Raw genomic sequence first — 56,557 nt, forward strand, 5'->3', positions numbered from 1 at the left:
CAAGTCAGTCTTGGGCAAGTCAGTCTTGGGCAAGTCAGTCTTGGGCAAGTCAGTCTTGGGCAAGTCAGTCTTGGGCAAGTCAGTCTTGGGCATGTCGGCGAGAACCGCGCTCATCGCGTGATCTCCTGCCTGATGTCGACGGTGCGCAGGATCAGCGAGACGATCGCGACCAGCACCAGCGTCAGCAGCACCGCGCTTGCCGCCGCCGTCGGATATTGCAGCACGCCGACGTCCTCGTAGAACGCGCTGACCACCGAGGCCGAACCGCCGCCGGACATCACCTTGACGACGAAGAAATCGCCCATCACGATCGAGACGACGAAGATGGTGCCGAGCGCGATGCCGCTCTTGGACATCGGCACCACGATCAGGCGCATGATGTCGAAACGGCTGGCGCCTGCATCGATCGCGGCCTCGATCAGCTTCTTGTCGATCCGTGCCATGGAATTGAAGATCGGCACGATCATGAAAATGGTGAGTTGGTGGACATAGGCGATGACGACCGCCAGGTCCGAGAACAGCAGCACTTCCAGCGGCTGGCGGATCACGCCCATTGCCAGCAGCGCCTGGTTGATCAGGCCTTCCTTGCCGAGCAGCGGAATCCAGGAAATCATCCGGATGATGTTCGAGGTCCAGAACGGCACCGTGCAGAGCAGGAACAGGCCAATCGCCAGCAGTTGGTTGCGGACGTGGAAGACCAGGAAGTATGCGACGAAGAAGCCGATGATCAGCGTGAAGATCCAGGTCAGCACCGTGAACTTGATCGTCGCCAGATACAGCTTCAGCGTCAGCGCTGAATGCAGCACCTCGAGGTAGCTTGCGAGCGTGAAGCCCGGCGTCAGCCCGCCGAAGCCGTCGGTGGCGAAGAAGCTCGCGGCCAGCACGACCAGGATCGGCGCAACGAAGAACGGCACGAGCACCAGTACGAGCGGCGACACGTAGAGCCAGCCGGCGAGATTTGCGCGTGGTGGGGTTTGACTGGTCTGCATGTCGGCAAACGCCTCGAAGTCGGTCTTTCCGCACCGGCGCATTGCCGCGCCGGCGCTTCGTTCACGTCAGGTGAAGCAGGTTTCAGGCCACCTTGAAGTCGTTCCAGCGCTTGTTCATGTAGGCAGCTTCGTCCATCAGCGTGTTCCAGCACGAGATGTTCTTGACGCGGTCGAGGAACGAGCCGCCGTCACGCTTGGTGCCGCTCTTCTCCATCGGCACGCCATAGGGATCGTTGACCACCTCGGGCGCGGGCTGGCCCTCGTACCAGAACGCCCATTCGGCCGGCGTGAGGAATTTCTTCGCAGTCGAGGGGACCGGGCTGTAATAGCCGTAGCGCGCGACGAAGCCGCCCTGCCATCCCGACAGATACCAGTTGAGATATTCGTAGGCCGCGTCCAGCTTCTTGCCGGAGAGATGCTTCATCAGGCCCATGCCGTTGCACCAGCCGCGATAGCCTTCCTTGCCGTTCTTGATGTTGACCGGCGCGTAGACGCAGGGGATTTCCTTCACGCGTACCGCGGCAACCGCCGGCGACCACATCGACTGGATGACTACTTCGCCCGCCGCCATCAGCTGCACCGACTGGTCGAAGGTGGTCCAGGTCGCGCGGAACTGGCCCTGCTTCTTGAGCTCGATCAGCTTGTTGCAGGTGAAGTCGATCTCCTCCTTGGTCATGTTGCCCTTGTTGCCGTACTTGATCAGCCCGGCGCTTTCGAAGCAGAGCGCGGCATCCATGATGCCGATTGCGGGCACGTCGAGGATCGCGGCCTTGCCCTTGAATTTCGGATCGATCAGATTCTTCCATTCCGTGACTTCATGGCCGACGAGGTCGGGGCGATAGCCGATGGAGTCGGCGTTGTAGACCTGCGGCAGGAAGGTCGCCCATTCGGTCACGCCGTCGTTCAGATCGGTCGAATCGGGCTTGGCGATATACATGGCCTCGTAGGGCGAGATGCCCTGGCGCGGGATCTTGTGACCGTCGATCTCGCCCTTGGTGAAGATCGGCAGGATGTTGTCGAACTCCTTGACTTTCTTGACCTCGATGCCCTGGATCACGCCGCGCTTGGCGGCGAGCTTGGCCTGCCAGCCCTCGAGATCGGCGATGTCGACCGTATTAGGCTGGCTTATGAAGCGGTTGATGGCGGCGGAGGTGTCGAGGTTCTGCATCGTCACCTTGAAGCCGAGATCCTTGGCCGCCTGGTCGCCGATCGCCTTCACCACGGAATAGGACACGCCGACATGGCGCAGCTCGATGTCCTTGATCTCCTGTGCCCAGATCGTCGGGAATCCGCGGATCGCGTCCGATCCTGCGGCCGCGCCAGCCACCGCCGCAGCGCCCTTCAACAGCATGCGCCGGCTCAGCTTTTTCGCAGGCTTGTCGCTCGTCCCCGCCGGATTGGCAGTGGATGTCCCCTTGTCCCTGTCAAGCATGGCAACCCTCGTTGGCTACGATGAACGCTGCGCACCGGTCGCCATTGACCGGCTGCGGATGTGATCAATTGCGAGGGAGGCTATGGGCGGGATGTTGTGAAGTAAAATTGGAAGTAAAAATTCGCCGCATAAACGCGGCTAATGGTTCGTCCCGCTGCATCGGCTTTTGGCAGCGCGCATAAGAAGGCGTCAGGACCTGCGTACAAAATGATGGCTTCGAACGTGCGGGCCCGCTGGCGCGGCAGACGTGATGAAGGCGGTGCTCAGGACCTGAGCTGGTCCCGCGCCGTCTCCGGCGCCATCAGCGTTGCGATGATGGTGATGACCGACAGCGCGATGATGTAGACCGACACGGCCCAATAAGAACCGGCCCATGCCAGCAGTGCCGTCGCAATCAGCGGCGAGAAGCCGCCGCTCAGCGCGGCGGCAACGTTGGCTCCCAGCGATGCGCCGCTGTAGCGCACCTGGGTACGGAACAGCTCCGGCATGAAGGCCGCCTTCGGCCCGAACAGCAACGCATGCGTCAGTGTCATCGTGACGACGAGCGCGAGCGTGATCAGCGCCGGGTCCCTGGTGTCGAGGAACCAGAACAACGGAAATGCCAGCGCCACCGAGAACACGCCGCCGGCGAGATACAGCGCTTTGCGGCCGAAGATGTCGGACAGCCAGCCTGCGAGGGGCAGCGTCGCGAGCTCGACGAGCGCGGCATAGACCACCGCATTCAGGATCACCTGCCGCGGCAGGCCGAGCTGCGTCGTGGCGTAGACCACGGTGAAAACAGTGAGGAGATAAGCGAGCCCGACTTCGGACACCGTGATGCCGATCGCGAGCAGGAAGCTGCGCCAGTCGCGGCGCAGGACTTCCAGCGCCGGCTGCGCCAGAACCTCCTTGCGCTCGAGCACCTCCTTGAAGTGCGGCGTCTCCGCAAGTTTCAGCCGCACGATGAAGCCGACGCCGACGAGCAGGATGCTGATCAGAAACGGCACGCGCCAGCCCCAGCTCAGGAAGTCCGCCTCGGGCAGCTGCGTCATCAGACCAAAAATGCCGGTAGACGCGGCGACGCCGACGGGGAAGCCGATCTGCACCAGGCTGCCGTAGAAGCCACGGCGGTTGCCGGCGTGCTCGGCCACCATGACCACCGCCCCGCTCCACTCGCCACCGAGCCCGATGCCCTGGATGAAGCGCAAAATGACGAGAAAGATCGGCGCCCAGACGCCGATCTGGCTGTAGGTCGGCAGGCAACCGATCAGGAACGTGCCCAGTCCCATCGCGATCATGGTCGCGACCAGCATCTTCTTGCGGCCGAGCCGGTCGCCATAATGCCCGATGATCGCACCGCCGATCGGCCGCGCAACGAAGCCGACGGCATAGGTCGAGAATGCCGCCAGTGTGCCGACGAAGGGATCGAAGCTCGGGAAGAACAGCTTGTTCAGAACCAGCGCCGCCGCCGTGCCGTAGATCAGGAAGTCATACCACTCGATCGCGGTGCCGAGCGCGCTCGCCCACACCACATGCGCCGTCGTCGATTTCTCCGCCGCACTGGAGACACCCGATGCTGCCGTCATTGCCATCCGCCCCAAGATTCCTGGGTGGCATCATGGCCAATCGTTGTGGCGGTTGCAACTTGCGGGAGTGTTAGTTCTCCCCCAGATCACGATGCGAGATTTTTCGCACCACTGCCTCCTCACCGTCGTCCCGGCCTAGTGCGCAATTGCGCACGGGGGGCCGGGACCCATAACCACAGGGAGGAGTTTGGCGAGGACGCGTGCTCCGGTACTGCGACCGCCCGGCATCGAGAGATCACGCGGTATGGGTCCCGGCCTTCGCCGGGACGACGTGGAGCCGTTATTCGCCATTGACAAACTTATTCACCATTATCTAACTTGCTGCCACAACAACCAGCCGCGCCAAGCGGCCCATAAACGAGAGGGAACGAGATGAGAGGGCTTTTGGCCTGCGCCGTGCTCGCGGCCATGACTTCGGCTGCCATGACCACCGTTGCGAACGCCCAAATCTCCGACGACGCCGTGCGGATCGGCGTGCTGACGGATCTGTCGAGCTGGGGCCGCGACAACAGCGGGCCGGGCTCCGTGGAGGCCGCGAAAATGGCGGTGGAGGAATTCGGGCCGACCGTGCTCGGCAAGCCGATCGAGATCATCAGCGCCGACCACCAGATGAAGACCGACGTCGGCGTGCAGATCGTGCGCGGCTGGTTCGACAACGGCAAGGTCGATGCCGTCGTCGACATCCCCAATTCCGGTATCGCGATCGCCGTCCACAACATGGTGCGCGAGCGCAACAAGATTGCGCTGCTCTCCGGCCCCGGCGCGAGTTCGTTGACCGACGAGCTTTGCAGCCCGAACACGGTGCACTTCACCTATGATACCTACGCGCTGTCGAAGGTGACGGCCTCGGCCGTGATCAAGGAAGGTGGAAAATCCTGGTACTTCATCACCGCCGATTACGCCTTCGGCCAGCAGCTCGAGAAGGATGCCACCCGCTTCATCAACGAAATGGGCGGCAAGGTCCTCGGCGGCGTGAAGCATCCGACCAACACCGCGGACTTCTCCTCCTTCGCGCTGCAGGCGCAAAGCTCGAAATCGGACGTTGTCGCCTTCGCCAATGCGGGCCAGGACACCGACAATGCGATCAAGCAGTCGGGCGAGTTCGGTCTGGTCCAGGGCGGGCAGAAGCTGGTCGGCCTCCTGATGTTCGACACCGACGTGCACGCGATCGGGCTCAAATCCGCGCAGGGCACCTACATGACCACGGCGTCCTATTGGAACATGGACGAGGCGACCCGCGCCTGGTCGCGGAAATTCTACGAGCGCACCAAGGTGATGCCGACCATGATCCAGACCGGCGTCTACGGCTCGGTGCTGCATTATCTCAAGGCCATCAAGGCCGCCGGCACCGATGATCCCGCCAAGGCGATGGCCAAGATGCGCGAGCTGCCAATCGAGGATACATTCGTTCATGGCGGACGTCTGCGCGAGGACGGCCGCGTCATTCGCGACATGTATCTCGCCAAGGTGAAAACGCCCGAGCAGTCCAAGGAACCCTGGGATTATTTGGAGATCATCAAGACGGTGAAGGGCGAGGACGCCTTCCGCCCGGTCTCCGAATCCAAATGTCCGCTGCTCAAGAAGTGAGGCCTGCATGACCGGCAACGAGCGCAGCGCAATTGAGACTTACGAGTGCGATGTGCTCGTGGCCGGATCGGGCTGCTCCGGCATGTCGGCCGCGATCACCGCGCGCTATCGCGGTCTCGACGTCCTGATCGTCGAGAAGGAGCCACGCTTCGGCGGCACCACCGCCCGCTCCGGCGGCTGGTTGTGGATTCCCGGCACCTCGCTGGCCAAGGCTTACGGCATCGCGGAGACGCCCGAGCAGGCGCGAACCTACCTGCGGCACGAAGCCGGCAACAACTTTGACGCCGCACGTGTCGATGCATTCCTGAGCACCGGGCCCGAGGCGGTCGATTTCTTCACCAGCAAGACCGCGCTCCGTTTCGACATGCCGCTGGTGTTCCCGGACTACCACGCCGAGGCGCCCGGCGGCACTCAGGGTGGTCGTTCGATGGTGGCACGCCCGTTCGACGGCCGCGAGCTCGGCGACCAGATCAAGACCCTCGGCACGCCCCTGCCCGAGCTGACCGTATTCGGCATGATGCTCGGATCCGGCAAGGACATCGTCCATTTCATGCGCGCGACGAAGTCGCTGACCTCGGCGGTCTATGTCGCAAAGCGCCTGTCGCGGCACCTGATGGACGTGCTGCGCTATGGCCGCGGCATGACGCTGACCAACGGCAATGCGCTCGCCGGGCGACTGGCAAAATCCGCGCAGGATCTGAAGATTCCGATGTGGCTGTCCGCGCCGGTACGCGAGCTGACGGTCGAGAACGGCACTGTCACCGGCGCGATTGTCGCCCGCGAAGGACGCGACGTCCGCATTCGTGCCAGACAAGGCGTCGTGCTCGCCTGCGGCGGCTTCCCGCATGATGTCGAACGGCGCAAGAAGATGTTCCCACACGCGCCGACCGGCAAAGAGCATTTTTCGCCGGGACCGACCGGCAACACCGGCGACGGCCTGCGCCTTGCGGAAACCGCCGGCGGGCATGTCGAGGACCGGCTGCCGAACGCGGCAGCCTGGGTCCCGGTCTCGGTCACCAAGCGCAAGGACGGCTCACAAGGCGTGATGCCGCATTTCATCGACCGCGCCAAACCCGGCGTGATCGCGGTGATGCGTGATGGCAAGCGCTTTGCCAACGAGGGCAATTCCTATCACGACTTCGTCCAGGCCATGGTCAAGGCGGCGAAGCCCGGCGAGGAGATCGCGGCGTACCTCATCTGCGATCACCCGACCCTGCGCAAATACGGCCTCGGCTGTGTGCCGCCATTCCCGATGCCGCTGGGTCATCACCTCGAGACCGGCTATCTCATGCGCGGCGAAACGCTGGAGGCGCTCGCGACAAAGGCGGGCATCGACAGCATGGCGTTCGTCGAGACCGTCAAGCAGTTCAATGCGACCGCACCACAGGGACACGACGCCGCCTTCGGCAAGGGCTCGAAGGCCTATAACCGCTACCAGGGCGATGCGCTGCACGGCCCGAACCCCTGCGTCGCGCCGATCGAGAACGGGCCGTTCTACGCCATCAAGATGGTGGTCGGCGATCTCGGCACCTATGCCGGCATCGTCACCGACGAGAACGCGCGGGCGTTGGATGCGGAAGGACGGGTCATTCCCGGGCTCTATGCCGCCGGCAACGACATGGCGAGCATCATGGGTGGCAATTATCCCGGTGCCGGCATCACGCTTGGGCCGGCGCTGACCTTCGGCTACATTGCCGGCCGTCATCTCGCCGACAGCGCCGCCAAGCGCAACGCGGCGTAAGCCACGCCAGGAGGCGTATGAAAAGAGAAAGCCGCGGCATCCAGTCGATCGAGGTTGGCGGAGAATTGCTCCGCGCCCTCGCCCGCAGCGGCGAGCCGATGATGCTGCGCGATCTCGCGCGCGAGGCCGGCATGACGCCGGCCAAGGCGCATCCCTATCTCGCCAGCTTCTCCCGCATCGGCCTGATCGAGCAGGACGAGACCACCGGCCGCTACGAGATCGGCGCGCTGGCCCTGGAGCTCGGCCTGATCAGCCTGCGCCGCCTCTCCGGCGTACGCATCGCAGGACCGAAGATCGCGGCGCTCGCGAGTCAGATCGGGCATGCGGTCTCGCTCGCGGTCTGGGGCACGCACGGCCCGACCGTGGTGCAGCTGGAAGAACCCGGCCAGCCCGTTCACATCGTGATGCGCGCCGGCTCGGTGATGGCGCTGCTGGAGACGGCCACAGGCCGGGCTTTTGCGGCCTTTTTGCCGGAAAAGACGATCAACGCCGCACTCGAAAGCGGCCTCGATCGTCACGGCGTCGGCTATAATCCGAAGCGCGGTGTGAAAGGCGCGAAGCTCACTGAGATGCTCACCGAGGTCCGCAAGCACGGCCTCGCCCGCGCGCTCGGCGATCCCCTGCCCGGCGTCAACGCATTCTCAGCGCCGGTGTTCGACCATTCCGGCCATGTCGCGCTGGTGATCACCGCGATGGGACCGGAAGGCACGTTCGACGCCCGCTGGGACAGCCCGATCGCCCATGCGCTACGCGATTGCGCGGGCGGCATCTCGAAACGGCTGGGTCACGGGATGACCGCCGCGGCGGAGTGAGGTTGCCCTGCAACCGACGCTGTCATGCCCCGCGAAGGCGGGGCATCCAGTACGCCGCGGCCCTTCGGTTCAATCACAGGCGTCACGGAGTACTGGATCGCCCGCCTTCGCGGGCGATGACACGGGAGAGTGCGGTGACCTTTCGTCCCTACTTCTCCTTCACCGGCACCGTGTAATTCAGGACCAGCCGCCCACCATCCGGATAGATCGTCTGCCCCGTGATGTAGGAGGCATCGTCGCTCGCCAGGAACGCGACGACGGAAGCAACCTCGCTCGGCTCGCCGCCACGACCGGCCGGCGTGCGTGACATCACGGTCTTGCGGGCATCCTCCGAGGTGTAGATGGACGATGCCACCATGTCGGTCAGGATCGTGCCCGGTCCGACGGCCACCACGCGAATATTGTGCGGGGCCAGCGCGACGGCGGCCACTGATGTGAGCTGCTTCATGCCGCCCTTGGACATGGCGTAGGTCGCAAGCGCCGGGATTGCCAGCAGTGCATTGACCGAGGACATGTTGATGATGACCCCGCCGCCGCCTTGCGCGATCATTTGCTTCGCCGCCGCCTGCACGCCGAAGAACGCGCCCTTCAGATTGATACCGATGATCTCGTCGAATTCCTCTTCGGAAATCTCCAGGAGGTCCCGGTTGCGGGCAACGCCGGCATTGTTGACCATGATGTCGAGCCGGCCGAACTCCTTCACGGCGGTGGCGACCAGCTGGTCGACGTCGGCACGCTTGGCGACATTGCCGACGACGGTACGCAGGGCATCCGGTCGTCCGAGTTCGGCAGCCGTCGCAGCCAAGCCGTCGGCATCGACATCCGAGATGACGACCTTGACGCCGTCGTCCAGGAATCGCTTTGCGCAGGCCTTGCCGATGCCGCGCGCTGCGCCGGTAATGGCGGCGACCTTGCCGGTTAGTTTCATGGTCTCACTCCAGGATAGCTGCTTGGGGCAGACTGTCGCCGGGTGAGACCCGGCTTACGCAGCCGCGAAGCCGAGATGAGCACGGAACCGGTTCTTGATAAAGACAGCATCGCGCGAGGGCAGCGAGCGCGGCGGATTTTCGGCCAGGACCTTGATGACAAAAAGCCGCGGGCCATCGGCCGGCTCGTCGAGCTGCGTCGCCAGACGTTCCACTTCCTCGAGCGACCGCACGGTTCCGGCAGCGGCAAAGCCGCAAGCCACGGCGATTGCGGTGAGGTCGACGCCGCGCCCGGTGTGGCTCGCCTGCATCCCGGTCTCGCCAAAATGCTGGTTGTCGATCACGACGATGTCGAGATTGCGCGGGCGCGCGACGCCGATGGTGGCGATGCCGCCGAGGCCCATCAATTGCTCGCCATCGCCGGTCAAGGCGAGGACGCGCTTTCCCGGCTGGGCTTGCGCGAGGCCAAGCCCGATCAGCGCGGCGCCGCCCATGGCGCCCCAGAGATAGAAATTGCCGTCGTGGTCGCCGACCGAATGAAGGTCATAGGTCGGCGAGCCGAGGCCGGACACGACCAGCGTGTCCTGGCGATTCTTCAAGAGCGCGGCAACGGCGGCGCGGCGATCGAGTTGAGCTTGCATTGGGATCACCACTTCTTCTTGCCGATCAGGCGCTGCCCGATCAGCACCGCGATCTGCTGATCGGAATCGTAAGCGAGCGCTGCGGCCGATTCCACGGTCTCGACCAGATCTTCCGCCGTCTCCGCCCGCATTACCTTCAGGCCGATCGCCTCCAGCGAGGGCTGCGTCGCCCGGCTCATCGGCACCTGCCAGGGATTGAACTCGGCCCATTCGCCACGCATCGTCACCAGCATCAGCAGTGGAAATCGTCCGATCGCCGACAGCGACAGCATGTTGATGCAATTGCCGACCCCGCTCGACTGCATCAAGAGCACGCTACGTTGGCCGCCGAGCCAGGCGCCCGCGGCGATGGCAATGCCCTCCTCTTCCGTCGTCAGCACGTTGGTGGTGACGTCGCGATCTGCCGAGAACAGGCGGATGAGCTGGCTGTGGCCGGCATCGGGGACGTAGGACATCTGCCGCACGTCCGCGGCTTTCAGGATGCGGTAGAGCTCGGACGGCCAATCGTCTGCGCGCGTGTCGGGATTGGATTGAAGGCTGTGCACCGCTTGTCTCCGTGGATTCGAGCGGCACTCTAGCGATGTTCAGGCCCGAAAGCTCTGACCGTCTGGCGCGATCAGGTATCGAGGGATTGTATAGCTGCTCTTCCGCTGCCGGTGGGAGAGCGCACGATGCGTATGGCTGCGCCCTCTCCCCTTGCGGGAGAGGGCATCACCGCTGATAGATACAAACTCATTTGGGTGAGGGGTATCTCTCCGTGCACTCATCCGCATCTGTATGCGCGGAGAGATACCCCTCATCCGGCGCTTCGCGCCACCTTCTCCCACAAGGGGAGAAGGAAGAGCAGCCCATAGACAATTTCTCGACCTCTAGCCAAACCGGCGCGGCCGAAGTCCGGCGTGAAACCACGTAATCATGGAATAGATGTCATAGACGGGCAATCCGACCTCAGCCTGAAGCGCCGCTGCATAAGGCGGCATGTTGGTGCATTCCAGCACGATCGCGCCGACATCCGGGTTGCTGGCGACCAGCTCCTTGCCGGCCTCGACGACGTCACGTTCGGCTTGCGCGATGTCCATGTCCTCCTTCTCGGCCTTGATCAGGACGCGGAAGAATTCCTTGCCGTGCTCGGTGCCGACCAGCGGCGTATCGAGCGGCACGCCGGCACCTGCGAGATGGGCCGGCGTCAAGGTCGAACCGGACACCGTGACGAGGCCGACGCGCTTGCCCGGCGGCAAGGTCGCCTGCACCCACGGCACCTGCATCAGTGACGAGGTCGCGACGGGAACGCCGACCGCGGCGGCGATCTCCTTCTGGAACAGTGAGAGGAAGCCGCAATTGGTGGTGATGGCTTCGGCCCCGAGCCGCACCAGATCATTTGCCGCAACGATGAAGTCAGGCAGCAGACCGGCCGCCCCCTTCAGCACCACCTTCTCCGGCGAAGCACCGCTCACCACGCGATAGAGCACGGGGAAAGGCCAGGTGGTGCCGTTGCCCATGTCGCCGGGAATGCGGGGAAAGCGCGCCTCCAGCATCAAGATGCCGAGCGGCGCCCCATAAATGGCTTTGCCGCCGCGGGCGATTCGGGGGGACGAGCTGGCTGGAGCGGTCATGATGCGATCTCAGAGAAAACGATCGGGCGAAAACGGTGCGAGCGGAATTTCCGGCGGCTTGCCGCTCAGAAGCTGGGCGACGAGACGGCCGGTGCGGGCCGAACCGACCAGGCCGATATGGCCGTGACCGAAGGCATAGACGATGTCGCGCGAGGCCCGCGCGTAACCGATGCAGGGACGTCCGTCCGGCATGCTGGGCCGATGGCCGAACCAGGTCTTGATACGCGAAGCCGGAATGTCCGTCGGCAGTTTCGGGAACATGCTGAAGAGGTTGTTGCGCAAAATCTCGGCGCGCTTCCAGCTCGGCGCGGCCTCGAGGCCTGCGATCTCGACCGTTCCGGCGGCGCGCAAACCCTTGTCGGTCCAGTTCACCACCATCTTCGCATCCGAGGCCATCATCGAGCTGCGCGGGCCCGTTTCCGGATTCTCGATCATGACGTGATAGCCGCGCTCGGTCTCCAGCGGCAGCGGATCACCGACGGATGCCGTGAGCCGCTTCGAATGCGCGCCGGCGGCAATCACCGCGGCATCGCAAGGAATCTCGCCAGTCTCCGTGACGACGGTGACTAACTTGCCGTCGTTGAGTCTGAGGCCTGTCGCCTTGGTCCGCACAAGCTTGGCGCCGCTTGCCAGCGCATGTTGCGCGAGGGCCGCGACATAGGCACCGGGGTCGCGGCAGCGCCCGGCCTCTTCCACCACGACGCCGAAAGTGTAGCGCGGATGCAAATCGGGCTCGCGCTGACGCATCTCGTCGGCCGAAAGCTCCAGCCATTCGACACCAACGCGTTTGCGCACGCGCCAGCCGAGATCATCGTCGAAATTGCCGCGCGACGGGAAGACATGCATCACGCCGTTACGCTCGATCAATTCAGGAACGCCCGCCTCCTCGGCGAGCTTCCTGTGCAACAGCGGCGCATCCTTCAGAAGGTCGCGTAGCGCAAAGGCCGTCGTCTCGACCCGCGCCTCGGTCCAGCCCGAGAGCAGATATTTGATCAACCAGGGCAGCGCCTTCGGCAGATAAGACCAGCGGATCGCGAGCGGCCCGAGCGGATCCATCAGATAACCCGGCACCTTCTTCCATACGCCGGGCTCGGCCGGCGGGATCACCGAATGCGAGGAGAGCCAGCCGGCATTGCCGTAGCTCGCCGCCTGTTCGCCACCGGGCTCGCCCGGATCGATCAACGTGACGCGATGTCCCTCGCGCAGCGCCTCGATCGCGCTGATCACGCCGACCGCGCCGGCACCGATGATGACGACGTGGCGGCCCTCCGACATCGCTTAAGCCTTCACCGCAGGGGCAAAGTCCTTACTGACCGACATCGCGCGCGGATCGATGATGCAGTGGAGGATCGACGGCTTGCCCGAGGCGAGCGCACGTTCGAACGCCGGCGCGAACTCTTCGGTGCGCTCGACGCGCTCGCCATGGCCGCCGAACGCTTTTGCGTACATCGCGAAATCCGGGTTCTTGAGCTGGGTGCCGACCACGCGACCGGGATAGTCGCGCTCCTGGTGCATGCGGATGGTGCCGTATTGCGCATTGTCGATGACGATGACGACGAGGGCTGCGTCGTACTGCACGGCAGTCGCGAACTCCTGCCCGTTCATCAGGAAGCAGCCGTCGCCGGCAAAGGCGATGACGGTACGGTCCGGATATTGCCGCTTCGCGAGCACCGCGGCCGGCACGCCGTAGCCCATCGAGCCCGACGTCGGCGCGAGCTGCGAGGCAAAGCTGTGGAAGCGGTGATGGCGATGGATCCAGCCGGCATAATTGCCGGCGCCGTTGCAGACGATCGCGTCCTTGGGCAGGCGATCGCGCAGCCAGGTCATGACCTGGCCGTACTGGAACGTGCCCGGCAGCTCGCGTGCCTTGTCGGTCCAGGCGAGGTAATCGGCATGCGCCTTGGCGGCCTCGCCCTTCCAGGCAACGGCGCCTGCCGGCTTCAGCGTCTCGACCGCGGCCGCGAACGCGGCGGGCGTGGCCTGGATCGCGAGCTCAGGCTGATAGATGCGGCCGAGCTCTTCCGAGCCGGGATGAACGTGGATCAGCTTCTGCCGCGGGGTCGGAATGTCGAGCAGCGTGTAGGATGAGGACGGCATCTCCGACATACGGCCGCCGATCAGCAGAATGACATCGGCACCGTCGATGCGCGCCTTCAGGCCTGGGCTCGGGCCGATGCCGAGGTCGCCGGCATAATGCGAGTGATCGGCGTCGATCAGCGACGCGCGGCGGAACGAGGTCGCAACCGGCAGGTCGAAGCGCTCGGCAAAGCGCGCGATGCTCCTGGTCGCCTCATCGGTCCAGCGCGAGCCGCCGAGAATGACGAGCGGCGCTTTGGCGCTCGCCAGCATGGCGCCGACGCGCTCGATATCGGCGGGCGCCGGCCAGCTCACCGCCGGCTCGATCCGCATGGCGTCCGCAACGGCAGCAGTCTCGGTCAGCATATTCTCGGGCAGCGAGATCACGACGGGACCGGGACGGCCCTGCATGGCGACGCGGAAGGCGCGCGCAACCAGCTCCGGAATGCGGTCGGGACGATCGATCTCGACGGCCCATTTCGCCATGGTGCCGAACACCGCCTTGTAGTCGAGCTCCTGGAAGGCCTCGCGCTCACGCATGCCGGTGTCGACCTGACCGACGAACAGGATCATGGGCGTGGAATCCTGCATCGCGATGTGGACGCCGTGGCTGGCATTGGTGGCGCCGGGGCCGCGGGTGACGAAGCAGATTCCGGGGCGGCCGGTGAGCTTGCCATAGGCCTCCGCCATCATCGCGGCTCCCCCTTCGGCGCGGCAGATCATGACGTCGATCGGGCTGTCGTGCAGCGCATCGAGCGCCGCAAGGTAGCTCTCGCCCGGCACGCAGGTGACGCGCTCGACGCCTTGCGCGACCAGCTGATCGATCAGGATCTGGCCCCCGGTGCGGGTGTTGCGAATGGTCATGACGGCTCCCTCAAGGCTTTGGCGATGCGTTTCGCAGCTTCGCGAAAATTTTGTTCCGGGCTGGCGTAGGACAGCCGGAAACAAGGTGCAAGGCCGAAACCGCCGCCCGGCATTACGGCCTCGTCATGCCTCTCCGGCAAATAGTGGCGGCAGCCATGCCTCTCTCGGATGTCGACCCGGGGAGCAGGCCCCCTTGCCGTCATGCCCCTTTGCGCTGCCGCGCGCTCGCCAGCAGCACCAGCATGAACGAGGCCGCCGTCATCAACGTCGAGATGGCGGCGATGGTTGGGTCGATCTCGTCGCGGAGCGCGGTGAACATGCGCTTGGTCAGCGGCTGATACTGGCCGCCGGAGATGAAAAGCGCGACGATGGTCTCGTCCATCGCCGAGATGAAGGCGAAGATGCCGCCTGCGATCACGCTGGACTTGATCTGCGGCAGGGTCACCGCGAAGAAGCTGCGCAGGCGGTTCATGCCGAGGCTGCGTGCCACCATCTCCTGCGCCGGATCGAAGCTCTGCAAACCCGCCAGCACCGAGATGATGACGTATGGCAGGCCCAACATGACGTTCGCCAGCACCAGGCCCGGCAGCGTCGCGACCAGGCCGACTTTCGCATAGAGGAAGAAGATGCCCACCGCGGTGATGATGATCGGCACCACCAGCGGCAACAGCAGCATTATGTGGATGAGCCGCATGATCCGCAGCTTCGACTGGCTGATGGCGTAGGCGGCGGCAACGCCGAGCGGCGTTGCGATCATCACGGTCAGGAGCGCGACAGTCAGCGTTACCCGCGTCGCCTGCATCCAGGCTGCGTTGGAGAAATACTGCTGATACCAGCGCAGCGAGAACGACGGCGGCGGAAAGGTCAGGAAGCGCGCGCTGGAGAAGGAGATCGGCGCGATGATCAGGACCGGCAGGATCAGGTAGACCAGCACCAGCGCGCTGATCACATAGAGGGCGATCCGGGCGGGCGACAATCGCGTCATTTCTGCCCCAATATGCGATCGAGCGAGATGAAACGGCTGACGGCGAAAAAGATCGCGAGCACGCTTAAGAGCAGCACGACAGCGACCGCGCTCGCAGCGCCGAACTGGTTGTAGAGCTCGACATTGCGGCTCACCAGCATCGACACCATCACCGTGCGGCCGCCGCCTAGCAGTTCCGGCGTGATGTAGAAGCCGAGGCAGAGCACGAATACCATGGTTGAGCCTGCGAGCACGCCGGGCAGAGACAGCGGCAGGAAGACGCGGACGAAGGTGAGCGACGGGCTCGCCCCCAGGCTGGCGCCGGCCTGCATGAGATCGCTCGGAATCTTCTGCATGGTGGCATAGAGCGGCAGCACCATGAACGGCAGGAGGATGTGGACCGTCGCAACCACGGTGCCGAAGGTGTTGTGCACTAGCGCGAGCGGTTCGCTCGTCACGTCGAGATAACGCAAGAACTGGTTGATCACGCCGGTGCGCTGGAGCAGCACCAGCCAGGCATACGCCCGCACCAGCACACTGGTCCAGAACGGCAGCACGACCAGCGACAGGATGAGAATGCTCCATCCTTTCGGCACCGAGTTGGCGAGGTAGGCGACGGGATAGCCGAGCAGCAGCGCGATTCCCGTGACCGCGAGGCTGATCTCGAAGGTCAGCGCAAAGCTGCGCCAGTAGATGTCTTCGGTGAAGACGCGGCGATAGTTCTCCAGCGTGAAGCCGTCATGGTAGATCGACTGCCAGGCGAGCCAGCCGACCGGCAGCACGATCAGAGCCAAGATCACCAGCAGCGCCGGCGATACCAATGCCAGCATCAGCGCATGCTCCCGGCGCTGATGCTTTTGCGATGGATCTGGCACGGATGTCGTCAACGCGGCCTCGCTTCGCTTACTTCTGCATGAACGACGCCCAGCGCTTCTCGGCGGCTTCGCCCGCCGGCGAGGACCACCAGGCGTAGGACATCAGCGCCTGCTTCGCCGCATTGGCCGGCTCGCTCGGCAATTGCGCGGCGCGCTCGGGCTTGATCACGTTGGTCTCGAACGCCTTCGGGTTGCCCGGGCCATAATCGATATGCAGCGGCAGATTGGCCTGGTGCACGGGATCGACGGCCTCGTTGAGGAATTTGACCGCCGTCTCGAGATTCGGCGCGCCCTTGAGGATGCAGAGCGAGGTGCTCTGCAAGACCCCCTGGTTGTAGGTGAAGGCGACCTTGGCGCCTTCCTTCGCGACTGCGCTGACGCGGCCGTTCCAGGCCATCTCCATATCGACCTCGCCGTCATTGAGAAGCTGCGCCGACTGCGCGCCGGAGGTCCACCACACCGTGATGTGCGGCTTGATCTCTTCGAGCTTCTTGAAGGCTCGATCGACGTCGAGCGGATAGAGTTTGTCGGGCGCGACGCCGTCGGCCATCAGCGCCGCCTCGAGCGTTGCGAACGGGTGGTTGCGCAGCGCACGGCGGCCGGGGAATTTCTTGACGTCCCAGAAATCGGCCCAGCTGTTCGGCGCGTCCTTCGGAAAGGTCTTCTGGCTGTAGGCCAGTACGCTGGAATAGAACTCGTAGGAAACCGAATAGGGGCTACGATAGGACTCCGGCATCGCGGCGCCATTCGGAATCTTCGAGAAGTCGAGCTTCTCGATCAGCCCCTGCTCGCCGCCACGCAGGCAGTTGCCGGTCGGAGTATCCACGACGTCCCAGATCGGCTTGCCGCTGCCGACTTGCGTCTTGATCGCGGGCCAGGCATCCGGAATGGAGTCCTGGTTGATGGTGATGCCGAGCTTCTTGGCGGAGGGATCGAGGATCGCCACCGTCTGCGCCTGCTGGTAGGCGCCGCCCTGCGAGACGAAGGTGATCTGTTCGGCAGCAGCGGCGATGCCGGTTGTTGCGAACAATCCGAGCGATCCGCCCAACAGCGCGTAGCCAAATCGAATATCTCGTTTCGTCGTCATCCTCGCCTCCTCTGTCACCAATTAAACGTCATTGACCGATCGCATCGAGAAACTGGTACCAGCCGGCGACCATGCGCACGGCGGGCTCGCGTAGCGGATAAAACGGAATCGTCCTCATGCGCCGCGCATCGAGCAGCCCGACCTCTGGCGTCTCGCCGCGCACGAAGGCGGCGAGATAGCGGCCCATCAGGCTCGACATCGCCACGCCCGCGCCGTTGTAGCCCATCGAGAACAGCGTGCGGTCGTCGAGCCGGCCGATATGCGGCACCGAGTCCAGCGTCATCCCGACAAGGCCCGACCATTTGTAGGCGAGCGGGACGTCGGCGAGATCCGGGAAGATGCCGACCATCGCCTTGCGCAACGCGTCGAAGGCGGTTTCCGAATCCTGCTTGCCGAACGCGCCGCGGCCGCCAAAAATCACGCGGTTGTCGACCATGCGGAACCAGCGCATCATGCGCTTGGTCTCGGTGTAGGTGCGCCCGGTCGGCATCAGGCTTCCCGCGAGGTTGCGCGGCAGCTTGTCGGTCGCGATGATGGCGCTGCGGAACGGGATCAGCGTGCGCTGCATGTTCGCGGTCGCGCCGGTGAGGTCGGAATAGCTGTTGGTGGCGATGATCGCCTGCTTCGCGCGCACCGCGCCCTGCGGCGTTTCGGCGACGATGCCGCTATTATCGCGCCGAAGTTTTACGACCGGCGACTCCTGGAAAATGGGGATACCGCGGCGCGCCACGCCATCGGCAAGGCCGCGCAGATAATTCAGTGGATGGATGCCGCCGGAGCCGGGATTGAGCACGCCGCCGACGAAGATGTCGGAGCCGGTCTCGTCGCGCACTTGCCCCTTGTCGAGGATGCGGACCTCCGCATCGCCCATCTCGCGCTTCATCCAGCTGGCCTCGTCGATCGCAGCCTTCAGGGTCGTCTCGTTGTGGGCGGCCTTGACCTGGCCGGTGCGCGTCAACGCGGCACTGGTGATGCCAAATTCGGAGACCAGCTCCTCGACGATATCAGTGGATTCATGCGCGATCCCGTACATGCGCTGCGCCATGGCGCGGCCGTGCACGGCGTCGATCTCGCGGAACGAGAGGCGGAATTTTGCGGTGATCACGCCGCCATTGCGGCCACTCGCGCCCCAGCCCGGGCGGTTGGCCTCGAGCACGATGGGGCTGAGCCCGCTCTTGGCGATGTGGTGGGCCGCGGACAGGCCGGTATAGCCGGCACCGATGATCACCACGTCCGCCTGGCTCTCGCCGGACAGGACCGGAAACGCGCGCGCCGGCTCTGCCGTGGCTTCCCACAGCGAGTTGGCCGACGGCAATGCGCTCCAGTTCTGCGTCATCTCCGCGCTCACAAAGTTACGCCGCCGGCCCGATGGCCGCATCGGCAAGCGCCTTCAAGGTCGGAAAATGGAAATCCGGCTTGGTCAGCGTCTCCACGGCCGGTGTGCCTCCGAAGCCGGCCATGCCCTGGCGACGCTCGATCCAGCACACCTTGTAGCCGAGCTTCCGCGCGATCCCGATGTCGTGATACTGGCTCTGCGCGACGTGCAGGATATCGGACTGCTTGTAGCCGAAAGCGGACTGGCGCCCCTTGTTGTACGCGAAGAACTCCGGATCGGGTTTCGCAACGCCAGTCTCGTCGGCGCACACGGTATCGTCGAAGGGATTGCCGAGCGCATGCGCGTAACAGGAGAGCGCGACGCGGTCGGCATTGGTCATCGCGACCAGGCGGAATTTCGTGCGCAGGCGCTTGAGTGCCTCGACCGAGTCCGGGAACGGTCCCCAGCGCAGCACCGCGAGTTGGAAGACGTCGCAGGAGGCGTCATCGGCCTGCAGCCCGAGCTCCTTGGCGAGATAGCGATAGACATGGAACATCACCTCGCTCGAACGCTCGTGGTGCTTGTCGCGACCGCGCTTGTAGGATTCGAAGATCTTGTCGTCGCTGAGCTCGGCCGGCGACTTGCCCGAGATCCGGCGCACCGCGGAGAGCACGCCGGTCTCGAAGTCGATCAAGGTGCCGACGACGTCGAAGGTGAGAACCTTGAAATTGCTGAACGAGGCTGCTGACGACATTTTGGCTTCTTCTCTCGGTTGGACAAGGCTTGGGTTCAGTCCCTCACCCTCGGCACGACGATGGTGTCCTCGGGGTGAAGGGTCACGGTGAGGCTGCCGCCGAGCGGCGGGATGCGGCTGTAGGCTTCGTGATGGCTCGCCTGGCGCAGGCTGAGCACGATCCCATCGGCGAGCGCCAGGAAGATGCGCAGGCTCTCGCCCTGATAGACGATGTCGGTGACCGTGCCGGTCAGCCGATTGCAGGCGGTGTCCGGCGCGCCATCGTCGATCAGCAGTTTTTCGCTGTGCACGGCGAGCATCAGCGCGTCCCCGTCGGGAATGGCGCGGGCGCTGCGCAGAAGCACATTGCCGAGCGCAACGCCGGAGGCATCGACGCGTCGCACGGGTAGCATCGTGGCCTCGCCGATGAAACTCGCGACGAAGGAATCCGCGGGATGATCGTGCAGGCGCTCGGGCGCGTCGATCTGGATCAGCCTGCCGTCCTTCATCACGGCGACGCGGTCGCTCATGGTCAGCGCTTCGCGTTGATCGTGGGTGACGTAGATGATGGTGGCGCCGATGCGCTTGTGCAGCGTGCGCAGCTCGATCTGCATGGATTCGCGCAGCTGCTTGTCGAGCGCGGACAGCGGTTCGTCCATCAGGATCAGCCGCGGCTCGAAGATCATGGCGCGTGCGAGCGCCACGCGCTGGCGCTGGCCGCCCGAGAGTTGCGCGATACCGCGCTCTTCATAGCCGGCAAGACCGACCATCGAAAGTGCCGCGCGCACCTTATCCGGCCAGGCCGCCTTCGGCAGCCGTCGCGCGCGCAAGGGAAAGGCGACATTCTCGCCGACGCTCATATGCGGGAACAGCGCGTAGTTCTGGAACACGACGCCGATGTCGCGCTTGTGCGGCGGCATCCAGGTGACGTCGCGGCCGCCGAACAGGATCGTTCCGCTCGACGGCAGGATGAAGCCACCGAGGATGCCGAGCAACGTGGTCTTGCCGGAGCCGGAGGGGCCGAGCAGCGAGACGAACTCGCCGGCGGCGACATTGAGGGACACGTCGTCGAGGGCGCGAACGGCACCATAGGCCTTGCTCGCGGATCTGATCTCGACGCTTTCCGCTCGTTTGTCCAACGATCGACCTCGCCACGTCCCTGCAATGGCGTGCCTCACTGCGCGCCATAAGCCTGCTTTATAGACAGGAAATGGAGCACTTACGGTCGAAGCGTGCACCGCACCAAGTTCTTCGCTCGCAAGCCCTGTCTTTAGGCTGTCATGTCGATGACACCAGACTTGGCAAAACTCGGCAATTGCCAAATTCTCACCCGGCTCATAACATGGTGTTATGCCCGAGCTGCGCCGGATGCTGCCCTCAAGTAACGCCCTGTTCGTCTTCGACGCAGCGGCGCGCAATGGCAGCTTCACGGCGGCGGCCGCCGAACTGAACGTCACCCAGCCTGCGGTGAGCCGGATGCTAGGCCAGTTCGAGGACCATCTCGGCGTCCGCCTGTTCGACCGCAAGGCGGGACGCGCCGTGCTCACCGAGGAAGGCGAACTCTTGTATCGCCGCGTGCTCGAAGGCTTTCGCAGCATCGAGAGCGGACTGGTGGAAATCGAACGGCGGCGCAAGGGCACCGAGACGGTGACGCTGTCGGTCTCCTCCGCCTTCACCACGCATTGGCTGATGCCGCGCATCGACAAGCTGCAGAAGCAATTTCCTCACGTCGATTTGCGCTTCCAACTGATCTCCGGCGCGCTGCGCGGACCAGTGGAAAATGTCGATCTCGGCATGCGCTTCCGCGATCGCGAGGAACCGTCATCCGGCGGCACGCTGGTGATGAAGGAGGTCATGCTGCCGATGTGCAGCCCTGCCTATCTCGGCGAAACCGATCCCGCCGAGGGCAACACCATCATTCGGCTCGCCGAGACGCCGGGCGACTGGGCCGCGGATTACGCATCGCTTCTCACTGGGCGCCGCGGTGCGGCCAAGGCGCTGAGCTTCACGGACTATGCCGTCGTGATGCAGGCCGCCCTGCTCGGCCAGGGCATCGCGCTCGGTTGGCTGACGGTCGCCTCGCACTGGATGCTGACCGGCGCGCTGGTGCCGGCGTCCGACACGCTCACCACCACACGGCGTATCTGCGAATTCCTGCCACCGCGCAACCGGCCGATGCGCCCCATCGCCGCCGAGATCCGCGACTGGATCACCGCGCAGATGAAAAGCGAGATCGCCGCGATCGACCGGCTCTATCCGAAGCTCGGCGCGATGGCGGCTTGCTATTGAGCGAGCGGGAGGTGTTGGAGTGAGGCACCTCTCCCTCCACGTCATTGCGAGCGCAGCGAGGCAATCCAGAGTCTTTCCGCGGCGGGATTCTGGATTGCTTCGCTGCGCTCGCAATGACGGTGTGGTAGAGTTTTGGCCTCTACCGATGCTCGATCGCGCGGATCGCGCCACGGAGCTCGGCGAGGCCGCGGAGGCGACCGATCGCGGTGTAGCCCGGATTGGTGCGCTTGGTCGCTGCGAGATCGTCCAGCATGCGGTGGCCATGATCGGGGCGGAATACGATTCTCTTGTCGGGCGAACGCCGCGCGTTCTCCTTCAGCAGCACCTTCAGCACCGCAACCATGTCGACGTCGCCGTCGAGATGATCGGACTCGTGGAAGGACAGGCCATCCGCGTCGCGCTTGGTCGCCCGCAGGTGCGCAAAGGCAATACGCGGACCGAAGCCTTCGGCCATCGCGGGAAGATTGTTCTCGGCGCGCACGCCGAGCGACCCCGTGCACAGGCAGATGCCATTCGCCCTCGACGGCACGGCATCGAACAACGCCTGATAGTCATCGGCGCTGGACGCGACGCGCGGCAGGCCGAACAACGGGCGCGGCGGGTCATCCGGATGCAGTGTCAATGAGACCCCGAGCTGCTCGGCGACGGGTGCGACGCGGCCCAAAAACTCAGCGAGATGCTGCCGCAGGATTTTTGTCGTGACGTCGCGATATGTTTCGAGCCGGTCGCGGAATTGCGGGATGGTCATCGGCTCGGTGGTCGAGCCCGGCAGCGCGCTGGCGATCACCATGACGAGATAGTCGATATCGGCCTGGCTCATCTGGTCGAACAGCTTTTTCGCGCGGGCCTGCTGCTCGGGTGAGTATTCCTGGACGGCGGCGGGCCGCTTCAGGATGTGCAGCTCGAAGGCTGCGAAACGGTCCTGGTCGAAGCGCATGGCGCGGGCACCGTTCGGCAGCTCCCATTCCAGATCGGTGCGGCACCAGTCCACGACGGGCATGAAGTTGTAGCAGATGATCTTGATGCCGGCCTCGGCAACCGCCTCCAGGCTCGCGATCCATGCCTCGATCGACTTCGTCGCCTTAGCCCCGAGACGTTTGACGTCGTCGGGGATCGGAATCGATTCCACCACCGACCAGGTCAGCTGCGAACGGCCGGGTTGGCCGTTCTCGATGAAGTTCTTGCGCTCCTCGACCGCCTTGCGTGTCCAGGCTTCGCCGATCGGCACCTGATGCAGCGCCGAGACGATATCCGTCGCGCCGGCCTGCCTGACATCATCGAGCGAGACCGGATCATCCGGCCCGTACCAGCGCCATCCCTCAAGCATCATAAAAATTTTCCGGGATCAGTTAGCGGTCAGCACGACCTTGACGCTCTGCGAGCGGTCGAGCGCCAGCCGCAGCGCATCCGGCGCGGTGGACAGCGGCCGCTCGGCGGTGACCAGCGACAGCACGTCCACGCTGCCGTCCGCGATCAGTTCCACCGCCGTCATGAACTCGAGCCCGAACCGGAACGAGCCGCGCAAATCGATCTCCTTGGCCATCACCGCATTGGCCGGCACCGGAATCTGGCCGCCCGGCAAATTGCCGATCTGCACCACAACCCCGCCGCGCCTGACGATACCGATCGCGCTGGCAAGGCCTGCAGCCGTGCCCGAGACTTCGAAAGCGACATCGTAGGCGCGCAACGCGGCCTGCGCCTTCAGGCCTTCCTCGCCGGCTGCAACATTCTCGACGTGAGATGCGCCGAGCCGGGTCGCAAAGGCCAGCGGCACCGGTGCAATGTCGGCCACCGTGATGTCGGTCATGCCGGCGCGGCGCGCGGCGAGCATGGTCAGAAGCCCGATCGGACCGGCACCGAAAATGATGCCGCGCTTGCCTTCGATATTGCCGGCACGCGCGACCGCGTGCAGGCAGACCGCGAGCGGCTCGGCCAGCGCCGCGGCCTGATAGGACACATGATCGGGGATCTTCACGCACTGCGCCGGAATCGCGTCAAAATAATTGGCGAAGCCGCCCTGCATGTGTGGGGTCTTCGAGGCCGAACCCATGAAGTAGATATTCTCGCAGAGGTTCTGCCGGCCTTCGCGGCAAGCGACGCAACGGCCGCACCAGCGCGACGGGTTGACGGCGACACGGTCGCCGAGCTTCAGGTTCGCTGCGGAGCCCGCGATCTCCACGACCTCGCCGGAGATCTCATGGCCGAGCACCAGCGGCGATTTCACCACGAAATCGCCGGTCCGGGCATGACGAAAATAATGCATGTCCGAGCCGCAGATGCCGCCGGCGCCGAAACGGAGGCGCACCATGCCTTCAGCGAGCTTGTCGAGCGGATGCTCGACCATGCGCAGATCTTCGGGGCCGAACAGGGTTGCGGCGAGAGCTGTGGATGTCATTTGGAAAGTCCCATGTATTTCGGCAGCCAGAGGGTCAGTTCGGGGATGTAGGTGATCGCGATCAATGCGAGCATCAGCGGCACCAGCCAGGGCAGGATCGCCACCGTCGTGCGCTCGACCGAGAGTTTTGCGACGCGCGCGAGCACGAACAAGACCATGCCGAGCGGCGGATGCAGCAGGCCGATCATCAGGTTCAGCGTCATGATCAGACCGAAATGGATCGGGTCGATGCCGAGCTTGAGCACAATCGGCAACAGGATCGGCACCAAAATGGTGATCGCCGCCGTAGTGTCGATGAAACAGCCGACGAACAGGATCAGGACGTTGGCGAGCGCCAGGAACACCCATTTGTTGTGGGTGATGCTGAGCATCCAGTCCGACAGCATCTGGGCTGCCTGCGACACCGTGAGCAGCCAGGCGAAGATCGAGGCCGCCGTGACGATGAACAGCACCGACGCCGTGGTCTCGATGGTGTCGAAAGTCGCCTTCGCCACCGTTTTCATCGTCATGGTGCGGTAGCGCACCAGCCCAAGGAACAGCGACCAGATCACGGCGGCAACCGCGGCCTCCGTTGGGGTGAACCAGCCGAGCGTCATGCCGCCGATCAGGATCACCGGCGCCATCAGCGCCATCACCGCAGAGAAGTCGAAGTACCAGTCGAGCGCGAGCAGCACGACCAGGCCAAGCCCAACTGCCCAATTGGTGGAGAGACCGGCGACCGTCAGAAGCCAGACGGCCATCGGGAAGCTCAGTACGACGAGGATCTCGAGCCCCGCCGATCCCAATTGCGGCCAGGAGAACGGCGTATCGCTGCCCCATTTGTTCTTGTGCGCGAAGTAGGTGACGGTGGCCATCATCAGCAGCGTCAGGACGACCCCCGGAATGACGCCGCCCAGAAACAACGCGCCGATCGAGACGTTCGCCATCATGCCGTAGATCACGAAAGGCAGCGACGGCGGGATGATTGGGCCGAGCGTGGCGGACGCCGCGGTGACGCCGACCGAGAACTCCGTGGTGTAACCGTGATCCTTCATCGCCTTGATCTCGATGGTGCCGAGACCCGCGGCATCCGCGATCGCAGTGCCGGACATGCCGGAGAAGATCACCGAGCCGATGATGTTGACGTGGCCGAGGCCGCCGCGCATCCAGCCGACCAGTGCGACTGCGAATTTGTAGATGCGTCCGGTGACGCCCGCGATGTTCATGAGATTGCCGGCCAGGATGAAGAACGGCACGGCGAGCAGCGGAAAGCTCTCCACCCCGGCGATCATGCGCTGCGCCAGCGTGACGTCGGGAGTCACGCCGCTGACCAGGATGTAGAGCAGCGACGACGCGGCCATGGCGATCGCCACGGGAACGCCGAGCAGCATCAGGACGAGAAAGCCTCCAAGCAACAGCAACATGGGATTACCCTTCAAAACCGTCGTAGGCGCCGGGACGTTCGAGGATCGAGTAGCCCTGCCGCAAATGTTGTATGGCCACCTGCACTGAGCGGACGAACATCAGCATGAACCCCGCCAGCACGGCGTAATAGACGTAGTCCTTGGGAAGATTGATCGTGGTCATGGACTCGTCGCCGATGATCTGGATGTAGACCCAGACCAGCTTGATGGCGTAGCCGAAGAAGACGATCCGGATCAGGTCGATCGCCGTCGACAACGCGCGCGCCACGAGGTGCGGCAGATAGCGATAGAGCAGATCGACCTGGATGTGCCGCGACAGCCGCACGCACATCGAGGAGCCGATGAAGACCACGCCGATCAGGCAGTAGGTCGCGATCTCCTCGGTCCAGGCGTAGCTGTCGTTGAGCACGTAACGAGTGAAGAACTGGAGGAAGACGGCGAGCGCCATCACCCAGAAGATCGCCAGCGCGACCCAGTCCTCGAAAGCGTAGATGCCGAGATCGACCTTGGGTGCCGCCTCTTCCTCGAAGGTGTGGGCGATCTCGTCCGCGGTGATCTGCCGGTGCGTTTCGGCGGTGGACATGGGTTGCTCCTCAAACTGGTCACGTCGTTCCGGGATGGTGCGTCAGCACCAGACCCGGAACCTCGAGATTCTCAGGTGCGCAATTGCGCACCTGAGGTTCGGTCCTGCGGACCGCCCGGGATGACGACTATGTCGTCACTTCACCGCCTGAATGCGTTCCCAGTCGGCCTTGCGGTAGCCGAAGGTCTCGAACGCGACGTTCTTCAGCACGGTGTCGCGGAACTCGTTCTTGTCGACCTCGGTGACGGTCAGGCCCTTCTCCTTGAAGAAGGCGACCAGCTTGGCCTCGTTCTGCTTGATCTCCGCGGTCGCCTTGGCGGCGGCTTCCTGCGCCACGTCGGTGAAGATCTTCTTGTCCTCGTCGCTGAGCTTCTTCCAGAGCGCACCGGCCACCACCGTGTTGAGGTGGTCGACGATGTGGCCGGTCAGCACGATGTGCTTCTGCACCTCGTAGAACTTCTTGGCCTCGATCGTGGTCAGCGGGTTCTCCTGCGCCTCGACGGTGCCGTTCTGGAGCGCCAGATAGACTTCGGCGAACGCGATCGGCGCGGTGTTGGCGCCGCAGGCGCGCGGCATCGCCAGATAGGCGGGAACGTCGGGCACGCGCATCTTCAGGCCCTTGAGATCGGCACAGGTCTTGATCGGTTTGTTCGACGAGGTCTGACGCACGCCGTAATAGGTCACCGCGAGGATGTGGTGGCCGCTCTTGTCCTCATAACCTTTGGTGAGCTCCTTGAAGATGTCGCTCTTGGTGTAGGCGAGCAGATGATCGGCATCGCGGAAGGTGTAGGGATAATAGGTCACGCCGATCGGCGGAAAGCTCTTCGCGGCAAAACTCGAGCCGGAGATGATGATGTCGACCGAACCAAGGGAAAGGCCCTGGTTGATGTCGGCCTCCTTGCCGAGCTGCGAGGCCGGATAGACATCGATCGCATAGCGCCCGTTGGTGCGCTTGCCGATCTCCTGCGCGGCCCAGACCGACGCGGTGTGGAACGGCTCCGAGGTCTCGTAGACATGGGCCCATTTGAGCTTGGTCTGCGCCATGCCGGCGCCAGTCGTAGCAATCATCGCCGCGGCCGAGACCGCCAGCACCATTGTCATCTTTTTCAACACTGACTTTCCTCCATTTTTCAAGTCTGCTTCTTTTAAATCTGCTTCTTGTCAGCCCGCCCCCAACGCGGGTGCGGGCTGCACAATGTCATTGCTGTCGTGCGCTGCTGCTCGCAGCTCGCTTCTTCTTCGGCGCACGTTCCGGTTTTGACGGCTTTGCCGTCGATCGCCCGGTGCGCACGGAAGACGGTGCTGCCGCTTTCTCGGCGCCGAAGTTCTGCGCAAAGCGCTCCTGGGATCGTGCGAGATGATCGCGCATCGCGTCGCGAGCCGCTTCGGGATCGTGTGCGGCGATGGCGTCGCGCACCGCGCGATGCTCGTCGAGCGCAGTGCGCCACGTGCCCGGGCTCTCGAAATAATGCGCAAGCTGCGCGAAATAGGGATTGAGGCGCTGGTCGAACAACTCGCCGACCACACGGACCAGAACGGCATTGCCGAGGCTTCCGGCGATCGCGACGTGGAAGGCGCGGTCGTGGACCATCGAGGCTTCGCCGGGGTGCTCTACATTCTCCATCGCGACAAGGGACGCATCGATGCGGGCAACGTCGTCCTTCGTCGCCACGCGCGCGGCTTCTTCGGCGATGGCACTTTCCAGGAACTCGCGGGCGCGCAGCAGCTCGAACGGGCCCTCGATGACGGAAGCAGGCGCGGTCGCCGCAACCGCCGCGGGCTCGATCACATAGATGCCGGAACCGACGCGGATGCGGAGACGGCCCTCGACTTCCAGCGCGATCAGGGCTTCGCGCACCGTCGGCCTGGAAATCCTGAGCTGCTCGGCGAGTTCGCGCTCGGTCGGCAAGCGGCTGCCGACCGCGTACTCGCCGCTGTCGATCAGGCTTCGCAATTGATCGGCGACCTGGCGATAAAGCCGTCTCGCCTCCACAGCTTCCAGCGGCACGCTGGTCCTCCCGAAAGGGTCTTGCCGACAGCTCTCGCTGCCCGCGGCCCGCCAATTTTGGAAAATTGGTCTTACCAATTGACCGCAGCATTGACCGAGGACGGGCGTCATGTCAAGCAGCGGCCAAACAAGGGGAGAGACGACCATGCGCCTTGATCCAACGCGCCTTGGCCGCGCCAATCTCGATCGGCTGCCACCAGGTGTCCGCCGCCCGGCCTACGACCGTTCGCGCGTCACCTCCGGCATCGTACATCTCGGCCTTGGCGCGTTTCATCGCGCCCACCAAGCCGTCGTCATCGATGATTGCCTTGCGGCCGGCGCCACCTCGTGGGGCATTATCGGCGCCAGCCTGCGCAGCCCTGACACACGCGACGCCCTCGCCCCGCAGGATCATCTCTATACGGTCGCCGTCCGTGCAGCCGAAGGCACCGAACACCGCATCATCGGTGCGCTGCTCGACAGCGTGGTCGCGCGCGAGAGTCCGGCACGACTGGTCGAGCGAATGGCCGATCCCGCCATTCGCATCGTCTCCCTCACCGTCACCGAGAAGGGCTACTGCCACACGCCGCAGACCGGCGATCTCGACGAACGGCATCCTGATGTCGTGCACGACCTCAACAATTTCGACGCGCCGCGCTCGGCTCCCGGCTTCATCGTGGCCGCGCTGGCGCGCCGGCGGGCCCTGGGCGCCCCGCCCTTCACCGTGCTGAGCTGCGACAACCTTGCCGCCAACGGCCACACCGTGCAGGGGATCGTGACGCAATTCGCCGCGCTGCGCTCGAAAGATCTCGGCAAGTGGATCGCGGATACGGCGGCCTTCCCCTCGACCATGGTCGACCGCATCGTGCCGGAGACGACGGATAGTGACCGCGATGCGGTTTCATCGGCGCTCGGTTTGCGCGACGCATGGCCCGTCATGACCGAGCCGTTCACGCAATGGGTGGTCGAGGATCGCTTTACGGCAGGCCGGCCCGACCTTGCCGCCGCGGGCGTCGAACTGGTGAACGACGTCAAGCCGTTCGAGTTGATGAAGTTGCGGCTGCTCAACGCCAGCCATTCGGCGCTGGCCTATCTCGGCTATCTCGCCGGCTACGAGACCATCGCCGACACCATGCAGGATCCGCATTTCGCGCGCCTCGCCGCGCAGGTGATGGAAGAGGCCGCGGTGACGCTGACGATGCCATCAGGCGCAGACCTGGCCGCCTATCGCGCCTCGCTGCTCAAGCGCTTCGCCAATCCGGCGCTGCATCACCGCACCTGGCAGATCGCGATGGATGGCTCGCAAAAGCTGCCGCAGCGCCTGCTCGGCGCGATCCAGGATCGTCTCACCAGGAACCTGCCGATCGCGACGCATGCGCTCGCGGTGGCCGGCTGGATGCGCTACGTCACCGGCCTCGACGAGAAGGGCCGCACCATCGACGTGCGCGATCCGCTCGCCGCCGGGTTCGCCGATTTGGCGCGCGAGGCAGGTCCCATCGCCGAACGATTGGCACCCGCGCTGCTCGGCGTCGCAAAAGTGTTCGGGCCGCTAGGCGCGGAGCCGCGCCTGCGCGAGGCCGTGACCGCGGCGCTCGGCCGACTCTACAAGGATGGCGCGCGGCGGGCGGTGGAGACGCTGGTCTCGGCGTGACCACAAAACGGGCAGCAATGCTGCATTGCGGTCCAGATCGAACGGAAAGTCGACTGAAGTCGCGCTTGATTTTTGCCTGTCATTGCCCCACCCGAGAGGCATGGCAAAGGACACCAAGGTGATCGCCGCGAACGCAGCGTTCTACGCCGCCTTTTCGAGCGGCGATTTCGACGAAATGGAGCGGATGTGGGCGGACGATGACGCCATTTCCTGCATTCACCCCGGCTGGCCGGCCATCATCGGCCGGGCCACGGTGATCGGAAGCTGGCGCGACATCCTGCAGAGTCCGGAACGGCCGCAGATCGTCTGCGCGGAACCGCAGGCGATCGTCGATGGCGACAGCGCGCGCGTGCTCTGCATCGAGATCGTCGACGGCACGGCATTGGCCGCCGCCAACCATTTTCGGCGCGTCGGCGACGACTGGCGCCTGGTGCACCATCAGTCGAGCCCCATCGCGCAGATTGTCGAGCAAGCTGAGGACGATAGAGCGAGCCACCGCGTCCATTGAGGGCGGCCGGCCCGCAGGCACATTCTACTGTGCATGGGGTTGTTTTTCAGTTTTTTTGTTTTGGCGCCTCACCCGAGCCCGGACAGATCATCCAGCACGACCCGCGCCCCGCTGAAATCATCGTCCCGGAAGAACACGCTTCTGGTGATGAGCACGGGAATGTTCGCCCGCGCGGCTGCGATCAGGCCGTTGGTGGAATCCTCGATCGCGACGCAGTCGGACGCGTTGAGCTTCAGCCGCGCTAGGGTCTCGACATAGACATCCGGCGCAGGCTTTTTGTGCCGCACGTCATCCCCGGCGACGATCGCATCAAAATCCCCGGCCCAGCCCGTTCCCAGCGCCCGCGACAGCAGCGCGTCGATGTTGGCGTGCGACGTGGTCGTCGCGATCGCGAGCCGCTGGCCGCGCGCCTTGGCAGCAGCGAGCAGATCCGTCACCCCGGGCCGCAAGGGACAGCAGCCGGTTTCGACCAGTTCGGCATAATGCGCAGTCTTGATGCGATGGAGTTCCGCAATGTCGGCATCCGATAATGGCGCGGCGATCCTCAGCCTTTCATGATGGGCGCGGATCCGTTCCTTGCCGCCCGTAACCCGCAACAGGTCCTTGTAGACGGCCCGGTCCCATTGCCAATCGAGACCGTGGCGGGCGAAGGCATGGTTGAAGGCCTGCCGATGCAGCTCTTCGGTCTCAGCCAAGGTGCCGTCGACGTCGAAGATCAGCGCGGCGGCGCGGCGGACCAGCTCAGCCGCGTCAGATAGCATGATGGCTGGCGCTTCTGCCTGCATGATCGATGTGTCCCTCCGGTGAGCGACCATCGCCTGCACGGGCGGGCGGGACAAATTGCAATATCTTTTGCCCGACCCAAAAATCTCTTATGAGCGGAGGACGCGCTGCGGCGCGAACGGGAACTCCGACCTGCAAGGAAGATGTATGCGGCTCTTTATTCTTGGTCTCGGCTACAGTGCCCGGCACTTCGTCCGCCTGTTCGGTGGCCGCTTCTCGCATATCGCCGGCACGGTGCGCGATCCCGCGCAGCGGGGCGACCTCGCCGGCGTCGAGGTGCATGCTTTCTCCGGCAGCAGTCCGGCACGCGAGACAGTCGAACGTATCAGCGACGCCGACGTCCTTCTCGTCTCGATCCCGCCCGGCAGCAGCGGCGATCCTGCCATCGCGACCTTCTCGGACGTGCTGGCCACGGACCGCCACCGCAGGATCATCTATCTCTCCACCATCGGCGTATATGGTGACCACGGCGGCGGATGGATCGACGAGAGAACGCCGCCGCAGGCCAGCCTCGAGCGCACGCGCATGCGGGTCGCGGCGGAACAGGCGTGGACCGAGACGACTGGTGGCGACGCTGCGATCCTGCGGCTTGCGGGTATCTCTGGCCCTGGCCGTAACGCGCTGGTGACGCTGCGCGCTGGAACCGCCCGGCGCATCATCAAGCCGGGACAGGTGTTCAACCGCATCCACGTCGACGACATCGCCAGCGCGATCATGGCCGCGGTTCATCATCCGGGTGGCGGCATCTGGAACGTCTGCGACGACGAGCCCGCACCGCCGCAGGACGTGATTGCCTATGCAGCGAAGCTGATGAACGTTGCACCGCCGCCGGAAGAGCCGTTCGAGACCGCCGAGATGTCGGCGATGGCCCGCAGCTTCTATGCGAGCAGCGCCCGCGTCTTTAACGCGAAAATGAAGCGCGAGCTCGGCGTCACGCTTGCGTATCCGACCTACCGCCACTCTCTGAATGCGTTGTGGCACGCGGGAGAGGGACGATAGGGTTCCGGCATTCCCGGCGTCCCAGACATGCCCTGCTCGCGCTTGACTTCGCTCCGGTACGGTCGTGATCTAACCACTGAGCGGGCCACAGCAAAACGAGTCCGCGCTTGGGAGGATCCAATGAAGACGATCGCCATGATCGCCGCGACCGTTGCCGCCATCACGTTCGGCGCAGCGCGCGCCGCACCGCTGCCCGAAGCCAATCCAGACGACGCCGGCTTCTCGAAACAAGGCCTTGCACGGCTCGACAATTTCTTCGCGCGTGAGATCGCCGCCAAGCGCGTCCCCGGCGCGGTCGTCGCGATCGCCCGTGACGGCAAGCTCGTGCACTACAAGGCCTACGGTATGCTGGATCCGGACAAGGGCACGCCGATGCCTATCGACGCGATCTTCGCGCTGGCCTCGATGACCAAGCCGATGGCCGCAGTCGCGGGCCTGACATTGATGGAGCAGGGCAAGCTGCCGCTCCAGGCCAAGCTGTCCGACTATTATCCCGGCTTTGCCGACATGAAGGTCGGCGTTCAGCAGGGCGACGGTTCATTGAAGCTCGAACCGCAGGCATCACCGATCTTCATTCACGACCTGTACCGACACACGTCTGGCCTGATGTATGGCGGCCGCCCGGACAGCGCGAGCCCGGTGGCACGGCAATATCCGGAAGGCACAGCACCGGCGATCGAAGGCGACACTCAGGCCTTCATCGATCGCATCACAAAGCTGCCGCTGGCGCATCAGCCCTCGACCGAGTTCGAATACGGTTTCTCGATCGACGTGCTCGGCGCCGTCGTCGAGAAGGTCAGCGAGCAGAAGCTCGGCGACTATCTCGCCGCCAATGTCTGGCAGCCGCTCGAGATGAAGAACGCGACCTTCCACCCGACCGACGCACAGCGCGCTCGCCTCGCCCGCCCGTTCGCCAACGATCCGCTGACCGGCAAGCCGCAAGCCATCAAGCTTTTGGACACGCCGACAAAATCCGACTGTGGCGGCGCCTGCTCGTTCGCGACCGTCGGCGACTACATCCGCTTCGGACAGATGCTGCTCAACGGCGGCGAGCTCGATGGCCAGCGCATCCTCGGTCCCAGGACCGTGCATCACATGACGACCAATCATCTCGGCCCCGAGATCAAGAACAACGTGGCGAACATCGAGCCGCATCGCGCCGGGTTCGGCTTCGGCCTCTCGGTCGCGGTCCGCACCAGCGAGGGATTGTCGTCGGTCCCCGGCAATCCCGGCGAGTTCACCTGGAATGGCGCGTATGGTACGCAATTCTTCTGCGACCCCAAGGAGCGTCTCGTGGTCGTGGTGGGAACGGCGGCGCCGGGCGAGCTGCGGAAATATTATCGCGAACAGGTTCAGGACATCGTCTATGGCGCGATGGTGAAGTGAGATCGACGCCTTGGAATAGAAGGGCGGCCGCTCGGGCCGCCCTTTCGAAGATCGGCGTCAGCTCAGGACGCCATACTTCTTGAACCAGGCCTGGGCCTGCTTCCAGGCATCTTCTGCGGCGTCCTTGCGGTAGCTGCCGCGGTAGTCGGCATGGAAGCCGTGCGGCGCTTCCGGATAGATCTTGAACTCGGCCGTCTTCTTGTTCTGCTCCAAGGCTGCCTTGAGCTGCTCGACCTGGGCGACGGGAATGCCGGTATCGGCGGCACCATAGAGGCCGAGCACCGGTGCCTTCATCTCGGGCGCGAGCTGCATCGGGCTCTTCGGCCATAGCGGATTGGCTGGATCGACCGGCGGACCGTAGAAGGCGACGCCGGCCTTGAGGCTGCCGCTGTGAGCGGCATATTCCCAGACGGTGCGTCCGCCGCGGCAGAAGCCGATGATGCCGAGCTTACCGGTGTCGCCGCCTTGCGATCCCGCCCACGCCACGGTCGCGTCGAGATCGGACAGCAGCTCGGCGTCCGGCTTGGCATTGACGATCGGCAGCAGGTCCTTGATCTCGGCGACCTTGGTCAAATCGACGCCCTTACGGAAATAGTAGTCGGGTGCGATCGCGAACGCGCCGAGCTTGCCAAGGCGCCGCGTCACGTCCTTGATGTATTCGTGCAGGCCGAAAATCTCCATCGCCACGATGATCACCGGCGCCTTGGCGTTGCCGGCGGGCCGGGCAAAATACGCAGGCATCTGTTCGGAGCCGACCTTGATCTTGGCGTCCCCGGTCTGGAGGCCGCTGGTGTCGGTCGTGATCGCCTCGGCGCGCACGGGCCCGGCCGCAAGCGTGTAGCCGGCGGCGACGGCCGCAGTCGCGCTCATGAACCCGCGGCGCGAGACAGGGGCGATCTTGGTCAGCCCGACGACGTCGGATGTCATGGTGGTCTCGATACTCATCGGTTCGTCCTTCCTGCCGTGATCCTTCAGGCGCGCATTCGCCAATAATTGCCGGTGAAACGCAAATCACCAGCCTGCGAGCGCGGCGCTTTCAGGCCTTGTTTTCAGATCTTGGTCTGACGCTGTTTCACCGGCGCAGTCTCGGGCATGAGGCTCATTGCGCCAAGTCCGACGATCGCCGCAAGCAGCAGGTACCAGGCCGGCGCCAGCGGATTGCCGGTGACGTGGAGGAGCCAGGTGACCACGAGCTGCGCCGTCCCGCCGAAGCTCGCGATCGCGACCGCATAGACGGTCGCGAACACGCCGCCGCGGATGTTCTGGGGCAGCGCCTCGGTGAAGGTCGCGTAGAACGCGGTGAACGGCAGCGAGCCGATGACGGACAGGACACCGAAACCAACCAGGAGCGACAACGCGCCGGGCGCATGGACGATCCACAGGAAGGTCGGGTAGGTCAGCAGCAGCGTTGCGAGCTGCGGCCAGATCATCACCGGCTTGCGACCGAGACGATCCGCCAGCCAGCCCCCGACCAGCGCACCGACAAACTGGATGCCGTTGCTGACCAGCGACACGGCGAAAGCCAGGGTCGACGACACATGCAGCGTGTTCTGCGCATAGGTCGTCATGTATTGGGTGACGTAGGTCGAGATCGTGCCGCTTGCCAGGATCATCAGCGCAAGTCCGATGATGCCAAGGTGTCGTCTCGCCTGCGAAAGATGGCTGGTGTGCTCGACGGTGCGGGCACCGGCTTCGGCCTGCGGGATCGTCTCGGGCAGCGTCCGGCGCATCCAGAACCCGAATGGCAGGCACACCGCCCCGATCAGAAACGCCACCCGCCAGCCATAGGCGTCGAGCATCTCCGGCGCCATCGTCCTGCTCAGGATGACGCCGACGAGCGCGCCCGCGGTCGCGGCGATCTCCTGGCTCGCCGGCTGCCAGGCCACCACCAGCGCGCGATGCTGGGGCGGGGCGATCTCGATCAGATAGGCGGTGGTAGGTCCAACCTCCCCGCCCAGGGCAAAGCCTTGCGCCATACGCGCCGCGATCACGATGACGGGCGCGGCAAGGCCGATCGATTGATAGGACGGCGTGAGCGCGATGGTCAGGATCGATAGCCCCATGAGCGCGAAGCTCAGCAGCATGGCAGGCCGCCGGCCGATCCGGTCGGAATAGATCCCGAGCACGATCCCGCCGATCGGCCGCGTCACGAAGCCGGCGCCGAAAGTCGCCAGCGACAGCATCAGGCTGCCGTACTCGCTTCCCGTCGGGAAGAAGGTATGGCCGATCTGGATGGCGAAGAAGCTGTAGGTGATGAAGTCGTAGAACTCGAGCATGTTGCCGACGGTGGCGGCCAATGCTGCGCGCTTGACGCTGAACGGCTTCACTTGCTCGATCACGGACGACACTCTGGCATTCCCGGGCTCGATCCTATTTCGATTTAACCGCCTGGCCGCACTGCAACGCAACATCCATTAACCGCAAACGGTGGTTCCTCGCGCCCCCTTTCCGCCGGCCCGAGTTGCGGCCGATCCGCCTGCTCGCGCGATTCGAAGCGCATCACGCAATTAATGGGCTTTGCGGTGGTCGCAACGACACATCATGTTGCACGCACATCCCACGCTATCGGAATTTGCGCGTACACCGCGGTCATTTGACTGAAATTTTCAGAAGAGTTGAGCCGGGCGATTTACTCGAACTTTCTTCGCGACGCTCTAGTTCCACGACCGGAAGGTTCCGCCTCTTTCGGGATCCTCATTATCAGCCGCCCGGATTGCGCTACCAAAGCTCAATTGAATTAAGATTTACCGACCTGGAATTGAAATGAACTTGGCTCGCGAATCGATTGAACTGCTGGAACAGGTCGCCCGGATCCTGTGGTTCGAAGGCACCAAGCACGGCTTGCGTGACCGCGAGTGGATGGCGCTGCGTTTCCTTTCCCGCGCCAACCGGTTTTCCAGGACGCCGTCGGCGCTCGCGAGTTACGTCGGCACCACGCGAGGCACCGCCTCGTTCATCATCGGCGAGCTGGAGCGGCTCGGATATCTCGAGCGAAAGCGCTCGGCCCAGGACAAGCGGTCGGTGATGCTGAGCGTGACACAACAGGGCAAGAAGTTCCTGGTGCGCGACCCCGTCAACGTCCTCGTCGAGGCCATCGCCGTGCTCGAGGGCGAGGCGAAGGTCAGCTTCCGCGACGCGCTCCGCCACGTGCTCGATCAGTCGGACGCAGCCGAACAGCGGCACCATACCGACGTCTGCAAGCGATGCATCTTCCTTCGCGAAGATCGCACCACCACGGACAGCAGGACGACGGCCGAGTTCAGCTGCCGCCTGTTTCGCGCGCCGATCGCGGAGGCGGAGGTCGATCTGCTATGCACCAGCTTCGAGCATCACCGCAAATAGCAGGCGGCCCTCGATCAGGGCGTGGCCTTGCGTGACGAATAGATGACACCCCCGCTGGACTCGACCACCAGACGTCCGTTCTCGTTTTTGATCTCCTCAATGCGGCCAAGGCCGGGCACCTGCTGTCCCAACACCGCCTCGACGACACCGTTCGGGCCTTGCAGGATCGCAATCCCCTCATAGGCCTGGCGGACCGACCAGCCCTTGATCGACTTGCGCGGCGCCGAAATGCGCTCGGACGGTGCTACCGATCCCGTGACCTCGGGCGTCGCGGCCGAGGCCATCATCGGCATTGGCTGCGAGGCGACGGGCGCCGGAGCCTGGGCCTGCACCTGGGCAAGCTTGTCGAGCTTCACCGTAGAGGACGAGCTCACCCGTTCGATGCGATCCAGATTTTCGCCAAACCGGCCAAAACGGTCATTGGTCGCCTTGCTCGATTGATCGACCGCGGTGCGCAGGCCATCGAGGTTGTCGGACACGCCCGACACCTGCCTGCGCAGTTGCGCCACCGTCTCGCGCAGATTCCTGATCTCAGTATTAGCCGCGACGTTGGTCTGGGCGGGCTGCATGGCGAAATAGGCGATCACGCCGGTGCAGGCACAGACGACCAGGATCGCAGCGACCGCCAATGTCGCGAGCGGCGCGACCCATGTCGGACGCGGCGGCGGCGGTTTGGCCACGATCACGGCCGGCTTGATCACGATCGGCGTAGGCTTGGAGATTGCCATCTTGTCGAGGCGCGCCTTGGCGCGAATACGCTTCAGACCCTCGAGCGCCTCTTTCGCCAGAGTTTCATCACTCGCTGCTGCCGACGCAGGCTTGGTGTTCGCAGCAGGCTTGGTGTTCACAGCAGCTTTGGTATTTGCAAAAGGCTTGGCCGTCGGTGCCGCATTGTCTCTGGCATCGCGCGTCTCCGCAGCAGGTTTCGCCGCTGCGGAAACATCGGCGGTCGCGTTGGGACGAGCTTGTCCATCGGACAACATGCGAGAATGCTCCGTTCGGTTCGATCTGTCGAACGGTGACATTATTTGCCGAAGCTTGCCTGAAACGTGCGCATCGAAAACTTTTCATCCCGCGCGATGCGACGTCCCATGAGTCAAACACGTCACGCACGTGGCGAGAGTGCGACTCGAAAGACACACCCTCGCCAAGATTTCGCCAAGCTGGAGTCGCCTCGCCATACATGAGTCGAATTGTCGCACGCTGAAAAACGATGACGAGAGTCAATCCCGGGTTGAAAACCCATCAATGTGCATGAAGCGAAGCACCACCCGAAATGGCTGTAATCATACGGGGATGCGGAACTTTAGAACCGCCACGGTGCAAAACTAGTTCGAATTCCAAATCAGCTGATGCGATTGAATATACAAAGAAACAACTCGAACCTAACCAACAGCATCAAGCACGTGTAGCAAACGCTTAGTTGCGCACGCTTGATCGGAAATCGGCAATTGTTACGGTCCTACTCAAGTGATTCTCGCCAGTTGGCGAGGGGATTGACACAGTACAGTAGCGTTCGGATGCAATGAGCAACTTGGCGCAACTGTTCTAGGTTGCTTTCTCAATCCGCTCCGCGAGGTGATCCGCAAGACACCCGCCGAGCCTCACGCAGTAAGCGTTCAGTATCGAGTCGAAGTAGCAGGCCTGCGAGACGCAGGCACTGAATGCGTAGGGCTGCCCGCGAATATCGAAACCATAATAACGGTTCGCGGGATGGAATATCGTCAAACAGCACAGTTGCCGAGCCGGGCATCACAACAACCAACCGGCCGTAACAAGTGCGAAACAGGGGCGACAAACTGATGTATATTATCGTTGATGATCGCGAGAGCGTCGCGAACAGCTATGTCGGAGGGCTCGTTCGCGAAGGTGTATCGTCGATCGGCTTCTCCTCCGGAGAATTCTGGGACTGGCTGCAATCTGCGAGTGAATCGGATCTTGCCGCGGTGGACGCCTTCCTCCTCGGGGATTGCGACACCCGCGGAAGCCTGCCGCGGGCAATGCGCAAGCGCTCCTCGGCACCGATCATCGCCATGAGCGGCCAGAAGATGCTCAAGAACACGCTGGAGCTCTTCGAATCGGGCGTCGATGACGTCGTGCACGTGCCGATTCACCTCCGCGAGATCCTCGCCCGAACGGCCGCGATTGCGCGTCGCCGGGTCGGGGAACTGCCGAGGCCCTGCGAGACCAGGATCCAGGTCTTCTTCAACGGACGTGACCCCGAGATCGCTGGCCACGCCCTCACCCTGCCCCGCCGCGAACTGCGCATTCTCGAATATATGGTCAGCAACCACGGCAAGTGGGTCACCAAGACGCAGATCTTCAACGCGGTCTACGGCATCTTCGAAGCGACATTCGACGAGAGCGTGATCGAGAGCCACGTCAGCAAACTGCGCAAGAAGCTCCGCGACCGCCTCGGCTTCGATGCAATCGTGGCCCGGCGTTACGTCGGATACCGCCTCGACATCCCGGCCGGCGAGACCATCGACGTCCCGATGCAGGAGCTCGACGAAGTCGGCATCCTGCTGAACAGGGCGCATACCGCCCCAGTGGCGTATCCGGCCGGAAACTGATCGGCAGGGCGCTGCCACGAAACCGACAACGGCCTCTGCGAACCACCTTCGCAGAGGCCGTTGTAGTTTCTGCGACGTCAACGGCGACCAGAGGCGCGGCGGTCCCGGCGCTGCGGCTCGCGTGTAAGTATAATTCTAGAGGCTCGCTTCTGATTCAATCAGAACCGGTAATACCCTAGGGCTTCTGCTGGAATTCTTCCTTCGACACGTAATTGAAGTCCTCGACAAGAACGTCCTGGACGACTTCGGCCTGCATTCGCTCGTTGACACGCTGCTTGATGGCCGTCGTGAGGATGGAGAGGTCGTAACGGGCGAGTTTTCTGAAATCGAGACGGTCGTCGGCATAGATCCTGCGGAAGGCTTCATCGACGACGAACGGCTCGGGCGGAACGTTGAGCTGGTGCATGGTCCGCGCCTCTACGGTATAGACGAAGCGCGCGACGATGTAGCCCTGCACGTTGCCACCCTCGACCATCGGCACGCTCAGCGCCCGCGTCTTCTGGTACTGCAGCCCGTCAAGGTATTCGTCCTTTGCCGGCAGCAGGCTGCCATTTTCCTTCCAATAGGCTACGGCATAGCTCGTTCCCGCGGTGAGGATGCATACCCAGAGCCCGGCCAGAACGAGTCTGATCATTTTCCGTCCTGTGCTGCGCGACCGGTATAGGTGCCGTCCGACTCGGCGTCCTTGATGGCCTTGACGATGATGGTCGCAACCTCGCGCACCGCATCGTAATGCATTTCGAGGATGGAACGGTTCCGCTCGAGCTTCTCGCGCAGCCGCTGGACCTCCTCGGTGATCTCGACCTCGCCGCCGAGATGCATTCGTGCCCGCATCAGGCGGACGAATTCCAGCATGCTCCGGCTCTTCCGGGCGCTGAACTCGTCGAAGTCGATCTTCTTGCCCGTCGCGAGCGCGGCCGTCTCCTCTTCGACGATGCCTTCGAGCCGGCGGATCGCAGCCAACAGGCCGCGCACCTCGTCCGATCTCGCTGCGTCCGCACCGTCGTTCGTCACCTCGCCACCGACATTCGGCAGCAGCACGGGCAACAGGGCATCCCCCGACACGGCCGCCGTCGTCATCGCCTCGGTGTCCATGGCCGGCTGCTCCATCACCATGGCCGCCGCGCCTTCTTGTGCCTGCATAGGAAATTCACCCTTCAACTTCTGTCACCCATTCCCGAATCATCATCCGGCCTTGCCCGTAGCGTCCGGTCCCGCCGGATGCGCGGCAGCAAGCTGCTTCGCAATGCCAATGCCCTTGCCCTTTGCCAACTGCGCACCAAGTTGCTCCGCCAGCATCGACTTCCAGACGCCGCCCGCCGTGCCCTTCCCAAAGACCTCCTCCGACTCCTTCGGCAACATCGTCTCGACGAAGGTCTGGAGGATGAAGGCCTCGAACTTGCGGTACACCTCGCCGGATGCCGGCGCCTTGATCACCTGCACCGGCGCCCCGTTCACCGCACCCGACTGCGGTTCCGAAACCTTCGTCCCGGATTGATCGGCAGCAGCCGTCTTGGCCTTCGCCTTGCCGACCTCCGCGTCCATCGTGGCGGCGAAATCCGCGTCCGATGATTTCAACGCGTCGAGCTTCGCGGTGGCCGCGCGCTGCGTCACGGGATCGGCAGCGTCGAGGACGTCCAGAACGAGGTCGGGTGTCGCTGTCACGATCATGTCTTGGTCCGGTTGGCTGGCCGTGGCGTCCATTCGCGCACGGTGAGGCTTGTTCCCGTCATCTCCTCGAGCGATCGCTTCTCGGCGTCGCGAAGTTTGTCCGCGAGCGCCGCCTTCGCGACCTGCTCGAACTGCTTCACACGGCGGCTCTCCGCGCGAACCTGGTCGAGCTGCTGCGAGGCCTGCGCCTGAATCGCGCGCGCGCCGACGCTGGTTCTGGTCAGACGCCGCGCGATCGATTCGCTCGATGATCCCGCCGGCGGCTTGCCCTCGTTGAGAGTCCCGACCAGCCATTCCTGTTCGTCGTGCAAGCTGCGCTCCTGCTGCCGCAGATGCGCGAGCTGCCACTCTGACAGCCGGAGCTGGAGCTTCACGAGCGAGACCATCCGGCCGAGCTTGTCCGCGCGCGACGTCATGACCGATCACTCCGCCAGCCACGACGAGACGCCGAGCATGAATTGCGTCAGGAGCTCGTCGCTGGTGAGGTATAGCAGCAGGAAGCCGCCGAACAGCACGAAGGGCACCGAGATGAAATAGACAGGAATCGCCGGCGTCAGCTTGTTGATCAGGCCGACCGCCAGGTTGACGACGACCGAATAGACGATGAAAGGGCTGGCGATCCGCAGCGTCAGCACGAATGCCTCCGACAGCCGGCCGACGAGCTGGTCGAGCGGCATGCTGCCGCCGAGCCGGTCGCCCGGATGCCAGACGTCGTAGGAGTTCATCAGCCCGCGCAGGACCTGCCAGTGCTGGTCGGTCATGAAGAACAGCGTGGTGACGGATGTCATGATCAGCGGCACCAGGGCCGGCGCCGGATCGGTGTCGCCGACCGGCGTCCCCGGGATGTTGCTCAGCCCGATTGCACTGGCCATCACGGTGACCATGGTCTGCAGTGCGAGAAAGAACACGCGACCGCCGAGCCCGATGACGGCACCGACCACGAGCTCGGAACAGATCAGCAGCACGAGGGTCAGCGGCGCCGCGTTGTCCGTAAGTGGTTTCAGGACCGCGACCAGGATCGGCGTCAGCGCAAACGTCGTGACGAGCGCGACGAACAAGCGGACCTGGGCCGGAACGTTGACGCTGGAATAGCCGGGCACCAGCATCAGGCAGGCACCGATGCGGCAGAACACGATGAACGTCACCAGCACGCTGTCGGTGAGGCCGCTGATCACGATATGGCTCCGAGTGCCCTGATCTCGGTGCTGCGCGCGACCTCGACATGCGACAGGATCGGCAGGGTCGGAAAGACCCGCTCCAGGATCATCCGGACGTAGGGACGCGCTTCCGGGGTCACCGCCAGCACCACGCTGGTGCCGTTCTCGGTGAACTTGCGGATCGCCGCGCTGGCTTCGGTCGCAAACTGCTCGATCAGGCGCGGATCGGCGTCGAATTCGACGACGTCGCCCTTGGCGTCGCGCTTCAGGCTCTGGTGGAACGCGAGATCCCAACGGTTGCCGAGACGGACGACGTTGAGCACGCCATTGTCGGAGAGATCGCCGCAAATCTGCTGGGCAAGACGCGTACGCACATGCTCTGCCACCTGCTCGGAGCGCCGCACATGGGGCGCGATCTCGGCGATGGCTTCGAGGATCAGATGGAGGTTGCGGATCGACACGCGCTCGGCCAGCAGGATCTTCAGGATCGCCAGCAGCCCCGAATACGATATCTGCGACGGGCAGAGATCCTCGACCAGGCGCTTGTATTCGGGATCGAGCCGGTCGAGCAGGCCGCGCATGTCCTTGTAGGACAGGAGCTGGGCGAGGTTGGCCCTGATCACTTCGCTCAGATGCGTGAGCAGCACCGACAGATTGTCGACCGGCTTGCAGCCCTGGCGCTTGACCTCGTCGGTGAACGCGTCCGTCACCCACAGCGCCTTCATGCCGAAGGCCGGCTCGATCACCTCTTCGCCGGGAACGTCCGGCTTGCCATCCTTGTCGACGAGCACCAGCACTTCGCCAAGCCTGAGCTCGCCCTGGGCGACGCGGGTGTCGTGGATCCGGATCTGGTATCCCTTGGGATCGATCGACAAATTGTCGGTGAGCTTGATCTCGGGCACCACGAAGCCGTACTGCTTGGCGAACTTCTTGCGGATCTTGGCCACGCGGTGCGCCAGCTCGTTGCGCGAGCCCAGCAGATGGACCGAGAGGTGGCCGCCGAGCGCCAGCTCGATTTCCGCGGTCTTGAGCGATTCCTTGACGGACTCCTTGGCATCGACCTGGGCGCGTTCGTCGGCCTTGCGCGCATCTTCCTTCTGCTTCAGGGCTGCCTGCCGCCTCGGCAGCGAGTATCCGACGAAGGCCATGACGCCGCCGAGCAGCAGGAAGGGCGCCGTCGGCAGCCCTGGCATCAAGGCGAGCACGAACATCATCAGCGCGGCGGCCGAAACCGCGCGCGGATAGCCGCCGAGCTGCCGCAACACCGCCTGCTCGGCCGAACCTCTGGTGCCGCCCTTCGAGACGAGCAGACCCGCCGACAGCGACACGATCAGCGCGGGCATCTGCGTTACCAGACCGTCGCCCACGGAGAGCTTGGTGTAGACGTCGGCGGCGCGTGCCAGCGTCAATCCGTGATGGGTCACGCCGATGATGATACCGCCGAAAATGTTGATCGCGGTGATGATCAGGCCGGCGACGGCATCGCCGCGGACGAATTTCGAGGCGCCGTCCATGGCGCCGAAGAAGGCGCTCTCCTCTTCCAACTCGCGGCGCCGGCGCTGGGCTTCCTTGTCGTCGATCAGGCCCGCGGACAGATCCGCGTCGATCGCCATCTGCTTGCCGGGGATCGCATCCAGGGTGAAGCGGGCGCCGACTTCGGCGATACGCGTTGCGCCCTTGGTGATCACGACAAAGTTCACCGTGACCAGAATCGCGAAGATGATCAGGCCGATGACGAAGTCACCACCCATGACGAACTTCGAGAAACCGGCAACGACATGGCCCGCGGCGTTTTCCCCCTCCCCGCCGCGCGACAGGATGAGACGGGTCGTTGCGACGTTGAGCGCAAGCCGCAGGATCGTCGCGATCAGGAGCACGGTCGGAAAGGCCGAGAAATCGAGCGGCCGCTGGATCCACAGCGCGACCATCAGGATCAGCGCCGACAGCGCGATCGAGAATGCGAGGCCCAGATCGATCAGGATCGGCGGTATCGGCAGGAACAGGATCGTGAGCATGGCCACGATGCCGCCTGCGAAAAAGGCGTCGGCGCCCAATCGTCGCGGGGTCGGCAGGCTAGCAGCTAACGTATCGGACATGGGTCACCGGCGGAGGATCCGGCCCGTAATCTGCCGTGCAAAGCTTACGCGGGGGTGGTGGCAGAGGTGGCAGAGGCGGCCGGGACCGTCCGGATCAGAAGCCGCGCTCGATGTGCGAATAGACCATCTCGGTGAAGGTGGAGAGATGGGCTCCGATGAAGGAGCCGGAGATGGCGACGACCACGAGAATGACGATGATCTTGGGAACGAAGGTCAGCGTCACCTCCTGGATCTGGGTCAGAGCCTGGATCAGCGCGATGATGGTGCCGACCAGCATCGCGGCACCGACGGCAGGCCCGGAGGCGACGATGATGGTCCAGATCGCCGCCTGGACGATGTCGAGGGCGTCCCGTTCGTTCATGACTGGCTGATCGTGAGACCGGGGCCGATCGCGACTTTCGTACCGTTGTCGAGTGTCGCGATAGAGCCGTCGCTGTTGATGGAGACCGAAGCGACCTTGCCGCTGAAGCTCGCTCCGGTCGAGTCCGTGAAGCTGACGGTCTTTCCGATCAGTCCATTGGCCTGCGACAGCGATTGCGAAGACAGCAGAGCGTCGAGCTTGGTATTGGTCTGCATCGCCTGCTCGACCGACGAGAGCTGCGCAAACTGGCTCATATATTGCGAGGTATCCATCGGATTGGTCGGATCCTGATTCTTCATCTCCGCGACGAGGAGCTGAAGAAATGTGTTGTAATCGACGCCGGTGCTCGAGGTCGTCGTCGTCGTGCTGGTCGACTTGCTGGTGCTATCGGTCGCGCTGGTGACGTTCATGTCGCTCTCCGCTGTCAGGCAGCCTCGAATGGGGAATCGATCTTGGCGCCGGCCAGGATGGCCTGCTCCACCGGAAACAGCGCCCGGATCCGCTTGAGCGCCTCGAAGTAACGGCACGCCCCGACCAGGTCGTCGACCGCACCAAGCCCGACCAGCATCTCCTGGCTCTCGCACACGGCGAGCAGAGCGGCATGATGCTGCCCGTAGAGAGCCGAGGCATCCCGAACATCGGTCGGATTCATCAGCATGAGCTGGACGATGAAATAGAGCTGCCGCAGCGCCGTTGTGGCGTCGGAGGCCTGCATGATCTGCCCTTCGAGCAGGAACATCACGTCATTGACGAGCTCGACGGAGACCTTGCGGTCCACGCGCAGCACCGCGCCGTTGATGTAGACCCGTTCGCCCGCACGCAAGGATATCTTCATCAAAGTGCGTCTCGGATCAGGCGGTTGATTTCGATGAGCTGGATCACGTCATTCGACTTTTCTTCGCGAAGGCGGTCGGCTTCCTTGACCACCCACAGCCCGATCGAGATGATGTCGGCGCGCAGCTTTTCCGGAAGCCCGTTTTCCGGATGCGCGAGATCCTCGATGAAGATCGTCCACAGCCGCCGCACATAGAGCAGGCTCTCGACCAGATCCTCGAGGCTGAAGCGGTCCTCCTGGATCCGCTCGAGCCGGTCGATGCCGAGGCTGAGCGCCTGCCGCTCGCGGCCCCGCGCCTCATAGCCGCTCTCGTCGACGACCGATTCATAGGCTTCAAACGTCATCAGGACAACTCTGCGCAGGAGACCGAACAACAAGACAAGGGTTACGCGCCTTACGAAGGAGCTGGACTCAGAGATAGTTGATGAGGCTGATCTTCTGGAGCTGCGAGGTGAGCGCAAGTGCCGTCTGGATCTGCGTCTGCAAGGTGTTGACCCTCACGGAGGCTTCCGTGGGATCGACCTTCTCTATGCCGACGATCTGATTGTTCAGAATATCCTGCTGGGTCTTTAGCTTGTCGGTTGCGGAGGTGATCCGCTGCTGGACCGTGCCGATGTCGCCGCCGAGGGTCGCAAGGTCAGTGATGGCGTTTCCGACAAGGCCGATGGCCTTGTCCACGACGACCTGGAACGTCGCTTGGTCCAGGTTCGCGTTCCCGAGATCCGCCATCATGGTGTAGGCCTCGGCGAGCTTGCGGAAGCCTGTCTGATTGGCGCTGACGGAGGTATCGGCGATCTCGGTCGTGGAGATACGGCTTTGCATCACCTGGTCGGTCGCCGATGACCAATTCGTGTTCCAGGCCGGGCTCGCGAACTCGGCATCGAAGGTGGTGTCGAGGAAGGTCTGCATCTGGGCCGGGGTGATGGTGTTCACGCTGGGCGATGATTGCGAGAAGCCGAAGGTCGCAAGAAAGTCGGCATCGACCTGGTTCTTGCTGGCCGAGCCCGCGGTGTAGGCCGTGATCGGCGTGTTCTGCGTGTTGATGCCCGCAAAGAGTGACGAGCCGTTATAGGAGACGTTCAGCGCGCCAATCAGATCCTGGAGGTTGGAGGACGCAGGCGGCAGGATGATCCGCCCGCCGCCGTCGGTGCTGCGCGCCGCGATCAGGTCCTTGAGGAAGTCCGTTGCGGTCGAACCAAGCTGGGTGATCCGGCTCTGCGTGATGTCCAGGCGTCCCGAGACCAGCCCGTTGGTATCGACGAGCTGATCGGCGAAGCTCAAATCCGCCCGCAGGGTGACGTCGCCTCCCGTCGTGGCGCCAAGCTCGAGGCCGACATCGGCGAAGCGGCCGGTGGTGGCTTCCTTCGAGGCCTTGGCCAGCGCGGCTTGATTGTTGGTGATCGAGGACCTCAACGACGACGACAGCATCAAGGTCGAGATGTAGTTCGCGCTCATCATGACTTAATTTCCCACGGCAGCCAGCAGGCTCTGCAACATTTCGTCGACGGTCGAGATGATCTTCGACGAGGCCGAATAGGTGCGTTCGACCTGGAGCATCAACGACATCTCGTCGTCCATGTTGACGCCGCTGACGTTCGACAGCGCCGCGGTGCTGCGGTCGAGCAGCGTTTTCTGGTAGGTGACGTTGGAGTCGGCGGTCTTGCGCTGGTTTTCGATCCAGCTCGCCGATGACGACGCGAAGTCGATCAAGCTGCCGTTCGGCTTGCCTTGCGTGGTTGCATCGAACGGCTGCGACGCATCCATGGCGCCGATGAGCTGCTGCAGCCGGATCGAGTAACCGCCATTGCCGGCGGTATTGTATTGGTATGCGACGTTGCCGCTGATCGCACCGTCGCGCAGCAGATTGGGATTGCCGCCCTGGGCCGGATCGACCGATGCAGCAACGGAAATCGTACCAGCGAGGCCCACCAAGACGGTGGCGCTCGCGGGCATTGCCGGCGCGCCGGGATAGGTGAAGAGACCGGGGACGTCGGGCAGCGTCGGAACAGGCGACTGGTCACTTTCCTTGAAGGCATCGACCAGGCCGCGCGCGATTTCGTCGAGCTGGCTCTGGTAAGTAACCGTATCATTGTCGCGCAGCTGCGCGAGGCCAGCAAGCTTGCCGGACTTGAGCGGCATCACGGAATTGGCGCCGGTCACCGGAACACCGTCGATATAGACAGCATTGCCGGTGGTGCCGGCTGTATAGGCGTTCGTCGGCGCAAAGCTCACCGTGCGCGCTATCTTGTCGAACAGCACGACGCCGCTGTCGGTATAGAGCGCCGCGTCGCCGTTGGGACGGAGCGACATCGAGACCCCGACCTCCTGCGACATCTGCGAGACGATGCTGTCGCGCTGGTCGAGGTAGTCCGTGATGTCGTCGCCGGAGATCGTCCCCTTCACGATCGCGGTGTTGACGGTCTGGAACTGCGAGAGCAACCGATTGATGTTTTGAACCGACGTTTGCATGTCGGCATCCGCGCCCTCACGGGCCGACTGCACGGTCAGAGTCGCCTGGTTGAGCGCGGTCGCCATGTCCTTGGCGGACGTCACCGCTGCCTGCGCCAGCGTGGTGTTGTCCGGGGCGTTGGCATATTGCTGGAGCGCCTTCTTCAGCGCGTTGAGCTGCGCCGTCGGCGACTGGTCGAGTTCCGGATCGTCCACCGTGGCAGATGCGATCTTCTGGAGACCGTCAAGGATCGCGCTCTGCTTGGCCGACGTCGAGGTTGCGGTCAAGACATTGTCGTAGAGCCCCGAGCTGGCGGCGCGCTGGATCGCCGCCACGTAAACGCCGGCCCCGGGGAAATTGTCCAATACGGCGATCTTGCGCGAATAGCCGGCGGCACTGGCACCGGCGATGTTGCGCGAGATCGTCGACGACTGGATGCCCGACGCCATGAGCGATGCGCGAGCGGAGTCGAGAGCAGCGGTAAGGGACATGGTCTACTCTTGGCCGGGACGAGTGCGGAAGGATTCAGCGCTTCAGGTTGACGACGACGTCGAGCAGGTCGGCGCCGGTCTGGAACGATTTCGAGTTCGCGGTGAAGCCACGCTGTGCCTCGATCATCCCGGTGAGCTCGTCCGCGAGATCGACGTTGGAGTCTTCCAGCGCCTCAGACTGAATCGTGCCAAGCCCACCGGTGCCGGCATTCGCGGCCTGGGCGTTGCCCGAATTCTGGTTGGTCGAATAGACGTTGCCCGGCTCGGGCGTCAGATTATCGGGGCTCGCCACGTCGGCGAGCATGAGCGTGTAGAGCGTCAGTTGCTGACCGTTCTTGAGCACCGCGGTCACGTACCCGTTCTGGTCAACGTCGACCTTATCGATGGCCGACGGAACGCTACCGTTGACAGTGGCCTTGAAGCTGAAGTTGGTGCCGACCTGCGTCATGTTCGACAAGTCGAGGGTCACGGTCGCGCCGCCGGTGACCGGAAATGCAAGCGTCGTGGCGCTCGCTGCGGCCAGCGCGCCCTTTCCGGCCGTCGTCGTGTCGAAGGTATAAGTGCCGGTCGCGCCGAGCGTGGCGCCCGTCGTCGAGTTGTAGGCTTGGATTTGCCAGGTGTCCAAGCCCGCCGCTGTCGCGGTATGGGACATATAGAGATCGACCTTAACGGGCTGGCCGATATTGTCGTAGGCCACGATCGAGCTTTTCGACGAGTACGCGCCCGGACCGGGCGGACCGGCAATGAGTGCTGCCGTCGGATCCAGATTGCCGGTGGTGAGCGTTCCCGCCGTCGATGGCACGGGCACCTGCGAGACCTGGGCGATGTTCACGATCTGCATTCCCGACAGGCTGTTCTGCGAGAAATTAGTCACCTTCCCCGGCTGGCCGAGGAGGTAGTAGCCGGCCGCATTGACCAGATTGCCTTGGCTGTCCGGGACGAACGAGCCGGCCCGCGTCAGGAACTGCTGCGTGTTGGTGGCGTCGGACACCACGAAGAAGCCGTTGCCTTGAACGGCAAGATCCGTGCTCGATGTGGTGAATTGCGTATGTCCGGCGTCGCTGATGGCGTAGCGGACGGTGGTCTCGACGGCGCCGGAATCGTAATTGCCGGAGCCGCTCTTCAGGATCAGCGAGGAGAATTCAGTCGAAGCCCGCTTGTAGCCGGTGGTGTTGACGTTCGCGATGTTGTCCGAAACCGTCGACAGCTTGTTGGACTGCGCGGCCATCCCGGAAACGCCGGTACGCATAATGCCATAGAGGCTCATGGATTGGGCTCCTTAAGTAGGTTGTAATTACAATGATAGGTTTTGCTTGCGCGGGGCTGATGGAAAGGGACCATGCACAACTTCATGTCGTCAGCCCGTCTTGGGCTGACAGAACGAGCGCGCCTTGTCGGTCCACGCGCCGAAGCCGCTCGAGACGAGATGCGCGACGATGTGGCAGACGTAGCGCTTCTGCGCCGGCTGGTTGTTGGGACCTGCATTGTAGCGGGCGACTGCCATGGTCCAGCTACCCTCGCGCTGCTTCAGCTCCTTCAGGAACCGCGCGGCGTAGTCGACATTCCCGGCGGGATCGAACATCGCCCGGACCGAGGCAAATTTGTCGCCGTGATAGTAATGGTTGATCTGCATGCAGCCGAGGTCGATCAGCTTCATCCCCCTAGCTCGCATGGCTTCGAAGTTGGCGATCGCGTCGTTCATGTCCTTGGCGAATACGGTCTGTCCGTCGGCGCCGAGCGCGTAAGGATAAAGCGCGCCGCGCCGCCCCGTCTCGGTCAGGCCGACCGCGTAGAGAATGCCGAGCGGAATTCCGTGCTGCTGGGACGCACGCGCCATCTCGCGCTCGCACGGACGCGAATTGTCGGTCGCAGCAGTCGCGGCGCCGGCGTTACAGATAAACAGGGCCGCGACGAATCTGCGGCCCCACGTCCTGGTCATGACGCGTCTCCTGGTTGGACGGGCGCTCTTGTCGGGCCTGCTTCGCGCCGCCGTCGGCTTGTCCCGACGAATTGCTGGTACCGTCGAACGTGCCTTGCGACTGCGACGAGGGCTGTTGCTGGCCCGAAAGCTGCGGCTGCGACTGGCCGGAGCCGCTCTGGAATCCATCCAGCGAGCCGTGCTGGACGGGCGCGATGTCGGCGACGTAGCCCGCCGACTGCATCAGGTCGCGGATCGAGTCGCGCTGCTGATCCAGCATCTGGCTCGTGTCCTTGCGCGCGGCGGCAAGGTGGACGGACACCTCGTTGCCGACCAGACGAAGGCGCACGGTGACATTGCCGAGCGCGGGCGGCTCGAGATTGATGGTCAGGATCTTGAGCGGCTGATCGGGCGCATTGGCTTGGGACGCGGCAAGATCCGCAGCTGCGGACGCCGTCGGTGCCGGAGCTTCTTTCAGCTCGGCGACAACGGCGTTGGCAACCTGCTGCGGAGCGTTGAACTGCGCCGGCGGCAGATGGGTCTCCTGCTGGACCACGGTGACCTTGGTCGTCTCGGGCAATGCGTCCCGCGCCGAAGCCTTGGCGGCACGCTCGACATTGGCCGCGACGGCCTCGAAGCCGGGTGCCGTTGCCTTCAGCGACGGCTCACTGCCTTGTGGCGATATCGCCTGGTCGGCAGCCATCGCGTGCGACGCCGCGCTCTGCGAATGCGGGGTGGTTGGAGCCGCGGGAGATGCGGACTCGGCTGTCGTCGCCTTCGCCGTGCCCATGGCCTGAACGTCGCGCTTTGTCGTGGAAGACCGCTCGTCGCGCCCGGACGCATCCTTCTTGTCGCCGGTCGGTGCTTGCATCTGCGGCATCACGACCGGCGCCCCGGCGACGATCTCCTGCCCCATGATCCCGGCAATGCTCGATCGGCTCTGGACGTCGGCCTGCTCGGTAGGATCGAGGAATCCATGTTTCCCGGACGATTTCTCGGTGGATTTCTCGCTGGATCCGGGCTCTTCGGCTGCCGCGACACGGTCGTGCACCGTCTCGTCGTTGGCGTCGTCCTTCCCGCTCTGATGCGCCAGGCGCGTCCGCAGCGTTCCGGCTTTCACCGCCGTGTCGCCGCCCTCGTCGTTGAGCGCCCGCTTCGCGAGACTCGAGACGGTGTGCAGCAGATCGTTGAAGGAGGAGTCCGCCTGCGCTTTCGCTCCGGCGCTCTTGCCGGAGCGCGATGTGCCCCGCATGTTGAGGCTTTCGGCGAGACTCGAAAAGACCTGTCCGGAGGTTCCACTGAGCTTCGTCATGGACGGCGATCCCTGGTGAGAAGTTCGAGTTCCCCGAGTTGCTTCTGCGCGCGAGCAAGCGTTGCGGTCGACGACGCGAGATCGAGACGCGCCGGCGTGACCGGAGGCTTGTCGGCTGCGGCGGCGGATCCGGCAGCGAACGGCTTGCGAACGTCGAGTGCGAGCTGCACCGTTGCATTGAGAAAGGGAATGTCGCGCTCGGGCAGCTTCGACCGGTCGAGCGCCTTCAACTCGGCGAGACCGCCGTCATATTCGCCGGCGAGCGCCCGCGACACGCCGCGGAACAAATGCGCCCGCTCGCGCTCCGCCGAGGCATCGGCGCTGAGCACCAGGGCACGCTCGCCGGCAAGCCGGGTCACGGCCAGCCCTCCGCGCACCATCGCGGTCCGCGCAATCACGAGATAGAGCTTGAGGCGGCTCGCGCGGTCGATCTGCTCCAGCAGGGTGGTGATCCGCGCAAACCGGCGCTCGTCGAGCGCGAGGCTCGATTGCGTCAGACCCGTGGAAAAGCGCTGCCAAAAGTCTCCGGCATAGACCGAGTTGTGGTAGTGCCTGATATAGGCCAGCGTCAGGAACTCGAACTTGTCGAAATCCTCGGCTTGCCCGACCAGCAGGATCTCGCGCCGCAGCGCGGCCTCCTCCACCAATGTGCCCGGCAAGAGCAGGCGCGCGTCATCCAGACGCTCGATTGCAAGCGATGCCTCGGCGCGTGCGAACAGCGCGCCCTGGACCAGCGCGAGCTGCCCGCCCAGGCCCGCCGGAACCGTCCGCGGCTTGACGTCCTTGAGCAGTTCGCGCGCTTCGTCCTGACGACCCTCGACATAGGCAAGCGCGCCATCGAACAGCCGTCCATCGACGTTCAGCTTGTCGCGCGGCAGCTTGCGGATGATTTGCGGCGCGCCGCCGCTGAGCAGGTAGATGACAGCGGCCTGGCCGTTCTGCGAATTACTCCACACGCCCGGATCGGCGGCGAGAAATTTTTCGCCGATCTGCCGGATCAATGCGCTGTGGCTGCCGTGCGCCGCGCTATCGCCGTTGGCGATGCCGTCCTGCACGGCCTGCAGCGCCCGAACGAGCTCGTATGGCTCGCCCGATGCCGATGCTGGCGGGGGCGGCATCGGTGCCGGCTCGGCGAATGCGCCTGCCGCCGTGAACGGCAGCAGCATCAGCAGCGCGGCGCGGAGAAGAGGCCTGATCAAGGACGCTTCTCCCGGACCATGATCTCGATCCGGCGATTCTGCGCGGCCGCCGGATCGTTTTGAAGTTTCGGCCGTCGATCGGCATAACCCTCGACATGCTCGATGCGCTGCGCATCGACGCCGGAGCGGACCAGCATGTAATAGGCCATCTGTGCACGGGCCGTCGACAGCCGCCAGTTGTCATAGGTCTCCGAACGGTACGGCCGATTGTCGGTGTGGCCGCGGACGATGATCACGCCGGGACGCTTCGTCAGCAGCGGGCCGATCTTGTCGATCACACGGATGAGTTCGGGCCGCGGCTCGGCAGAGCCGACCGCGAACATGCCGAAGTTGGCATCGTCGGTCAGGCTGATCAGCAGGCCTTCCTCAACCTGACGCACCTCGGCCACCGGTCCGGCGCCAGCCTTGACGTCCGACAGCGCGTCGGCGATCGCCGACTGAAGCTGCTTGACCGCTAGTTGCTGGGCCTGAGCCGTGTCGCGCGGCTCGGATTCCTTCGCCGTGTCGTTAGGACGCGGCTGCGCGGCGGCATTGGCTTGATTACCAGCCTGGGCGCCCGGCTGCGCGCTCCCTTCGCGTGAGGCCTGCGATGGCGCGGGCCCCGGCGGCAGCAGAGGCGACAGGCTTGCTGACGGCGCGTCGGCATTCGGAGCCACGCTTCCGCCGGCATCGTCCTGCCTGGCTCGGCGCGCCTGCGGCTCGCCCTCGCCTGTGCCCGACGCAGTGTCGCGCGCGGACGCATTCGGCTTGGGCTCGGGCTTGGGCTCGACGATGCGATCGGCATCCTTGGGTGCCTGCGGCGCAAGCTTCCAATAACCGGGATCGAACGGATCGCGGTAGGCGTCGCCTCCCTTGAGGCCATCCTCTTCGGCGGACGTCAGAGCGCCGGCGCGCCGCTGGCCCGAGGCCTGGTTCGCGCTGCTGGCGATCTCGGCGAGCGTCGTATAGGGATCGCGGAACAGGACCTTCTCCTCGTAGAAGGGCGGCTTCTCGGCCGTCGGAGAGTCACCGCGACGTTCCTCGCTCGGTCCTCCCGGCTGGCGCCTGCCGTCCTGGCCGTCGAACGACGACGGCTCCTTCTTGGAGAGATCCTTCAGCCCCTTCGGGGCAGGTGCGTTCTCCGCGAGCTTGATCGGATTGAAATAGCTCGCGACCACCTGCTTCTGATCCTGGTTGAGCGCATTGATCAGCCACATCACCAGGAAGAACGCCATCATCGCGGTCATGAAGTCCGCATAGGCGATCTTCCAGACGCCGCCGTGCGGCTTCTCGTCGTCGAAGGCGCTCCGCCGGCGGATGATGACGAGCTCTGACTTGACCTCATTCATGACGGACTACCGGCGCGCCTCTTTCAGGCGCTCGCTCCAGGCCGTGATCTGCGTCTCGATCACGGTCTGGTCGGCTACGACGCGAACCTCGAAAGTATCGGCGGCCTCATACTCGATGCCGGTTCGCCGCGCCGTCCCGAGCTGCGTCCTCACCAGGTCGAGCAGTTCGCTGGGACCGGTGACCTTGAACACCGGCACCGGCGAATTGCCGGTCAGCGCCGCAATCTGCTCGACCAGCGATCCGATCGCCTTGTCGCGGACCGCGTCGGCGAGGAACGGCAGTAATATCCGCGCAACGGAGCTCGCAATATTGGTCTCGATTTCGCGGCAAGCCGTCTCGAAGCCGCTGACGACTGCCACCGCCTGCTGGTCGGACCACTTGGCCCGCTCTTCACCGAGCCGGATCGCGCTGCGCACGCGTTCCTCGGCGATCCTGGACTCGCCTTCTGCGACGCCGGCCGCATGCCCGCGCCGAAAGGCATCGTCCAGGAGATTGGCCGCCGGGGCTTCCGCCTTCGGCGCCGGAGGCGGCGGCTGAAGCTGCGGCTGCGATTGCGGTTGCGAATGGGTCTGGGGCTGCGGCTCGCGCCGGGCTTCCTTCGGCCTCGTCAGCACATCCTGGATTTTGGGCGGCGGTGGAGGCGGAGGCGATTTGACCCGCCCGTTCGCGTCGAATTGCGTCAGGAGCTTTCCGATTGCCGCGTTCATGCCGCCTCCTCGCGTCGCATCCAGTCTTTAAGGATCGCTGCCGCCTGCATCTGATCGAGACGGACGATCTGCTCCAGCCGCTTCTGTGGCGTTCGCTGCATCTTGCCTTCGAGATCTTCGACCAGGTTGAGCTCGGCCTCTTCGCTGTCCGCCAATGCAAGGGCGCCTGCGGCTGACTCGAGCTGGGCGGCTTCCGCGGCCTCGGTCTGCTCCTGCGCCGCGCGATGGGTCAAAATGCCGTTGACCGCAGGACGAAGTCCGAACCACACCAGCATCGAAGCTACGGCCAGGATCGTGACTGCGTTGATGACGCTGCCGAGCTGCTTGTTGATCATCTCGACGAAGCTGATCGGCGGCACCGGCGCCAGTTCGCGCGAGCCTTCGATGAAATCGACGGCCGTCACCTGGATCTGGTCGCCGCGCGCCTTGTCCAGCCCCCCGGCCGTGGCCGCGAGTTGGCTGATCTCGGCGAGCTTGCTGTCGACGATGGCCTGGTTGCTCTTGTCGCCGAGGTCGGCAATGAGCCGCCCGCGGTTCACCAGCACGGCAATGAACAGCTTCTTCACCGAATAGCCGTCGCTCACCGTCGTCGTGGTCTTGGACGAGACCTCGAAATTGGTGACGTCCTCGCGGCGAGTCTTGTCTTCGCTGGAATTCTTGGTGCCGCCGGCGTTCACCTGCTGGTCGGGAAGATTTTGCTGCACCGTGGTCGGCTGCGAACGGTCCGCGTTCTGTGACTTCTCGTTCTCGCGGACGTTCCGGACCGAGCGTTCGGCGCGGCTTTCGGGATCGTAGACGGTCTCGTTGATCTGCCGCTTGTCGGTGGAGAGCTGCGATGCAACGCTCACTTCGAAATTGTCGAGGCCCAGATACGGCGTCAGCGCCTTGCGGATGTTCTCCTGCACCATTCCGCCGACCGTTTTCTGCAGGCTCGCCATCTTGGTCGGAGCAGCAGTTGCCTCGTCCTCTTCGGCAAGCAGCATCGAACCGTCGGCGTCCAGCACCGTGACCTTGTCGCGGCTCATGCCCGGAATGGCCGCCGCGACGAGATGACGGATCGACTGCGCCGTGCGCGCCTCGATCGCGCCGTCGGTACGTAGCACGACCGATGCCGAAGGCGGCTGCTGCGTCGCGCGGAACGAGCCGCGCACCGGCATCACGATATGCACCCGCGCCGCCTTCACGCCCTTCATCAACTGCACCGTGCGCGCGATCTCGCCTTCGAGTGCCCGGAGCTTGGTGACCTCCTGCATGAACGAGGTCAAACCGAGCGAGCCGATCTTGTCGAACAGCTCGTAGCCGGAATTGGCGCTGGTCGGCAGCCCCTTCTCGGCGAGCAGCATCCGCGCCTGCATGGTCTGGCTCGGACGCACCGAGACCGCGTCGCCGGCGGTGTTGACGTCGAAGGTGATGTTTTGCTCGCGCAGCGCGGCACCCATGCGCGTCACGTCTTCGCGGGAAAGGCCGGTATAGAGCGTTTCGAATTCAGGCCGGCTCAGATAATAGGCGCCGCCCACGACGGTGACGAGAACGGCGAAACCGATCAATCCCAAGGCCATCAGGCGTCGCGGCCCAAGCTCCAGCAGATTATTGAGCAGTTGCTGTATCTGCGCACGACTGAACAGCATGTGACCTCATACCAATGCGAACGTAGAGGACACTCTGCTGCCAACCTTGTCTGAAGGTTGCGCGAGACCACGAATGTGTCGGTTCGCCGGCGAGGCGTTGCAATTTTACAAGAGACTGAGTGACGCAATTGCGCGCGTCGGCGACAACCGGACGGACGGTCGCATCGCGGTGCGATCGGCGACGGCGTCTTGCCTGGAATGTGGCGTCAGGAAATCGCTGTGGGCACGTCGTGTGCCGTCGGTTCCGCCGTTCACCGCGGAGACCGTGCTCCCTGAGGAGCACGG

The 56,557-nt window shown here is 64.1% G+C and carries 54 protein-coding genes; 10 read left to right on the forward strand and 44 right to left on the reverse strand.

Annotated elements, in window-relative coordinates; genetic code table 11:
* Positions 1-110: 110 nt before the first annotated feature.
* From AC0L20_RS34305 to AC0L20_RS34315, 3 genes are all read right to left on the reverse strand, one after another.
* Entirely contained in the window at positions 111-989 is an 879-nt protein-coding gene (locus AC0L20_RS34305) for an ABC transporter permease (protein ID WP_473294890.1), read from the reverse strand.
* An 82-nt stretch (positions 990-1,071) separates the two neighbouring features.
* Complete coding sequence (locus tag AC0L20_RS34310) at positions 1,072-2,421, reverse strand: ABC transporter substrate-binding protein (RefSeq protein WP_473294891.1); 1,350 nt, start codon at positions 2,419-2,421, stop codon at positions 1,072-1,074.
* 263 nt (positions 2,422-2,684) lie between these two features.
* Positions 2,685-3,986, reverse strand: coding sequence for an MFS transporter (locus tag AC0L20_RS34315; RefSeq protein ID WP_473294892.1), 1,302 nt, complete (start codon positions 3,984-3,986; stop codon positions 2,685-2,687).
* Between the two features lie 372 nt (positions 3,987-4,358).
* Here AC0L20_RS34315 and AC0L20_RS34320 point away from each other — a divergent pair, with 372 nt between their 5' ends.
* The 3 genes from AC0L20_RS34320 to AC0L20_RS34330 are packed head-to-tail and all read left to right on the forward strand — an operon-like array spanning position 4,359 to position 8,126.
* A complete protein-coding gene (locus AC0L20_RS34320; RefSeq protein WP_473294893.1) occupies positions 4,359-5,573 on the forward strand; it encodes an ABC transporter substrate-binding protein in 1,215 nt (404 codons plus the stop codon).
* A 7-nt stretch (positions 5,574-5,580) separates the two neighbouring features.
* Positions 5,581-7,314 (forward strand): FAD-dependent oxidoreductase, encoded by a 1,734-nt coding sequence (locus tag AC0L20_RS34325; RefSeq protein ID WP_473294894.1) that lies wholly within the window; start codon positions 5,581-5,583, stop codon positions 7,312-7,314.
* Between the two features lie 17 nt (positions 7,315-7,331).
* Positions 7,332-8,126: an IclR family transcriptional regulator gene (locus AC0L20_RS34330; RefSeq protein WP_473294895.1), complete on the forward strand. Its 795-nt coding sequence runs from the start codon at positions 7,332-7,334 to the stop codon at positions 8,124-8,126.
* 148 nt (positions 8,127-8,274) lie between these two features.
* Here AC0L20_RS34330 and AC0L20_RS34335 read toward each other — a convergent pair whose 3' ends face one another.
* The 12 genes from AC0L20_RS34335 to AC0L20_RS34390 all read right to left on the reverse strand — a co-directional run bounded on the left by AC0L20_RS34335 (position 8,275) and on the right by AC0L20_RS34390 (position 20,359).
* Positions 8,275-9,054, reverse strand: a complete 780-nt coding sequence (locus tag AC0L20_RS34335) for an SDR family NAD(P)-dependent oxidoreductase (RefSeq protein WP_473294896.1) — start codon at positions 9,052-9,054, stop codon at positions 8,275-8,277.
* A gap of 54 nt (positions 9,055-9,108) precedes the next feature.
* Positions 9,109-9,693 carry a thiamine pyrophosphate-dependent enzyme gene (locus tag AC0L20_RS34340; RefSeq protein ID WP_473294897.1) on the reverse strand — a complete coding sequence of 195 codons (585 nt, stop codon included), beginning with the start codon at positions 9,691-9,693 and terminating at the stop codon, positions 9,109-9,111.
* 5 nt (positions 9,694-9,698) lie between these two features.
* The gene (locus AC0L20_RS34345; RefSeq protein ID WP_473294898.1) at positions 9,699-10,238 is read right to left on the reverse strand and encodes a phosphonopyruvate decarboxylase; all 540 of its coding nucleotides are present in this window, start codon (positions 10,236-10,238) and stop codon (positions 9,699-9,701) included.
* Positions 10,239-10,562: 324 nt separating this feature from the next.
* Complete coding sequence (locus tag AC0L20_RS34350) at positions 10,563-11,306, reverse strand: aspartate/glutamate racemase family protein (protein ID WP_473294899.1); 744 nt, start codon at positions 11,304-11,306, stop codon at positions 10,563-10,565.
* Positions 11,307-11,315: 9 nt separating this feature from the next.
* Positions 11,316-12,581, reverse strand: coding sequence for an NAD(P)/FAD-dependent oxidoreductase (locus AC0L20_RS34355; protein ID WP_473294900.1), 1,266 nt, complete (start codon positions 12,579-12,581; stop codon positions 11,316-11,318).
* Between the two features lie 3 nt (positions 12,582-12,584).
* On the reverse strand, positions 12,585-14,246 hold the full coding sequence (locus tag AC0L20_RS34360; RefSeq protein ID WP_473294901.1) for a thiamine pyrophosphate-binding protein: 1,662 nt from the start codon (positions 14,244-14,246) through the stop codon (positions 12,585-12,587).
* 199 nt (positions 14,247-14,445) lie between these two features.
* Positions 14,446-15,231, reverse strand: a complete 786-nt coding sequence (locus AC0L20_RS34365) for an ABC transporter permease (protein ID WP_473294902.1) — start codon at positions 15,229-15,231, stop codon at positions 14,446-14,448.
* Positions 15,228-16,040 (reverse strand): ABC transporter permease, encoded by an 813-nt coding sequence (locus tag AC0L20_RS34370; RefSeq protein ID WP_473294903.1) that lies wholly within the window; start codon positions 16,038-16,040, stop codon positions 15,228-15,230. The genes AC0L20_RS34365 and AC0L20_RS34370 overlap by 4 nt, the downstream gene beginning before the upstream one ends.
* Before the next feature lie 73 nt (positions 16,041-16,113).
* On the reverse strand, positions 16,114-17,172 hold the full coding sequence (locus AC0L20_RS34375; protein ID WP_473294904.1) for an ABC transporter substrate-binding protein: 1,059 nt from the start codon (positions 17,170-17,172) through the stop codon (positions 16,114-16,116).
* Positions 17,173-17,200: 28 nt separating this feature from the next.
* Positions 17,201-18,508, reverse strand: a complete 1,308-nt coding sequence (locus AC0L20_RS34380) for an NAD(P)/FAD-dependent oxidoreductase (protein ID WP_473294905.1) — start codon at positions 18,506-18,508, stop codon at positions 17,201-17,203.
* Between the two features lie 16 nt (positions 18,509-18,524).
* Positions 18,525-19,241 (reverse strand): HAD family hydrolase, encoded by a 717-nt coding sequence (locus AC0L20_RS34385; RefSeq protein WP_018454007.1) that lies wholly within the window; start codon positions 19,239-19,241, stop codon positions 18,525-18,527.
* Positions 19,242-19,276: 35 nt separating this feature from the next.
* Positions 19,277-20,359: an ABC transporter ATP-binding protein gene (locus AC0L20_RS34390; protein WP_473294906.1), complete on the reverse strand. Its 1,083-nt coding sequence runs from the start codon at positions 20,357-20,359 to the stop codon at positions 19,277-19,279.
* Between the two features lie 211 nt (positions 20,360-20,570).
* Here AC0L20_RS34390 and AC0L20_RS34395 point away from each other — a divergent pair, with 211 nt between their 5' ends.
* Positions 20,571-21,509, forward strand: a complete 939-nt coding sequence (locus AC0L20_RS34395) for a LysR family transcriptional regulator (protein WP_473294907.1) — start codon at positions 20,571-20,573, stop codon at positions 21,507-21,509.
* Between the two features lie 139 nt (positions 21,510-21,648).
* On the opposite strand, the gene uxuA is transcribed toward AC0L20_RS34395, so the two are convergent.
* The 6 genes from uxuA to AC0L20_RS34425 all read right to left on the reverse strand — a co-directional run bounded on the left by uxuA (position 21,649) and on the right by AC0L20_RS34425 (position 27,898).
* Complete coding sequence (gene uxuA, locus AC0L20_RS34400; protein ID WP_473294908.1) at positions 21,649-22,839, reverse strand: mannonate dehydratase; 1,191 nt, start codon at positions 22,837-22,839, stop codon at positions 21,649-21,651.
* Positions 22,840-22,854: 15 nt separating this feature from the next.
* Positions 22,855-23,904 (reverse strand): L-idonate 5-dehydrogenase, encoded by a 1,050-nt coding sequence (locus AC0L20_RS34405; RefSeq protein WP_473294909.1) that lies wholly within the window; start codon positions 23,902-23,904, stop codon positions 22,855-22,857.
* Positions 23,901-25,307 (reverse strand): TRAP transporter large permease, encoded by a 1,407-nt coding sequence (locus tag AC0L20_RS34410; RefSeq protein ID WP_473294910.1) that lies wholly within the window; start codon positions 25,305-25,307, stop codon positions 23,901-23,903. Before AC0L20_RS34410 ends, AC0L20_RS34405 begins: the two co-directional genes overlap by 4 nt.
* A gap of 4 nt (positions 25,308-25,311) precedes the next feature.
* On the reverse strand, positions 25,312-25,890 hold the full coding sequence (locus tag AC0L20_RS34415) for a TRAP transporter small permease (protein ID WP_473294911.1): 579 nt from the start codon (positions 25,888-25,890) through the stop codon (positions 25,312-25,314).
* 135 nt (positions 25,891-26,025) lie between these two features.
* Complete coding sequence (locus AC0L20_RS34420; protein ID WP_035969018.1) at positions 26,026-26,985, reverse strand: sialic acid TRAP transporter substrate-binding protein SiaP; 960 nt, start codon at positions 26,983-26,985, stop codon at positions 26,026-26,028.
* Positions 26,986-27,088: 103 nt separating this feature from the next.
* Positions 27,089-27,898, reverse strand: a complete 810-nt coding sequence (locus tag AC0L20_RS34425; protein WP_473294912.1) for a FadR/GntR family transcriptional regulator — start codon at positions 27,896-27,898, stop codon at positions 27,089-27,091.
* 145 nt (positions 27,899-28,043) lie between these two features.
* On the opposite strand from AC0L20_RS34425, the gene AC0L20_RS34430 reads away from it, so the two are divergent.
* Positions 28,044-29,528 carry a mannitol dehydrogenase family protein gene (locus AC0L20_RS34430; RefSeq protein ID WP_473294914.1) on the forward strand — a complete coding sequence of 495 codons (1,485 nt, stop codon included), beginning with the start codon at positions 28,044-28,046 and terminating at the stop codon, positions 29,526-29,528.
* A 100-nt stretch (positions 29,529-29,628) separates the two neighbouring features.
* Positions 29,629-30,036: a nuclear transport factor 2 family protein gene (locus tag AC0L20_RS34435; protein WP_473294915.1), complete on the forward strand. Its 408-nt coding sequence runs from the start codon at positions 29,629-29,631 to the stop codon at positions 30,034-30,036.
* A gap of 68 nt (positions 30,037-30,104) precedes the next feature.
* Here AC0L20_RS34435 and AC0L20_RS34440 read toward each other — a convergent pair whose 3' ends face one another.
* On the reverse strand, positions 30,105-30,821 hold the full coding sequence (locus tag AC0L20_RS34440; protein WP_473294916.1) for an HAD family hydrolase: 717 nt from the start codon (positions 30,819-30,821) through the stop codon (positions 30,105-30,107).
* A gap of 145 nt (positions 30,822-30,966) precedes the next feature.
* On the opposite strand from AC0L20_RS34440, the gene AC0L20_RS34445 reads away from it, so the two are divergent.
* Both AC0L20_RS34445 and AC0L20_RS34450 read left to right on the forward strand, forming a co-directional pair.
* Entirely contained in the window at positions 30,967-31,818 is an 852-nt protein-coding gene (locus AC0L20_RS34445) for an SDR family oxidoreductase (protein WP_473294917.1), read from the forward strand.
* Positions 31,819-31,938: 120 nt separating this feature from the next.
* Entirely contained in the window at positions 31,939-33,204 is a 1,266-nt protein-coding gene (locus AC0L20_RS34450) for a serine hydrolase domain-containing protein (RefSeq protein ID WP_473294918.1), read from the forward strand.
* A gap of 57 nt (positions 33,205-33,261) precedes the next feature.
* Here the strand turns inward: AC0L20_RS34450 and AC0L20_RS34455 are convergent, their stop codons facing one another.
* Positions 33,262-34,149, reverse strand: coding sequence for a dienelactone hydrolase family protein (locus AC0L20_RS34455; RefSeq protein WP_473294919.1), 888 nt, complete (start codon positions 34,147-34,149; stop codon positions 33,262-33,264).
* Between the two features lie 104 nt (positions 34,150-34,253).
* Positions 34,254-35,543: an MFS transporter gene (locus tag AC0L20_RS34460; RefSeq protein ID WP_473294939.1), complete on the reverse strand. Its 1,290-nt coding sequence runs from the start codon at positions 35,541-35,543 to the stop codon at positions 34,254-34,256.
* A 424-nt stretch (positions 35,544-35,967) separates the two neighbouring features.
* On the opposite strand from AC0L20_RS34460, the gene AC0L20_RS34465 reads away from it, so the two are divergent.
* Entirely contained in the window at positions 35,968-36,546 is a 579-nt protein-coding gene (locus AC0L20_RS34465) for a MarR family winged helix-turn-helix transcriptional regulator (protein WP_027570502.1), read from the forward strand.
* A 14-nt stretch (positions 36,547-36,560) separates the two neighbouring features.
* Here the strand turns inward: AC0L20_RS34465 and AC0L20_RS34470 are convergent, their stop codons facing one another.
* A complete protein-coding gene (locus AC0L20_RS34470; protein WP_473294920.1) occupies positions 36,561-37,529 on the reverse strand; it encodes a hypothetical protein in 969 nt (322 codons plus the stop codon).
* Positions 37,530-38,348: 819 nt separating this feature from the next.
* Here AC0L20_RS34470 and AC0L20_RS34475 point away from each other — a divergent pair.
* A complete protein-coding gene (locus AC0L20_RS34475) occupies positions 38,349-39,119 on the forward strand; it encodes a response regulator transcription factor (protein WP_473294921.1) in 771 nt (256 codons plus the stop codon).
* Positions 39,120-39,294: 175 nt separating this feature from the next.
* On the opposite strand, the gene AC0L20_RS34480 is transcribed toward AC0L20_RS34475, so the two are convergent.
* From AC0L20_RS34480 to fliF, 19 genes are all read right to left on the reverse strand, one after another.
* Complete coding sequence (locus AC0L20_RS34480; RefSeq protein ID WP_007595846.1) at positions 39,295-39,753, reverse strand: hypothetical protein; 459 nt, start codon at positions 39,751-39,753, stop codon at positions 39,295-39,297.
* On the reverse strand, positions 39,750-40,262 hold the full coding sequence (locus AC0L20_RS34485; RefSeq protein WP_473294922.1) for a flagellar biosynthesis protein FlgN: 513 nt from the start codon (positions 40,260-40,262) through the stop codon (positions 39,750-39,752). Before AC0L20_RS34485 ends, AC0L20_RS34480 begins: the two co-directional genes overlap by 4 nt.
* Before the next feature lie 42 nt (positions 40,263-40,304).
* On the reverse strand, positions 40,305-40,790 hold the full coding sequence (locus tag AC0L20_RS34490) for a rod-binding protein (RefSeq protein ID WP_473294923.1): 486 nt from the start codon (positions 40,788-40,790) through the stop codon (positions 40,305-40,307).
* Positions 40,787-41,206, reverse strand: coding sequence for a hypothetical protein (locus tag AC0L20_RS34495; RefSeq protein WP_473294924.1), 420 nt, complete (start codon positions 41,204-41,206; stop codon positions 40,787-40,789). Before AC0L20_RS34495 ends, AC0L20_RS34490 begins: the two co-directional genes overlap by 4 nt.
* Positions 41,207-41,212: 6 nt before the next feature.
* Positions 41,213-41,965 (reverse strand): flagellar biosynthesis protein FliR, encoded by a 753-nt coding sequence (gene fliR / locus AC0L20_RS34500; protein ID WP_473294925.1) that lies wholly within the window; start codon positions 41,963-41,965, stop codon positions 41,213-41,215.
* Positions 41,962-44,043, reverse strand: coding sequence for a flagellar biosynthesis protein FlhA (flhA, locus tag AC0L20_RS34505; RefSeq protein WP_007595850.1), 2,082 nt, complete (start codon positions 44,041-44,043; stop codon positions 41,962-41,964). The genes fliR and flhA overlap by 4 nt, the downstream gene beginning before the upstream one ends.
* A gap of 94 nt (positions 44,044-44,137) precedes the next feature.
* Complete coding sequence (gene fliQ, locus AC0L20_RS34510; RefSeq protein WP_008130649.1) at positions 44,138-44,404, reverse strand: flagellar biosynthesis protein FliQ; 267 nt, start codon at positions 44,402-44,404, stop codon at positions 44,138-44,140.
* The gene (flgD, locus tag AC0L20_RS34515) at positions 44,401-44,814 is read right to left on the reverse strand and encodes a flagellar hook assembly protein FlgD (RefSeq protein ID WP_456768228.1); all 414 of its coding nucleotides are present in this window, start codon (positions 44,812-44,814) and stop codon (positions 44,401-44,403) included. The genes fliQ and flgD overlap by 4 nt, the downstream gene beginning before the upstream one ends.
* Positions 44,815-44,828: 14 nt before the next feature.
* A complete protein-coding gene (gene flbT, locus AC0L20_RS34520; protein WP_473294926.1) occupies positions 44,829-45,239 on the reverse strand; it encodes a flagellar biosynthesis repressor FlbT in 411 nt (136 codons plus the stop codon).
* Positions 45,239-45,583 (reverse strand): flagellar biosynthesis regulator FlaF, encoded by a 345-nt coding sequence (gene flaF, locus AC0L20_RS34525; protein ID WP_027570494.1) that lies wholly within the window; start codon positions 45,581-45,583, stop codon positions 45,239-45,241. Before flaF ends, flbT begins: the two co-directional genes overlap by 1 nt.
* A 67-nt stretch (positions 45,584-45,650) precedes the next feature.
* Positions 45,651-46,697, reverse strand: a complete 1,047-nt coding sequence (locus tag AC0L20_RS34530; RefSeq protein WP_027570493.1) for a flagellar hook-associated family protein — start codon at positions 46,695-46,697, stop codon at positions 45,651-45,653.
* 3 nt (positions 46,698-46,700) lie between these two features.
* Positions 46,701-48,179, reverse strand: coding sequence for a flagellar hook-associated protein FlgK (gene flgK / locus AC0L20_RS34535; protein WP_473294927.1), 1,479 nt, complete (start codon positions 48,177-48,179; stop codon positions 46,701-46,703).
* A 34-nt stretch (positions 48,180-48,213) separates the two neighbouring features.
* Entirely contained in the window at positions 48,214-49,446 is a 1,233-nt protein-coding gene (locus AC0L20_RS34540) for a flagellar hook protein FlgE (protein WP_027570491.1), read from the reverse strand.
* Positions 49,447-49,536: 90 nt separating this feature from the next.
* The gene (locus AC0L20_RS34545) at positions 49,537-50,118 is read right to left on the reverse strand and encodes a transglycosylase SLT domain-containing protein (RefSeq protein ID WP_473294928.1); all 582 of its coding nucleotides are present in this window, start codon (positions 50,116-50,118) and stop codon (positions 49,537-49,539) included.
* Positions 50,069-51,409, reverse strand: coding sequence for a flagellar hook-length control protein FliK (locus tag AC0L20_RS34550; RefSeq protein ID WP_473294929.1), 1,341 nt, complete (start codon positions 51,407-51,409; stop codon positions 50,069-50,071). Before AC0L20_RS34550 ends, AC0L20_RS34545 begins: the two co-directional genes overlap by 50 nt.
* Positions 51,406-52,608 carry a chemotaxis protein gene (locus AC0L20_RS34555; RefSeq protein ID WP_473294930.1) on the reverse strand — a complete coding sequence of 401 codons (1,203 nt, stop codon included), beginning with the start codon at positions 52,606-52,608 and terminating at the stop codon, positions 51,406-51,408. Before AC0L20_RS34555 ends, AC0L20_RS34550 begins: the two co-directional genes overlap by 4 nt.
* Positions 52,605-53,936, reverse strand: coding sequence for a MotB family protein (locus tag AC0L20_RS34560; RefSeq protein ID WP_473294931.1), 1,332 nt, complete (start codon positions 53,934-53,936; stop codon positions 52,605-52,607). The genes AC0L20_RS34555 and AC0L20_RS34560 overlap by 4 nt, the downstream gene beginning before the upstream one ends.
* Before the next feature lie 6 nt (positions 53,937-53,942).
* Entirely contained in the window at positions 53,943-54,644 is a 702-nt protein-coding gene (locus tag AC0L20_RS34565; protein WP_473294932.1) for a hypothetical protein, read from the reverse strand.
* A complete protein-coding gene (gene fliF, locus AC0L20_RS34570; RefSeq protein WP_473294933.1) occupies positions 54,641-56,272 on the reverse strand; it encodes a flagellar basal-body MS-ring/collar protein FliF in 1,632 nt (543 codons plus the stop codon). Before fliF ends, AC0L20_RS34565 begins: the two co-directional genes overlap by 4 nt.
* Between the last annotated feature and the right edge of the window lie 285 nt (positions 56,273-56,557).

The sequence above is a fragment of the Bradyrhizobium sp. Kon58 genome, assembly GCF_055807455.1.

Coding starts and splice junctions, on each gene's coding strand:
- AC0L20_RS34305 (WP_473294890.1), bottom strand. CDS start 989: ATGCAGACCAGTCAAACCCCACCACGCGCAAATCTCGCCGGCTGGCTC.
- AC0L20_RS34310 (WP_473294891.1), bottom strand. CDS start 2,421: ATGCTTGACAGGGACAAGGGGACATCCACTGCCAATCCGGCGGGGACG.
- AC0L20_RS34315 (WP_473294892.1), bottom strand. CDS start 3,986: ATGACGGCAGCATCGGGTGTCTCCAGTGCGGCGGAGAAATCGACGACG.
- AC0L20_RS34320 (WP_473294893.1), top strand. CDS start 4,359: ATGAGAGGGCTTTTGGCCTGCGCCGTGCTCGCGGCCATGACTTCGGCT.
- AC0L20_RS34325 (WP_473294894.1), top strand. CDS start 5,581: ATGACCGGCAACGAGCGCAGCGCAATTGAGACTTACGAGTGCGATGTG.
- AC0L20_RS34330 (WP_473294895.1), top strand. CDS start 7,332: ATGAAAAGAGAAAGCCGCGGCATCCAGTCGATCGAGGTTGGCGGAGAA.
- AC0L20_RS34335 (WP_473294896.1), bottom strand. CDS start 9,054: ATGAAACTAACCGGCAAGGTCGCCGCCATTACCGGCGCAGCGCGCGGC.
- AC0L20_RS34340 (WP_473294897.1), bottom strand. CDS start 9,693: ATGCAAGCTCAACTCGATCGCCGCGCCGCCGTTGCCGCGCTCTTGAAG.
- AC0L20_RS34350 (WP_473294899.1), bottom strand. CDS start 11,306: ATGACCGCTCCAGCCAGCTCGTCCCCCCGAATCGCCCGCGGCGGCAAA.
- AC0L20_RS34355 (WP_473294900.1), bottom strand. CDS start 12,581: ATGTCGGAGGGCCGCCACGTCGTCATCATCGGTGCCGGCGCGGTCGGC.
- AC0L20_RS34360 (WP_473294901.1), bottom strand. CDS start 14,246: ATGACCATTCGCAACACCCGCACCGGGGGCCAGATCCTGATCGATCAG.
- AC0L20_RS34365 (WP_473294902.1), bottom strand. CDS start 15,231: ATGACGCGATTGTCGCCCGCCCGGATCGCCCTCTATGTGATCAGCGCG.
- AC0L20_RS34370 (WP_473294903.1), bottom strand. CDS start 16,040: ATGCTGGCATTGGTATCGCCGGCGCTGCTGGTGATCTTGGCTCTGATC.
- AC0L20_RS34375 (WP_473294904.1), bottom strand. CDS start 17,172: ATGACGACGAAACGAGATATTCGATTTGGCTACGCGCTGTTGGGCGGA.
- AC0L20_RS34380 (WP_473294905.1), bottom strand. CDS start 18,508: ATGACGCAGAACTGGAGCGCATTGCCGTCGGCCAACTCGCTGTGGGAA.
- AC0L20_RS34385 (WP_018454007.1), bottom strand. CDS start 19,241: ATGTCGTCAGCAGCCTCGTTCAGCAATTTCAAGGTTCTCACCTTCGAC.
- AC0L20_RS34395 (WP_473294907.1), top strand. CDS start 20,571: ATGCCCGAGCTGCGCCGGATGCTGCCCTCAAGTAACGCCCTGTTCGTC.
- uxuA (WP_473294908.1), bottom strand. CDS start 22,839: ATGATGCTTGAGGGATGGCGCTGGTACGGGCCGGATGATCCGGTCTCG.
- AC0L20_RS34405 (WP_473294909.1), bottom strand. CDS start 23,904: ATGACATCCACAGCTCTCGCCGCAACCCTGTTCGGCCCCGAAGATCTG.
- AC0L20_RS34410 (WP_473294910.1), bottom strand. CDS start 25,307: ATGTTGCTGTTGCTTGGAGGCTTTCTCGTCCTGATGCTGCTCGGCGTT.
- AC0L20_RS34415 (WP_473294911.1), bottom strand. CDS start 25,890: ATGTCCACCGCCGAAACGCACCGGCAGATCACCGCGGACGAGATCGCC.
- AC0L20_RS34420 (WP_035969018.1), bottom strand. CDS start 26,985: ATGGTGCTGGCGGTCTCGGCCGCGGCGATGATTGCTACGACTGGCGCC.
- AC0L20_RS34430 (WP_473294914.1), top strand. CDS start 28,044: ATGCGCCTTGATCCAACGCGCCTTGGCCGCGCCAATCTCGATCGGCTG.
- AC0L20_RS34435 (WP_473294915.1), top strand. CDS start 29,629: ATGGCAAAGGACACCAAGGTGATCGCCGCGAACGCAGCGTTCTACGCC.
- AC0L20_RS34440 (WP_473294916.1), bottom strand. CDS start 30,821: ATGCAGGCAGAAGCGCCAGCCATCATGCTATCTGACGCGGCTGAGCTG.
- AC0L20_RS34445 (WP_473294917.1), top strand. CDS start 30,967: ATGCGGCTCTTTATTCTTGGTCTCGGCTACAGTGCCCGGCACTTCGTC.
- AC0L20_RS34450 (WP_473294918.1), top strand. CDS start 31,939: ATGAAGACGATCGCCATGATCGCCGCGACCGTTGCCGCCATCACGTTC.
- AC0L20_RS34455 (WP_473294919.1), bottom strand. CDS start 34,149: ATGAGTATCGAGACCACCATGACATCCGACGTCGTCGGGCTGACCAAG.
- AC0L20_RS34465 (WP_027570502.1), top strand. CDS start 35,968: ATGAACTTGGCTCGCGAATCGATTGAACTGCTGGAACAGGTCGCCCGG.
- AC0L20_RS34470 (WP_473294920.1), bottom strand. CDS start 37,529: ATGTTGTCCGATGGACAAGCTCGTCCCAACGCGACCGCCGATGTTTCC.
- AC0L20_RS34475 (WP_473294921.1), top strand. CDS start 38,349: ATGTATATTATCGTTGATGATCGCGAGAGCGTCGCGAACAGCTATGTC.
- AC0L20_RS34480 (WP_007595846.1), bottom strand. CDS start 39,753: ATGATCAGACTCGTTCTGGCCGGGCTCTGGGTATGCATCCTCACCGCG.
- AC0L20_RS34485 (WP_473294922.1), bottom strand. CDS start 40,262: ATGCAGGCACAAGAAGGCGCGGCGGCCATGGTGATGGAGCAGCCGGCC.
- AC0L20_RS34490 (WP_473294923.1), bottom strand. CDS start 40,790: ATGATCGTGACAGCGACACCCGACCTCGTTCTGGACGTCCTCGACGCT.
- AC0L20_RS34495 (WP_473294924.1), bottom strand. CDS start 41,206: ATGACGTCGCGCGCGGACAAGCTCGGCCGGATGGTCTCGCTCGTGAAG.
- flhA (WP_007595850.1), bottom strand. CDS start 44,043: ATGTCCGATACGTTAGCTGCTAGCCTGCCGACCCCGCGACGATTGGGC.
- fliQ (WP_008130649.1), bottom strand. CDS start 44,404: ATGAACGAACGGGACGCCCTCGACATCGTCCAGGCGGCGATCTGGACC.
- flgD (WP_456768228.1), bottom strand. CDS start 44,814: ATGAACGTCACCAGCGCGACCGATAGCACCAGCAAGTCGACCAGCACG.
- flbT (WP_473294926.1), bottom strand. CDS start 45,239: ATGAAGATATCCTTGCGTGCGGGCGAACGGGTCTACATCAACGGCGCG.
- flaF (WP_027570494.1), bottom strand. CDS start 45,583: ATGACGTTTGAAGCCTATGAATCGGTCGTCGACGAGAGCGGCTATGAG.
- AC0L20_RS34530 (WP_027570493.1), bottom strand. CDS start 46,697: ATGATGAGCGCGAACTACATCTCGACCTTGATGCTGTCGTCGTCGTTG.
- flgK (WP_473294927.1), bottom strand. CDS start 48,179: ATGTCCCTTACCGCTGCTCTCGACTCCGCTCGCGCATCGCTCATGGCG.
- AC0L20_RS34540 (WP_027570491.1), bottom strand. CDS start 49,446: ATGAGCCTCTATGGCATTATGCGTACCGGCGTTTCCGGGATGGCCGCG.
- AC0L20_RS34545 (WP_473294928.1), bottom strand. CDS start 50,118: ATGACCAGGACGTGGGGCCGCAGATTCGTCGCGGCCCTGTTTATCTGT.
- AC0L20_RS34550 (WP_473294929.1), bottom strand. CDS start 51,409: ATGACGAAGCTCAGTGGAACCTCCGGACAGGTCTTTTCGAGTCTCGCC.
- AC0L20_RS34560 (WP_473294931.1), bottom strand. CDS start 53,936: ATGAATGAGGTCAAGTCAGAGCTCGTCATCATCCGCCGGCGGAGCGCC.
- AC0L20_RS34565 (WP_473294932.1), bottom strand. CDS start 54,644: ATGAACGCGGCAATCGGAAAGCTCCTGACGCAATTCGACGCGAACGGG.
- fliF (WP_473294933.1), bottom strand. CDS start 56,272: ATGCTGTTCAGTCGTGCGCAGATACAGCAACTGCTCAATAATCTGCTG.